The organism is Deltaproteobacteria bacterium (genome assembly GCA_009929795.1).
Classification (GTDB): Bacteria; Desulfobacterota; Desulfovibrionia; order Desulfovibrionales; family Desulfomicrobiaceae; genus RZZR01.
This window is the reverse complement of sequence record RZZR01000005.1, coordinates 1-48,754: the sequence shown is the minus strand read 5'-3', so window position 1 is coordinate 48,754 and position 48,754 is coordinate 1. Positions and strand designations below refer to the sequence as shown.

The window sequence follows — 48,754 nt, the reverse complement described above, 5'->3', positions numbered from 1 at the left end:
GACTTAAAATCCCTCGGCCGCAAGGCTGTACGGGTTCGATTCCCGTCCCGGGTACCAATGTGAACAAGGGCTTGAGCCATTTTCTGGTTCAAGCCCTTTTTGACTCTATCGATTCTGTATAAATCCCCCCCACGAAGGCCTTTTCGCCGTCTCCAGATCAACTGGAAAAAAGCTCAAGGGATAATGATGGCGGTGCCCACGACTGTAGCAAGGCCTCCTGGTTGCCTTTCATAGCCAGCACAGTTGTTCGATCGGACTATTCGATTCTCTCACAGGCCGGAATTGTCCTATTGGTTTATGGATGTCGCAATACATCAGCCAATTTGCTGATGACGTTTCCAATTTTTTTGACAAGGCTTGTCCTTGCTTTGATTCCGGTGACCCTAGGGATGCTTCTCCGAGCGCTTGCGTCGACGACCTATGGCGTCGGCCGCTTTGAGAGAAGCAAGGACCTTGGACGGGGAAATTTCCACAGGCTCGTTGTGGATTGACTCGCCCGGGGCGCAGGTCTTTTCCGCCACCTGGACCAAGTCCCGGTCGGTGACTTCGTTCAGGCCGAGATCGGCCAGGGTCGTCGGTAGGCCGAGGGATTCGCACAGAGTGAAGATCTCGTTCATAAGGCTTGGGGGCTTGTCCGTAAGGACCAGGGAAGCCAGGACGCCGAAGGCGACCTTTTCGCCGTGGTACCGATCCCGGACTCTAGGCAGGACTGTCAGTCCATTGTGGATTGAATGAGCAGCACCCAGGCCTCCGCTCTCGAAACCCAGACCGCTCAGCAGGGTATTGGCCTCAACCACCCGCTCAAGGGCTGGTGTAACCACCCCGGCCTCGCAGGCTGTGAGGGCCGTCAGACCCCATTCCAGGATGGTTTCGTAACAGAGTCTGGCCATAGCGTAGGCGGTCATGGAGCCGACAGTTCCGGCAATGTTGGGCTTTAAGGCCACGCGACAGGATTCGGCCTCGAACCAGGTGGCCAAGGCGTCGCCCATGCCAGCCACCAAATATCTGGCCGGAGCCCGAGCAATAACCTCTGTGTCGACCAGAACCAGGTCTGGGTTACGGGGGAGGATGTCCACCCGCTGGAAAATCCCTTCTGGGGTGTAGATCACGCAGACTGAACTGCACGGGGCGTCGGTGGAGGCAATGGTCGGCATCACAGACACGGGAACCCCTGCCCTGGCGGCCACGGCTTTGGCTGCGTCCATGGTCTTTCCACCACCCAAAGCCGCGATGCTCTCGGCACCGAAATTTTGGGCCGCTTGCAGCAGCCTCTCGATTTCTTGGTCAGTGCATTCACGGCCGAAGCGGGTCACATCAACGGCTCCGGTTTTCTCAAGTTCCAATAGCAGTGGCGGAAGCAGATGCTTCAGTGGGTAGGGGGAGCAGATCAGGAAATGCCGCTGCCCAAATCGTGAGAGCTCTTTGCTCAAGTGGCCTAAAGCCCCGGCTCCTTGCACGTAGCGACCCGGAAACAACGTAGTGCTGATCATAGCGTCATTTCGACTCGAAATGATTGTTTATCGATGATTTTCATTTCATACTCATTTTTGGTGTGCATGTTTCTTCTGAAGGTGACACAAAAGAAAAAGGGGCTACTGAATAATTCAGTAACCCCTTAAAATCTTGGTGCGCCCGGCAAGATTCGAACTTGCGACCTACTGATTCGTAGTCAGGCACTCTATCCAACTGAGCTACGGGCGCGAAGGTGAGTCTTTTATGTGTTGGTCGTTTTGGAGTCAAGAAAAAATGGCCATTAGGATTTTTTGATTCGTCGATAGACCGTGGGAGCGGATTGAATCAGAGGGACTCGGAGACCGGTCAGACTCTCGGAGTGGCCGATGAAGAGATATCCCCCGACGTCAAGGTGTTCGCAGAAGCGGTTGATAAGGCGTTCCTGGGTGGGACGGTCGAAGTAAATCATGACATTGCGGCAGAAGATAACGTGCATTGTCTCCCGAAATCCGAAGTCTTCCATAAAATTCAGCTGGCGAAAATGGACCAGCTTGCGAAGTTCCGGGACGATACGCACAAGCCCCCGAGACCGTTCCTTGCTTCGCAAAAGATATTTTTTCTTCAGCATGTAGGGTATTTTTTCGACGCGTTCCTCTGTGTAGACAGCCCGCATGGCCTTTTCCAGAATCTCTCGGGAAATGTCCGTGGCCAGAATTCCGAACCGGAAACGCGGGGCGCGGGTTTCCTTGAACTCGTTGAGAACAATGGCCAGGGTATATGGCTCTTCACCGGAAGAGCACCCGGCACTCCAGATGGCCATCGGCGCGTTGTCTCCACGGGCGATGAACTCGGGCAGGACGACGGAGTTCATATAATCGAAGTGCTTGGGTTCGCGAAAGAACTCGGTTGTGTTAGTGGTCACGGCGTCCACCAGATGTGGGAGCTCAATCTCCATTCCTTTTAGGGAGAAGAGATATTCGCAATAGGCGGTGAACGAGGGCAGGGCAAGGATGCGCAACCGTTTTTGAAGACGGGCCTGGAGCATTCCCTGCTTCTTGTCCGAGATCTTGATTCCCAGTTCCTTGGAAATGAATTCGCTGAACTTGGCGAATTCACGCGGGCTCATGGCCGGCATTGGATGCAGGGTCGAGGAGGGCCTTGCTCCTGAGCTTTTCATACGTGTTTTTGCATGGACCCTTTATCGGGCTGCACCGATTGAACCAGGCCGGGGATGTCAAGAATGAGGGCCAAGGTTCCGTCACCCTTGACCGTGGCTCCGGAGAGGCCTTTGACGTCCCTGTAGACGCGGCCGAGGCTTTTGATCACGGTCTGGTGTTCGCCGACAACGGTATCGACGACGATGCCCATGCGCTGATCCTCGGTTGTTGTGATGACCACTTGTTCGATGGGCGGTCGCCGTCCAGAGATGCCGAAGCAGTTTCTGAGGCGAATGTAGGGGACGATTTCACCCCTAAGGTTGAGGAACCGTTTTTTTTCGTCCTGATCGTTCTGGTTCACGAGTTCGACGCATTCTTCGACGAGGGTGAGAGGAAGGATGAAGAATTCCGAGCCGACCCGAACCTGGAGGCCGTCGATGATGGCCAGGGTCAACGGGAGTCGGATACTGATGGTCGTTCCCCGACCAATCTGGCTTTCAACGTGGATTCGTCCCCGGAGAGCGTCGATGTTCCGCTTGACGACGTCCATGCCTACGCCCCGGCCGGACACATTGGTGACCTTGACGGCCGTGGAAAAACCGGGCGCGAAAATCAGGCCCAGCATTTCCTGTTCGGTCAGGTCTGCCTCGGGGAGAATGATCCCGCGCTCCACGGCCTTAGCCCGAAGTTTGGTTGGGTCGATGCCGGCTCCGTCGTCGGTAATCTGGATGAGGACCTCTCCTCCGGAGTGTTCGGCCGTGAGGACGATGGTCCCGGTTCTGGGCTTGTCCGCTGCCTGACGCTCGTCCGGGAGTTCAATGCCATGGTCGATGCTGTTGCGCAGAAGGTGGACGAGCGGGTCGTTCAGACGCTCAATGACGGTCTTGTCCAGTTCGGTTTCGGCGCCGTGGGTGACGAGTTCGATCTCTTTGCCTAAGTCGTTGGAGAGGTCCCTGACGAGCCGCTTGAACTTGTTGAAGGTCGTCCCGATGGGCAGCATGCGGACCCCAAGGGTGCTGTCCCGGAGTTCATCGCTCAGTCGCTCGAGGTCCTCGGCGATGGACACCAGAGCGGTGTCGGTGAATTGGGTAGCGAATTGTGAGAGACGGGCCTGGACCGTGACCAGCTCACCGACGAGATCGACCAGGGAGTCAAGTTTTTCGGCCGGAACCCTGATGCTCGATCCCTGGTCCAGCTTTTGCTGCTGGACGACGGTCTGCTTCTGCCGGAGCTGTTCCTGTTCTTTGAGGGCCGAACGGACTTTGGCCGGGGGCACGAGGCCCTGTTCGGCGAGCAGAGCTCCCAGCGGTTTTTGCTGGCCGAGAACCTGCCTCAATTGGTCTTCAGTCAGGTCACCCCGGTCGATGAGAATTTCGCCGAGACGTTTGTGGGCAGAGTCGTCTATGTCGGACCCGGTGGTCATGAGGGTGGAGATTTGGAGATCGCAGTCCTCCTCGACAAATACGAAGATCTCCCTAACGGCGTCCTCGTTCTGGGGCGTGGACAGAAGGATGTCCCAGCTCAGGTAGCAGGATTCTGGATCCAGTTCCTGGAGTAGGGGTACCTCTTCTGTCAGTAGAACATGGCTCTCATGGCCAAGATCGGCCAAGTCAAGAATCAGTCCATAGGGATTGGATCCGGTCAGAAAGATGCGACGATCGGGCTTGAAGCGGATCCTGAAGACGTTGGTGCCCTCGTCCCCAATCTCGCCGGCCCTCGGAATCGTTTTTTCCTCGACGGCTGTCTTTTCCTGTTCGGGAGCGTGCAGGCGGACGATTTCCTTGAGTCCGGTGATGACTGTTTGGGTCTGGTCTCCGGATCCCGAGTCCTCCCCTTGGAGCATGGCCAGAATCTGATCCCTGGCCATAAGGGTCAAATCAAGAAGCCGTTTAGAGATGGGAACCAGCTTATTGCGGACCAGTTCAAAGACGCTTTCGACCTCGTGGGTGAAGGTCGCGATGTCCTCGAATCCGAACATGGCCCCGGAGCCCTTGATAGTGTGCATGGCCCGGAAGACCCTGTTGATCAGTTCCTGGTCCTCAGGGTTGTGTTCGAGTTCGAGCAAGGAGTTTTCGAGTTCTCCGAGCAGCTCCGTGGCCTCGTCTCGGAAGGCTTGTTGATTTTGGGATTCTACAGACATGGCGACCCCTCGACGAACGGATGCGGTTTGGCGGATACGAACTCAATCAGCGGATCAATTTTTTGACCACGGCCAGGAGCTGGTCAGGCTTGAAGGGCTTGACGATCCACCCAGTGGCCCCGGCGGCCTTTCCTTCTTGTTTCTTGGAATCCTGGGATTCCGTGGTGAGCATGACGATGGGGATGAATTTGTAGGCCGGGTTGGCCCGGATGCTACGGATCAGCTCAATGCCGTCCATGTTCGGCATGTTCAGATCGGTGACGACCATGTGGACCTGGCCAGAGAGTTTTGACAGGGCGTCCTTGCCGTCGGAGGCCTCGATGACTCCGTACCCGGCATCTTTGAGGGTGAACCCCACCATCTGGCGGACACTCGCCGAATCGTCGACGGTCATGATCGTTTTGGTCATTGGAGCGGCTCCTGATTGCTGGCTTGTCGGAAAGCGACAAGAATACCTTCCGCGGTCGGGACTCGGAGTCCGGACCAATATGTCTTGGATTTAGAAGAGTTCGACATTGTCGCCCAAATCGTCATCTCTATCATCTGAGAAATCGTCGAAAAGTTCAACCTCATCCATGTCAGTTTTCCTGGGGGTCGATTCAGTTTTGGTATGATTACGGCCGAACATCTCCTCGTGGATGACCCGTTCGCTATCCATGGTGTATTTCTGAAGCAGCGCCTCGATCCGGGAACGATTTCGCAGGAGAGTTTCCGAGTCGATGGGCGGGAGTTTCGACCGTACGGATCCGATGGTTTCGATTAGCCCGGCGGCTGTGGTCCGGATGTCGGCATCGACCCTTTCATGGAAAGTGATGTCGCCGGTGAGGGCCATGATCCTGGCATCCAGTCGTCCGGCCGCCTCGCGAACCCGTTCGAAGTTTTCGGTGATCCCGTCCTCCATGTCATGGAGTTGTTGAAAGATGTCGTTGAAGGAGTCGGTCATTTCGTGCACGTGTCGGGCATCGGTAGCCTTGGCTGCGGTCTCGAACAGCTTGTGGGAGTTCGAGGAAATCTCCTGAAGTCGATCAGTGGCCGCATCTGTCAGTTCCCTGGCGTCACCCGAGAGCTTTTGGATGGCCACGGCCAGAACACCCATGGCCCGACCCTCCTCGCCGGTATGGGCGGCCCTGACGCTGGCATTCAGGGCGATGAGCTCAATCTCGGAGCCGACCTCTTCAATATCCTCGGCCATTTTGACCATCTCGCCCACAGTGGAGGCGACTTCCTCCATGGCCCGTCCGATTCCAGCGGCCTGGGATGCGCATTCGGTCATCGCCTCGAGCAGACCGTCGATGCCCTTTTGAGCCCGAATCAGAGGAGAATCATTCTCGACGTCGGTCGAGCCTACCGCGGCCGTCAATCGAAAGAGGCCGGAGATCTGATTCCTGACGTCTTCAAGGCTGGCCAGCAGGGAGTAAACGGCTTTGAGGAACGTTTGTCCGGCATTGGTGAGCTGAGAAACCTGGAGGTCCACGAGGTCCAAGACCAAGGTGAGGATGCTCACGGCGTCTTCCAAGGACCCGCTTTGCTCTTCGAAATTGGTTAGAAGTTGGAGGCAATGCTCAAGTACTTCGACGACGTGCTCAACTTTTTGTCTGGTGATATCGTGAAATTGGGCCGAAACGACCATCTCGCCCATTTTTTTGGCGATGGCGGCACTGTTGTCGTTCAGTTCGTTTGAACGACGGCTGGCGTTAGTCTGCATTTCTTCCAAGTCGCGGATATTTTCCTGAAGGCGTTCGCTGAAGCCTGATGCCAGCCTGAGCTGGCCGTCAAGGATGCCTTTGGTCGTGGTTCGAGCTCCTTCGACACGATTCAGGAGATTTTGGCATTCGGAGGCGATGCGCTCCGAGTGTTCGGCGATTTTTGTGGCCAGGGTTTCGACGTCGTCGGCCAGAGTCGTGAAGCCTCTTCCGGCGCTGCCAAGACGGGCGCTCTCAATGCGTGTGGAGATGCCCAGAACCTGCAGAGTACGGATGAGACGACGAAAATCACGGATCAAAGAGTTCAGGCCGTTGATGCTGCCAACGATGATTTCCATGTCGGACAGACTTGTTTGAAAGGCGTCGATGGCAAAGACATCCCTGGTGAGTCCGAGGTGTTGGCGGAAGGCCGCGACTGGCGCATCAATGTGCTCGCCGCCGGCCTGGTCGACCAGGTCTCCGGCCAGGGAGGCGAGGCTCCTAGCTTCCTGGTTGATGGAGAACATCTCCTGGCCAAGGTTCAGGAAGTCGGTCTCGTGCTCGTGGATGACCGCCTTGAGGGAGGGAAGAACATCGGACAGGGTCGTTTCTAGTCTGCCGAAATGTTTGTCGTATTCCTGATGCATTGTTTTCTGAGTCTCAAGGCTTGGTGACTATATCGAACTTCTGTCATTGCATATCCACTTTCTTCCTGCTCGTCCAGCGTCATGGATTATGGGCATCATCACAGGAATGTTCTCCAATCGAGCTTCGGTGTTGCCAATCTGGGCCAAAGCTGGCAAGAACTCACGAACGACTCGAAGCCGAGTCGTCGATTCCGGACGCAAGCAAAACGATACGGCTTGGTTCGTAGACAGGTGTCGAGGATCCTGGGAGGAGAATATGAAGATTTTGATCGTCGAAGACGATTTTATCGGCAGAAAGGTTCTACAGAATTTGCTAGCTCCTTACGGCGAGGTAGACATCGCCATGGACGGCAAGGAGGGAATGCAGGCCTTTGAGTTGGCTCACGCCGAAAGGGCGCCGTACGAGCTCATTTGTCTGGACATCATGATGCCGAACATGGACGGGCACGAAGCCCTGAAGAACATCAGGATACGGGAGCAGGAGATGGGTGTCGAGCCGGCAAGTGAGGCCAAGATCGTCATGACCACAGCCCTGGACGACCCGAGAAACGTTTTCGAGGCTTATTATCAGGGCGGGGCCACAGGGTATCTTGCCAAGCCCATCAACCGGGACAAATTGGTGGCCAAGCTCAAGGACCTCAAGCTGCTCTAGCCCCAGGCTCTTGTTCCGTAGGACACCGTTCGAACCGGCCCGTGGGGGCCGGTTTTTTTGTATCTGGAATTCAAGAGATTATGAGGCGGCCCGAATAACCTCCGGGGCGATGCGGTCCAAGGAGACGATTTTATCCACCCCGCCGAGTTTGATAGCCTCCTGGGGCATGCCGAAGACCACACACGAGGCCTCGTCCTGGGCGATGTTGTAGGCCCCGGCCTGATGCATTTCGAACATGCTTTTGGCTCCGTCGTCGCCCATGCCGGTCATTATCACGCCAACCACATTCTTGCCCCCGTAGCGGGCGGCCGATCGAAAGAGCACGTCCACCGAAGGCCGATGCCGAGAGACCAAGGGGCCTTCTTTGATCTGGACAAAATATCGTGCCCCGCTTCGTTTGACGAGCATGTGCCGGTTACCCGGTGCGATTAGGGCCTGACCTCTGAGCAGGGAATCGTTGTCGGAGGCCTCCTTGACACTGATGGCGCAGATGCCGTTCAGACGTTTGGCAAAGGCATTGGTGAATTTTTCCGGCATGTGTTGGACGATGGCGATGGCTGGACAGTCCATGGGCATGGCCTGGAGGAGTTGGACCAAGGCCTCCGTGCCTCCCGTGGATGCCCCGACGACGACGATTTTTTCCGTGGTTTGGATCATGGCCGATCCGCCGGGAGACTTGGGAATGACGGCGTCGGCGGAAAGTTTTTTGGTCACCTTGATGGGCTTGTGGATTGTGATGGGTTTCAGTCGGGCATTGGCGGCGGCCTTGACTGCGTCACAGATCCGAATCTTTGATTCCTCGAAGAACTGCTTGGTTCCGATTTTTGGCTTGAGGATGATGTCCAGTGCTCCGTACTCCAGGGCCTTGAGAGTGGTTTCGGCCCCCTCTTCGGTCAGGGTGGAGCAGATGACGACCGGGATCGGGTACTGGGTCATGATCTTTTTGAGGAACGTGATCCCGTCCATGCGGGGCATCTCAATGTCCAGGGTGATGACGTCGGGGATGCCTTGCTTGAGTTTTTCGGCGGCCACATAGGGATCTGAGGCCGTGCCGAAGATCTCTATGTTCGGATCAGAGGACAGGATATCGCTCAGGGTCTGCCGGACTACGGCCGAATCGTCGACGATGAGGACCTTGATTTTTGGGGGCATGGGTCACTCCTTGAGGAAGTAGAAACCGGGGAGGAATTCTTCGAGGTGGTGATCAGTCCAGGACAAAGGATGCCCGAGGACGAGGCATGCCCAGGGGCTCATGTGCTTACGGATTCGACTCAAGAGACGTTGCTGGACCGGGATATGGAAGAGGTGGATGAGATTTCGACAGAAGACAAGGTCCATTTCGTGACGGAAGTTGAAGTCTTCCATGAAGTCCAGTCGTCTGAAGCGAACCACGTTTCTGATCTCCGGACGGATGCGGACCATGGATTCGGTCCTGGATCGGCTACGAAGGAGGTAGCGGCGCTTCATCTCGTAGGACAGCCTGTTGGCGCAGGTTTCAGAATACACGGCCAGAGATGCGGCATCAAGCGATTCCCGCGAAAAGTCTGTAGCCAGAATCTGGGCGTCACAGTCGGGATTGTCCGAAGCGAACTCGAAAAGGAGCATGGCCAGGGAATACGTGTCCTCGCCCGTCGAGCATCCGGCATGCCAGATATCCAGCCAGGGCTTCTCGACCCGGACATTTTCCCAGAGTCTTGGCAGCACGTGGTCGTGGAGTTGGAGGAAGTCGTTCGGCCTGTGAAAGAATCCGGACACCGGATCGGCCACGGCCTCGATGATGTGCGGTAGTTCGATGTGGAACCCGGTCAGTCGATGGGGATGTCCGAACTGGTTCATGGGCGGGGGGCTCCCTCTGCCGAGGCCTCAAGTTTCTGCTTCATCATCTGTTTGCGGGTGTTCATGGCCTCGGCTAGGGAGTAGATCAGATAGTATTTGTTGATGTTGCTCACATACCGGACCGGCTCTTCGCTGATGCTGTGCAGTACCCCGTATTCGGTATTTCGGAACCATCGGTCGGGATCAAAACCCAGTTTTTCGGTTTGATCCCTTGCCCGGCGAATACTCGTCGGTCCGGCATTGTAGGCCCCGAGAGCGAATCGAATCCGTTCGCTGTTTGAAAGATTTTCTTCGTCGAAATAGAGGTCGCGGATGAGGGCCAGATACTTGACCCCTGCATGGATATTTCCCTCCACCGAGGTAATGTCGGCAATGCCCACCCGAGGGTCCTCCGCCAGAGAGGGCATAATCTGCATGATGCCGATGGCTCCGGCCGGTGACCGTTGGCCGTGGTCGAAACCCGATTCTTGGTAGGCCTGGGCCGCCACGAGCTTCCAGTCGATGCCGTATTGGAGACCGAATTTTTTGAACAGGGAAACGAATTTTTCCCGCTTCGCATTGTCTTCGGGCATGACGGGATTCTTCAGATCCGAGGTCGGGGAGAAATGTCTCTTGAACAGAATGTTGCCGATCTTGGTCCCTTTTTTATGTTTGTCGATGAAGGCGTTGAGGTCGGCCAGGAGCTTAGGATTGTTTCGGCGGACCATCCAGGCGATCCGGCCGTCCCGTCGAAGGGCGGCCTGAGGATAGCTCCGGAGTTCGGAAAGGGCCGGGAGCCAGTGCTCGGCGATATGGCTGTCGGCAACAGTGTAGGGAACAACGCCGCAGTTGACGATTTCAAGGATGTCCTCGGTGGCCAGAGTTTCGTCGGCCTCCAGGATCCGAACCAGGGGAAGACCCTTGTGTTTCAGGCTCTCGTTCAAGGTCAACAGAGATTCGAAGTAGCTGCTGCTTGGACGAACCATAACATCTCGGCCGGACAGTTCGTCCAGAGTATGGATGGGAGGTGCCTCGGCGTGGCCGATGACGATCTCGGAAATGCCGCTCAGGTAGGATTTGGTGAAGGCCGCTTCCTCCATCCTGGCCTCGGTGACGGTCAGACCCGCAGCGGCGATGTCGCCGTATCCCGCCTTCAAAGCCGGTAGAAGAAGACTCTGGGGCAGGGGGATGAATTCAAAGACGACCGGCAATTCCTTGCGGGATCTTTCCTTGTTCAGGTACTTTTCGTATTCCTTGAGCAGGCCGAATTCGAAACCGGAGAGTTGTCCCTGTTCGATGTAGAAGTTTGTTCGGGAAAAGCTGGTCAGAACCCGGATCGCTTTGCGATCCTTCATAACAGGAAGGTCTTCGGTGTGAACCTCGGCGCTGCGCATGAGGGTCAGGGGTTTCACGTCCGGCTCTCCGGCTTCGGAGGAAGAAATGAGGGCCAGGACGAGAGAGAGGGCAAGAAAGGCCGTGTGGGTCAGCCCTTGAAGAGAGCTTTGATTCAAACCGGAAAACTCCTGCTGAACATGGTTGTTGTCGTGTTTTTGGTCGAGAACGTCGGATGCGATGGTTTTGAGTCCAAACGGACGAAATGTCAAAGTTCAACGGGAACTCCGGGGTGGTCTTTTTGACCTTCACAGGCAATTGGGATAGGTCCGCCTCATGAAGTGCGACGACCGTCATCCGAGCTCCAAATTCGACGACAAACGCATCGATTGGCCTTCGGCCTTTCGGGAGCAGTCCCACCCTGCGGACGTCGCCGACCATCTGGAGAACCTCGAATTCGAGGAACAGATGGCCTTGATCAAAAGTCGGCCTCTGGAGGATGTGGCCTATTCAGTGGCCGAGATGGAGCCTTACGATCGGGTGGCCCTGATGAGGATGCTTCCGACAGAACTGGCCGCCGATATCTTGGCCATTTCCTCACCGGACGATGCCGCAGACATTATCGACGAGTTGCCTTCGGCCGACAGACACAGAATTCTTAAAGGCCTCAAGCAGGAGGACGCTGCCGAGATCAGACATCTTTTGATGTTCGATCCGGATACGGCCGGCGGGGTCATGAATACCGAGATCCTGGTCCTGGACCAGGATCTGACAGCGGAGCAGGCCATCAGCCTGATTCGGCACCACGTCGAAGAATCTGAAATTCTCTACTACGCCTACATTGTCGACAACATGCGCCACCTCAAGGGGGTGTTGTCCCTGAGGGATCTGCTTCTCAGCCCGGCCAAGAAACGTCTGAGGGATTGCCTCAAAGAACAGAACCTCGTCTACGTTACATCGGACGTGGACAAGGAGGAGGTGGCCAGGCTGATCGATCGATATAATTTCCTGGCCATTCCCGTCGTGGATCACGATCAGCGCATCCTGGGCATCGTGACCGTAGACGACGTCATCGACATCATCCAGGATGAGATCACCGAGGACATCCAGCGGATGGTCGGCGCCGGAGCCGACGAAACAGTCGATTCTCCCTGGCTCTATTCCATAAGGATGCGGATCCCCTGGCTGTTTCTCAATCTTTTGAATTCCGGGGTGTCGGCCTGGGTCGTCCACCTGTTCGAAGGTAGTATAGCCCAGATGGCGGTCTTGGCTGTGCTGATGCCCATCGTGGCTAATCAGGCCGGAAACACGGGCCAGCAATCCCTGGCGGTCATGATCCGTCAGTTGGCCGTCGAGCGGTTTGATCGAAAAAAAGTCTGGTTGGCGGTCATGCGGGAGGCCAAGATCGGCCTGGCCAGCGGGATCATCATCGGTCTGGCTGTTTTCGTCGGTCTCGGGCTATGCTTCGGCAGGTTGCCATTGGCAGCGGTGGTCTCGGTGTCCTTGGGCGTCGATATGCTTCTCGGAGCGGTGGCCGGGGCTTCGATACCACTGATTCTTCGGGCCTTGGGGCGTGACCCGGCCCAGGCATCAAGCATTTTTTTGACCACTTTGACGGACAGCGCCGGGTTTTTCACCTTTCTCGGACTTGCATCCTTGTTTTTATTTTGAGCTCTTTTTATAGGCCTGTCGGCGGGCGATGAGAGCCAATTTCAGGGGATGCCTCAATGGCGTCCAGAAGGCTGATGACCAGGGTCAGGAAGTCGGCCTCGGTCAGGATGCCGACGAGCTTTCCATCCTCAACCACCGGGAGGCATCCGTACTTGTTTCGATACAGGATCTGGGCTGCTTCCTTGAGATTCATTTCTGGAGGGACGGTGATTGCGTCCTTGCGCATGATTCCGCCTGCCGGTATGCCCGCGTCCAGCTCGTCCTGGGTCTTCCGGTCAATGCCTGCCAGCTTGGAGACCGTGGCCGAGAGGATATCGCGGTGAGTGATAAGGCCGACGAAGCGGGATTTTTCGTCGACAATGGGTATATGCCGGATTCTGGCCATTTTCATGATGGACTTGGCCGACTTGATGGAGTCGTATTTTTGGAGGGTGAATAACGACGTGGACATGAGATCGCGAACCGTGAGCAGCATGGAACCTCCCGTGTTATGTCCGTACTGTAGTCAAGATTCTTGGGCCATGTCTCCAATCTTGTCAAGGCAAAGCCGCTATTTGGCCCAGACGGATCATCGGTGTGGTACCGGCCGATGAGCCGCGACTGGATTCGCAACAGACAGCGGATGGTCCGTGAGCAGATCGTGGCCCGAGGCGTATCCGATCCGGCCGTGATCAAGGCCATGGAGAAACTTCCCCGACATCTTTTTGTCGAGGAGGCCCTCCAGGCCCAGGCCTATGGTGACCATCCCGTGCCAATCGGCTACGGCCAGACAATCTCCCAGCCCTATATAGTGGCCAGAATGTCCGAACTTTTGAACGTTTCCTCGGGGATGAAGGTCTTGGAAATCGGGACCGGATCAGGCTACCAGGCCGCAGTTCTGGCCGAAATGGGGGCGGATGTGTTCACGGTCGAGCGGGTGAGGTCCCTCTATATGCAGGTCAAGAAGCGGATGATGGACATGCGCATCTTCGGCGTTAGCCTCAAGCTCGACGACGGGACCATGGGCTGGCCCGAGGAGGCACCATTCGACCGGATCATCGTCACGGCCGGAGGCCCGGATATTCCAAATCCGCTTATCACCCAGTTGGCAAATCCGGGGATTTTGGTCATGCCCGTGGGTTCCTCAAGACGTAATCAGGAACTGATCGTGCTGCGCAAGGATGCCGGGCAGCTTTCCAAAGAGAATCATGGGGCAGTGGCCTTCGTCGATCTTGTTGGTAATCATGGATGGTGAATCATGAAATTCATTCAAAGATGGATGGATTGGCTGTGGGATGTGGCCGGCCGAAAAGGGGCCGAAAAGGTTTTGATGGTCGTGTCCTTCACAGAATCGATTTTTTTTCCCATTCCTCCAGATCTGCTGCTCATTCCCATGGGCCTGGCCAGACGGGATCGGGTTTTCCGGTATGCCGGGATCTGTTTGGTCTTGTCCATTCTCGGCGGAGTGTTCGGCTATCTGATCGGTCAATATTTTATGGAGGCCATCGGTGATCCGATTATTGCCTTTTATGGTCTGACGGACAAATATGGAGTGGTCCAGGAGTGGTACAGGGAATGGAGTGCCTGGGCCGTGGTTGTGGCCGGGCTGACACCGATCCCCTACAAGCTGTGCACGTTGACGGCCGGGGCATTCAGAATCGATTGGCCGACCTTTGTTCTGGCCTCCATTCTCAGCAGAGGGCTGCGGTTTTTTCTGATCGCCTTGTTCATCCATTTCTTTGGTGAACAGGCCAGATATTTTCTGGCCGAGCGATTCAATCTGGTGGTCAGTGCCACACTGGTCCTGGTTATCCTGGGCTTCGCAGCCCTGAAATTGATCTAAATATCGAGCAAGGAGTGATGACAGGATGAGTACCTGCCCGTCGAGCGGCACAGACAAGAAAAGCAGCGCCAACGCCCTGCAGGATCAATTGATCGCCTCGACCCTGAGCAAGATCAAATACAAGTTGTTCGTCATGAGCGGCAAGGGCGGAGTGGGCAAGAGTTCCGTTGCCGTCAATCTGGCCGCGGCGCTGTCCATCAAGGGCTACCGGGTCGGCCTGCTGGACGTGGACATCCATGGACCCAGCGTTCCCCACCTTCTGGGGCTCAAGGGTCTCCTTGAGATCGACAGGGGATCCATTGTCCAACCGAAGATGTACAACGAGAATTTGGCCGTAGTTTCCATGGAGTCCCTGCTCAAGGATCCGGACCAGGCCGTTCTTTGGCGAGGGCCAATGAAGACCGGGGCCATACGGCAGTTCGTGGCCGATGTGGACTGGGGAGAACTGGACTTTTTGGTCATCGACTCGCCTCCGGGCACCGGAGACGAGCCCATGACCGTGCTGAAGACCATTCCCGAGGCATTGAGCATCGTTGTGACCACTCCGCAAGAGATTTCCCTGGCTGACGTGCGTAAGGCCGTCAATTTCCTCCAGTACGCCCAGGCCAACATTCTGGGAGTGGTCGAAAACATGAGCGGACTCATCTGCCCTCATTGCAGCAAGAAGATTGATTTGTTCAAGTCCGGAGGAGGCCGGGACCTGGCCGAAAAGTACGGATTGAGGTTTCTCGGGGCCATTCCCTTGGATCCGTCCACAGTGGTAGCAGGAGATCTGGGAAAACCTGTGGTCCTTCTGGACGAGGAAACTCCCGCTCGGAAGGCTCTGTTGGAGTTGTCTGAAACCGTGGCCCGTGCTGCCAGGGAAAGTTTGGAGGCGGTGTCCAGCATTCATGTTTAAGGGCAGGATCAGTGGAGATGGTCAGCATCGGAAATTCCATGGAATCAGTTGAAAAAGGCGCTGTCATCTCAATTATGGGTTTCAGCGTCATCTTGGCCTGGGCAGTGGTTCTGACATGGGCCAGTTGCGCCGGGTCCGGAACCATCTATTTCTACAAAGATGAACACGGTGGTCTTCATTTCACCGATCTGCCGACATCGGACAAGTTCCAGCCTTACATTACCTTTGGTGAGGCCAAGCAGCTGGACGACCGGAAGTTCGCAAGGGTCGTGTCCTTCTATAGCGAAAGACACGATCTGGACGAGGCTCTGGTCCATGCGGTGATTGAGGTGGAGTCGGGTTATCGGAGCGATGCAGTTTCCTCTGCCGGGGCCCAGGGGCTGATGCAGATCATGCCCGATACCCAAAAGGATCTTGGTCTGAAGCGGCCCTTTGATCCGGAGGAGAACATCGACGCCGGCATCAGATATCTCAAGATGATGTTGACCAAGTTTCAGGACATTCCCCTGGCTCTGGCCGCCTACAACGCCGGGCCGACCAACGTCGAAAAGTATCGGGGCATCCCGCCTTTCCAGGAGACCAAAAACTACGTGAAAAAGGTCATGCACATCTACAATCGGATCAAGGGACAGGGATGACCATGGTTTTCAATCTGGCCAACATCCTGACTTTAGGACGGATATTTCTCGTTCCGGTCATCGTCCTCCTCTTGGCCTATCCCGGACGGATGACCTGCATGACGGCCCTAATCTTTTTCGCGGCTGCCTCGCTCACCGATCTGGCTGATGGTTTCGTGGCCCGGCGATACAATCAGATCACAACTCTTGGAAAGTTTTTGGACCCCATCGCCGACAAGATCCTCGTCAGCTCTGTCCTCATCTCCCTTGTTGGTTTGGGCTGGGTTCCGGCTTGGGCGGCAGTGATCATTGTCGTCAGGGAGATCCTGGTTACCGGATTGAGGGCCGTGGCCGCTCAGCAGGGACTGGTCATAGCCGCTGACGCGTACGGCAAGATCAAGACGGTTTTCCAGATGCTGAGTATTGGCCCCCTCATCCTTCATTATCCGGTCTTCGGCATTGACCCGAATCCTTTGGGCCTGACCATGCTCTACATTTCCCTGGTTATGACCGTCTATTCGGGAGGAAATTATTTTTTGAACTTTTACAAAATCTGGACGAAGTGAGATTTTGCCGATACTGATGAAAGCGAAGTTCATCCGCCGACAACCCCAGACCAGGAGCGGCCAATGGCCCAGATAGACGCCTTTTTCAAGATGGTCCACGACCTGGGTGCCTCCGACCTGCACCTTTCGACCGGGTCCCAGCCCATCATCCGTCTTCACGGCGAGATGCAGCGGATCAAGTACAAAGTCCTCGAACACGAGGAGCTGAAAAAGCTCTTGTATGAAATTACTCCCGAGGACAAGATTAAGTCCTTCGAGGAAACCGGGGACGTCGACTTTTCCTACGAAGTGCCCAAAATGGCCAGATACAGGGCCAACTTTTTCAATCAGCAGCGAGGTGTGGCCGCTGTTTTCCGCGAGATTCCCCAGAAGATCCTGACCATCGAAGACCTCGGCCTTCCCCCGATTCTGAAAAATATCTGTCAGCTCCCCAAGGGACTGGTCCTAGTCACCGGGCCTACAGGCAGCGGTAAATCGACCACTTTGGCGGCGATGATTGATTTCATCAACAGGAACCGCAAAGAGCACGTCCTGACCATCGAGGATCCCATTGAGTTCGTCCATGAGTCCGTCAATTGTCTGATCAACCAGCGCGAGGTCGGCCGTGACACCAAAAGTTTCCACGCTGCCCTGAGAGGGGCTCTGCGCGAAGACCCGGACATCATCCTGGTGGGCGAAATGCGCGATCTTGAAACCATTCAATTGGCTTTGGAGGCTGCCGAGACCGGCCATTTGGTTTTCGGAACCCTTCACACCATTTCGGCTTCCAAAACCATCGACCGAATCATCGAGATTTTTCCCGGCCAGATGCAAGGGCAGGTCCGGTCCGGTCTTGCCGATTCGCTTCGGGCCGTGGTGGCCCAGAACCTCTTCAAGCGCATCGACAGGCCAGGTCGGGTGGCGGCCCTGGAGATTCTCATTTGCGTTCCGGCCGTTCGAAACCTGATTCGGGAAAACAAGATCTTCCAGATAAACAACGTCATCGAAACCGGTCGCAAGTACGGCATGCAGGCCCTGGACGACGCCATCATGAAATACCTGGAGGCCAACATCATCGATGCCGAGCAGGCTTACAACAAGGCCTCCTCCAAGTCCAAGTTCCGGGATTTCCTGACCTCTCCTCCAGAGGACTTCACCGAGGTGTAGGCAGGTGCAATCATGATCAGATCCCAACTCGACCACCTCGTGGATGCCATCATGCAGGATGCTCCGGACGCCTCGGACATCATCTTTACAGTCGGCAAGCCTCCCCAGGTGGAGGTTTTCGGAGATCTTCGTGACGTTGCAGCAGGGCCCCTTACCAAGCCACTGAATCCCTTTCAGGTCGAAAGCATCGCCACGTGTATGATGGGGCGGAGCATGCGGCTCTATCAGGACCAACTCAGGAGCGGCTCCTGCGACCTGTCGTACGAACTTCCGGGGCAGTACCGATTCAGGGTCAACGTACTGGGTCAGAAGGCCTCCCTGGGCATCGTCATGCGCAAGCTGGCTATGCACGTTCCGACTCTCGAAGAGATGGGTCTGCCCGAGGTCTTTCACAAGATGGTCAACGAAAAATATGGGCTTATACTGGTCACGGGAGGCACTGGAACGGGGAAATCGACGTCCCTGGCTGCGCTCATCGACCGGATCAACGAGCATCACCCCAAGCATATCGTCACATTGGAAGACCCCATCGAATATCTTCATACCCACAAGAAGGGCACGGTCAATCAGCGTGAGCTGGGTCAGGATTTCGACGCCTTTGCATCAGGCCTGCGGGCAGCCCTGCGTCAGGCGCCCAAGGTCATTCTCGTGGGCGAAATACGGGACCGAGAGACTGTCACCACGGCCTTGGAGGCCTCGGAGACGGGCCATCTGGTTTTGGGGACCCTGCATACAAGCGACGCCGGCCAGACCATCAACCGGATCATCGGCATGTTCGACCTATCCGAGGAGCGGCTTGTTCGGCAACGTTTGGCCGAGAGTCTGAAATTCGTCGTCTCCCAGCGGCTCATGCCAAGGGTTTCAGGTGGTCGGGTGGCGGCCTTTGAGATCATGGCCACCAATCTCCGGGTCCGGGAAGTCATCCACAACGGGGAGTCCGAGGAGAAGAATTTCTACTCGATCATCGAACAGGGGGAGGCCTTTGGCATGATCACCTTTGACAAATTTCTGGCCAACCTTTTCGAGAAGGGGGAGATTACGGCCCGTACGGCCATGATCCACGCCTCGTTCCGAACTAGGCTCATGCAGATGATCGATCGAATCAGAGCGAACAGGGGCGAGAAGGTTACGGACATCGAGAGGCTCGAGCTCGACGTCAACTATGGACAGGGATCTGGAGGGCGCGGTGGATCTGGCGTGCACTAGCTGCGAGGCCCGTTTCCGGATTCCGGACGAGAAGCTGCCGGAATCGAAACGCTTTGGCGTACGTTGTCCCCGGTGCGGAAGTAAGATCGTGGTCGATCGGGACAAGGGCCCAGAACTCAAGGCCGAAGAGGTAGTTCGTCAGGTGGTCAGGGCCGGGGCTACAGCTGACGTTCTGGAGTTTTTTCCTCCAGGGGCCAGGGTGGCCTTCTCGGCTTTGCCCGAGGGCCGATTCTCCAAGACTTTGTACAAAGCACTGCAGCTTCGGGGAATCCATATCAGCCTGGCAACCTATAAGGACACGGACCACGCACGCCTGATGCTCAACACCTATCAAATTGTCGTGCTGCACGATGACGAGCACGGGCGGAGTCTTTTGGATGTCATCCATTCCTGGACCGGCACTAGAAGGAGAGAGGTCAACGTGGTTATGGCTGGAGGCAAGGCCGTGAGCATGGACCCGGTCGAGGCCTTCAGGCTGGGGGTCAATATGTATCTCAATGAAGAGGACGTCGAAAAGATGGACGATCACCTTGACAACGTTGAAAAAGCCTTTGAGGTCCACGTCGAGATGTGGAACAAGGCTCGGCGTAATCTGGACCGGCAGGGTGGACAGAACTGATCCGGCCCTGTTGTCCAGGGTTGCATCCTGCGTAGAGGCCATACTGGAACTGGAGGCTCGGCTGGGGCTTTCAGGCCAGGACTCTGAAACGGCCACCGAGTTCAAATATCTGCGCAGGTTGGCTCCCCGCATCGCTTCAATGGCCATGGCCGAATCCGATGTTGAGCGGATCGAAGAGGCCACGGCACGGTTTTTCGACGAATTGCGAAAGGTGTTTGGAGACGTGCCCCTTGGTCCTCTTCGGATACTCCACTAGAGAATCGGCAATGGCAAATACGTCATGAATACGTGGTCGAAATTTACCATTGCGGCCCTTCTGGCCCTTGATCTCTTTCTGGCCTATCGTTTTGTTTTCAGTCCTCACGGCATCATGGCCTATTTCGAGGTCCAGGATGCCTACCGGTCCATGTTGATGCGAGTGGAGGAGATCGAACAGAAAAACGTGGACCTTAGCAGACAGATCCGTCTCATGCGTGACAACGAGATGTATTTGGAGAGTGTGGTCAGGCGGGAAATGAACTATGTTCGACCGGGAGAGGTCCTTTACCTTGTCCCTGATCGGACCAGAAAGCTTCCGGAGCATGAATGATGCAAGAAAAAATCAAATTTTACAGGGAAATTTTCAGTTTGGACTCGAATTCCAAGGTGTTCTTTCCCTTGGCGGGCATGTATCTTGAGGCCGGACTGAAGGACGAGGCCGAGACGGTCTTGCGGCAAGGCCTGGAACGCCACCCAGAGCACATGGAGGCCCGGCTTCTTCTGATCCGGGTCTGTCATGAAAAAGGTAAGGGAGATGAGGCCGGAGCCTTGGTGCGAGAATTGATGAATTCCCTGCACGGTTGTCCACCTTTTTTCCAGATTTGGAGCCAGGAACTGGAGCGAGAGGGGCGGAGTGAGGCGGCCATGATCCTGTCCCTTTTGACTTCTCACTTTGGCTCAAAGCCGGTGTCCGTCAAAGATATCTTCTCTGCCGGCTTGAAGATTTTGCTTGCCGATCGGGGACAAGATCGCAGGGCTTCGGCCAAAAGCGAGGTCGAACAGGGTGCCGTCGTGGAGGAGGAATGGGAGGAATACCCTCCGGACGAATCCCCTCAGCCGACTGAGGATCTCGCCGGAGCTGTCCTGACCGTTCCGGTGGAGGAGGACCTTCAGGAGCCCGATCAGGACGAGGATGCCGAAGAGGTCGACGAAAGCCTGATTGAGGGCGGGGTGAGAACCCGGTCCATGGCCGATGTCCTTTTTTCACAGGGAGAGTATCGCAAGGCCTTGGATATCTACACCGAACTGTGGCGGGAAAGTCTTCCCGGATCGGATCGTAGAGATCTGGAGTCCCAGGTGGCCAAAGCCCGGACGGCCCTAGAAGAGGGTGCGCATGATCAAGATGGGGGAGAACCGGATCAGGCCGACGACGTGGTCGGCCGATTGGAAGATCTGGCCGAAAGATTGGAACAGCGGGCTAGAAAGGCCTAGGACTGGATCTTGATTTGTTCCGGGGGTCAGGGTTCTGGGAAGCCGGAAGTCGGCAATGCCTGTGATTCAAAGGCCTCGAGTTCGGCCCGTAAAGTCGAGATCCGTTCGCGAAATCGTTCTCGACTGTCGTGCATTCGCTTGATTTTGTCCTCCAGTGTGGCGATTCTGGAGTCAGTGGTGTATTTGGTCTTTTGGACTGCGGCCTGGGCGCGAACGAAAACAGCACCGATAATCCAGATGGATGCCAATGTCAGGACGATGCCAAGAATGATGGAAACGTACATTTTGAGTTTCGATCCTTGATCGATGGGTCTGGTTCAGGGCTGGAATTTTTTTCTGGCAGCTTTGACGTCCTTATAGGAGGCAAATCCCAGGAGCACAAGGGCATCCTCCATACGGAGGTTGCCGTTTCCCGAGGCGGTGATGAACCGAACGGCTCTTTCGCATTGTTCTTGATTGACGATGCCCTGGGATATCAAAAATTCTTCAAAGTTCACGGTCGCGGCACCGGGTTCTGGCGAACCCTGTTCCTGGGGTCGAACTGTTGATTGGAGTTTATCCAGGGCCGTTTCAAGACCCAGGATATCATCCTTAAGGGTGGATAATTCCAGCTTCAGAGCCCTGTATTGTTGTTCGATATCCTTTTCCCGGCCGGTCAGGGAGTGGATCTCGGCCTCGCGCCAGAGGATGATTCGTCGGCAGGCCAAGGACGTGGCCAGAGTGAAGGCCAGGATCATGAGCAGACTGAAAATGATGATCATGGCTATGAGAGCTAAAGAACTCCATATAGAAAATCAAGTGGCCCGGATTCACGGGACGCTGTCGTTCACAAGGGAAACATGAAAATCAAGATCGCGCTCATCGTCCTTTTGTTGGCTGTGTGTCTGACCGCTTCGGGCTGCAGCTATCTGAAATCTACCTGGAAGGGGACGAGAAAAGTATACAAGGAATATGTAAATCCCAACCCGAGCCTGGATCTTGAAGTGCCCGAGGATTCCCCTCGGGCCGAGTTTTCCCGGCTATTCCGGCCCGTGGACACCCAACTGGCCAGATTGTACCGGATCATGAACAGTCAGGATCGTTTCCCTTCGGACGAATGGTATGGTCGAGTTTTGGAGGAACTTCCCTGGCTGAGCGGTCTGATGGCCATTGATTCTTCGGGTGTAGTCCTCCATCAGGAGCCTCCGGTGACCATGAAATCCCTTGATTTTACTTCTGAGCTGGCCTTGGGCGACGAGTGGAACGATCGTAAGGTCCGAGGTGGCTTCAAAGAGACGCCTCTGGGCCCTGAGTTTTTTCTTGCCGCTCCGTTTTTCAAGGATAGCCTTTGGCAAGGTTTGATTGTCGCTCATTTCGATCCAAGAAGTCTGTGTCGGTTGAGTGATGCTCCGGATCGTTTAATCTTATTTTCCAACTCGACCCTGTTCTGTGGCCGGTTGGGAGCTGAAGGTCCGGACAAAGCCATGCAGTTGATAGAAAACAGGCTGTTAAACGCGGACAAGATCCAGGGAACCATGGACGTTGATGGCCGGGTTTATCTATGGCTGGCCCGGACCATGGGCGGTGTTTGGTTCATCTACGCCATGGAACAATGAAATTCGGGAGGTCGCTGATGATCGGAATCACGGTTGTCGAACACATGCTGCTCCACCAGAAGAAGTCTCCCATGGCTACGGGACGGTTTACCCGTCTCTTAAACGAGTTGATCCTGTCGGCGAAGCTCATTTCCAGGGAGGTGACCAAGGCCGGACTCGCCGACATTCTCGGCCTGACCGGGGAGGTCAATGTCCAAGGGGAACAGGTCCAGAAGCTGGATGATTTTTCCCAGAAGGTCATCGTTCATCGCATGACCAGGGCCGGAGTCCTCTGCGCCATGGCCTCGGAAGAGCAGGCCGACTTGATTCTCATTCCCGACCAGTTTCCAGTGGGTGAATATTTTCTGATGTTCGATCCCCTGGATGGGTCCTCGAACATCGATGCCAACGCAAGCATCGGGACCATTTTCGGTATCTACCGACGCAAAAGCGGCCAGGGACATGAGGTCAGTCAGGCCGAGGTTCTTCAGAGAGGCCTGGACCAGGTGGCAGCTGGATATGTCATCTACGGATCCTCGACCATGTTCGTCTACACGACAGGCGAGGGGGTCCACGGTTTCACTTTGGATCCAAGCATCGGGGAGTTCTTGCTCTCGCATCCGAACATTGTCATTCCGGAGCACGGCAAGGTCTATTCGATCAACGAAGGCTACTGGAATTATTGGGACGATCGGACCAAGAAGGTTTTGACTAGGCTCAAGGCCGGGGGAAATGCCCAGGGCCGTCCGTACAGTTTGCGCTACATCGGTTCCCTGGTTTCGGATTTCCATCGCAACCTGCTCTGCGGGGGCATCTTTATGTACCCGGCTGACACCCGGGACCCCAAAAAGCCCACGGGAAAGCTACGGTACTATTTCGAGGCCGCGCCTATGGCCATGATCGTCGAACAGGCCGGAGGATCAGCGACGGATGGCTATCAGAGGATTCTGGATATGGGCCCTTTGGACCTTCACTCCCGCGTTCCCCTGTTTATTGGTTCCAAGAGCGACGTGGAACTCGCCACGAAAGTCATGTCCGAAGGATAGTTCCGAAGGAACCGCTTTCGAGTATCAAAGAACCGTATTTCATGCTCTGTCTCGGAATTGAGTCTTCCTGCGACGAGACCGGCTTGGCCCTTGTCGATAACGGCCTTGTGGTTTCCAGTTGTCTCGCCAGCCAGGTCCCTGTTCATGCCGTTTTCGGTGGGGTCGTACCCGAGATCGCCTCCAGGGAGCATCTTCGGGTTCTCCCTGGTCTGTGGGCCGATCTTTTCCGAAATTGCGACCGGAGCCCCCAGGACATTCGGCTTGTGGCCGTGACTCGTGGGCCGGGCCTTTTGGGGAGTCTTCTGGTGGGGTTGGGTTTCGCCAAGGGGGTTGCCATGGGGCTGAGCGTTCCCTTGATCGGCGTTGATCATCTCCTGGCCCATCTGATGGTTTCCGGAATGGCATCCCCCCTGGAGTTTCCTTTTCTCGGCCTGGTGGTCTCCGGGGGGCACACGTCCATCTATCGGTCTGAATCTTCCACCTCGTTCACGGTTTTGGGTCGGACCTTGGACGACGCGGCCGGAGAAGCTTTTGACAAGACGGCCAAATGTCTGAATTTGCCCTATCCTGGGGGTCGTCTGATCGACGAGATGGCCGTGTTGGCCGAACCGGACCGCAAGATGTTGCCCAGACCGTATCTCGACAATCAGAATCTCGATTTCAGTTTCAGCGGGTTGAAGACGGCCACGGCCAACCTCATCGCCAGCCGTCCGGAGTTCGTTCAGAGGCATATGAGCACGGAAGGGACCTTGGCCTCGTTGACGATCCATCCCGATCTTCCGGAATTTTGCGCCTCCTTCAACTGGGCCGTGGCTGATACGATCCGGATCAAGATCGAGCGGGCGTTGGCCCGTTACCCGGACACGAGAATGCTGGTGGTTGCGGGTGGGGTTGCCGCCAATAGCGCCGTGCGGGCCATAGCCGGACAATTGTCCCAAGTCCATGGGATTAGCCTGGCCATCCCGGATGTCGGCCTCTGTTCCGACAACGGGGTCATGATTGCTTATTACGGCGAAATTCTTGGCCGTGCGGGTTTTTTTCATGGGCAGGATCTCGACGCCGTGCCCAGAGGCCGGAAGGTACCCTGGGATTATCGATCCATATAATGCTGTGTTTTGGTCCTTGGTCCGCCGCTTGACAGGGGTTTGAACCACCACGTAGAGTTTTCACTTGAAAATGGCGCATGGAAGCCGTGTTTCGGGTGATCGATTTGGCCTATGTCGCCTTGATTTTTGTCAGTCAACCTTTTTTATGAACAAGGAGTTCAAAATGGCGCAGCAGATCTCGGACAACAATTTTGAGTCCGAAGTCCTTAAAAATGATTTGCCGGTTCTGGTCGACTTCTGGGCCCCCTGGTGCGGGCCATGCCGGGCAATAACTCCAGTCGTTGAGGAATTGGCCCAGGAATATGCCGGAACTGTGAAGATCGTGAAGATGAATGTGGACGAGAATCCGGCCACTCCGAACAGGTTTGGAATCCGGGCCATTCCGACCCTCATTCTTTTCAAGGGTGGAGAGGTCGTCGAGCAGGTCACCGGGGCCGTATCCAAGGCCAGTCTGAAGCAGATGATCAGTTCCAAGATCTAGCCCGGCATGACGGCACTATACGATTGCCTCGTTATCGGCGGAGGCCCGGCAGGAATCACGGCGGCTCTCTATCTTCTTCGAGCCGGGTTTTCTCTGGCCTGGGCCGAGAAGTTGGCCCCAGGCGGACAGATGCTCAACACGGAGCGGATCGACAACTATCCGGGTTTTCCAGAAGGCATTTTGGGCTGGGAGCTTTCCGAACTCTTTGAGCGGCATCTGAAACCCTTTTCCTGTGACCGGTTTTCGGACGAGGTTCTCAAGGTGGACCTCAAAGGGAAGATCAAGACAGCTTCCGTGGGTGACCAAGATGTCTCGGCCAGAACGGTCATTGTTGCCACCGGAGCCAATTGGAAGAAGCTTGGAGCTCCCGGAGAGAATCAGCTGGCAGGGAGGGGCGTCTCGTATTGCGCCGTGTGCGACGGAAATTTTTTTCGTGGCCAGGAAGTGATCTGTATCGGCGGTGGAAACACGGCCCTCGAGGAGTCTTTGTACCTGGCAAGGATCGTGAGCAAGGTCCATTTGGTGCATCGGCGGGATCGTTTCCGTGGAGATCGAATCTATCAGGACAAGGTGGCCCGCGAACCCAAGATCGTTCCCCACATGGACACTGTGGTCACGTCTTTTGTCGGAGAAAATGGTCTGACCGGAGTTGATCTGAAGAATGTGGTGACCGATGAGCGATCTCATCTCGAGGTCAACGGGGCGTTCATCTTTATCGGCCTAAAACCGGCCACTGGTTTCCTTCCTTCCGATCTCGAGCGGGACGAGGACGGATTCTTGAAGACCGACCAGGAAATGGCCACAAATATTGATGGGGTTTTTGCCGCCGGAGACGTCCGCTCCAAACGCTGCAGGCAAGTGACCTCCGCAGTGGGAGACGGGGCTGTTGCCGCCTACGCAGCGACCGAATTCATCGAGCGAACCAATGTTTGATTTTTGGGACGGAATAAGACCGTTGCGCCATTTTTTTCTTTGTTTGATGTTGGCCGGGCTTCTTCAGGGATGCGGGCTTATTGACTACGTTTTCCTGACCCCTCCGGAGGATACGGCCCAGGAAATGGCCGAGGCTGGCCGTCTGGCCATGCAGGAGAAGCGGTATGGGGATGCCATCGATTCCTTTACAAAGCTCAAGGAACGATACCCTTTCAGCCCGTACACGGCCATGGCCGAACTCGCCCTCGGGGATGCCTATTTTCTTGACGAGCAGTACAAGGCCGCCGTGGCGACCTACAAGGAGTTCGAGGCGCTGCATCCCAGACACGAGGCCATACCCTACGTTTTGTTCCAGATCGGGAAGTCCAATTTCCTTATGTTCGATTCCATCGACCTTCCCCAGGACAATATCACCGAGGCGGTGGACTATTTCAACCGGGTGGCCCTGAGCTTTCCCGACAGTCCCTACGCCGGGGAGGCCCGGGAGTATATTGTCAAGTGCAGGCGTTACGAGGCCGAACACGAGGTCTTTGTAGCCGATTTTTACTGGAGAACCGGGAACTACGAGGCGGCTTGGCAACGGTATTCATACGTGGTCGACAGGTATCCTGAGCAGGAGGAGATTGTTCGTTATTCTTTGGTGCGCAGGGACCTGTCCTACTTCAAATATCAGAAAAGTCGTTCCCAGGAACGGATCGATGAGGAGAAAGGCAGTTGGAAACAATGGTTCGACTGGCTGTGATCGGCCGGATCGATTTTTCGTGAGGCGGCCTTGGCCGCCTTTTTTATAGTGTGAATTTCAGAAAGCGGACCAAGGGTGGGTTGAATGGAAGAGGGCAAAGCCGACGCTGAGTTCCGGCTTGATGTCGAACCGGGTTGGATGCAGACCTTGGAGTCTCGATGGATTGACGACGCCGGATTTTCCCGTGCCTACGGCCTGCTGACGACCACCCAGCGGGCGACCATAAAGACCGGCATCGCTTGGCTTTGGAGATTTTGGAAAGTCAAGAATCAGCCCCCGGGTCAGGTGATCACGCCATGGCCCGATGGAACACGATCTATTGAAACAAGGACCACAGCTCCGTGGCTGCTGGTTTTGTTGCACCCCGACGCCAGGGCCCCCATGATGCTCCTGTCGGCGGTGGTTCCGGCCATTCTGGCCGGCGTTCAGACCATCGCCGTGGTCCGACGTCGGAATCGACGGAGATTTCCACCGACCCTTCTGGCCGCGTTGGAACTTGGCGGGGTGGAGCTGGCGGCCGATTGCACGAGCAGGGAATTCGAGTGCCTTGTACGGGGCCTTGCCAATGAATCATCTGCAGGACGGACGATTCTGCTCGGCCCCTGGGAATCCGGATTCCGGACCCGTGCCCCGCTCTGGTCCTGTCCGAGCTGGCAGGAACCTGAAGGGCTTGGCGTTCCCGACAATTTGGAAAGGCACCGAGACCTGGAAACCCTGGCCTTTGCTCAGTCCGGATGCACGACTTTGGCCGAGGCCCATTCTTCCGATCATCGAAACAGGGAGGGCACGGTTTTTTTGTCGGATTCGGCCCCGATTCTGGGCCCGGGATGCGAGGGCCTGTGGTGCTGGCCAGAGCTCGGTCCGAAATGGTTTCAGAACCGGACCCTGTCCATCGTCTGCGACCACGAGGACACACAGCCATGAAGGAAAAGCCCAAAGAGGAGAAGTATCTGCGCGAATTGCGCAATATCGGGATCATCGCCCACATCGACGCCGGGAAAACGACGTTGACCGAGCGCATGCTATTCTACGCCAAGCGTATCCACCGCATGGGCGAAGTTCATGACGGCAACGCGACCATGGACTACCTGCCAGAAGAGCAGGAACGAGGAATCACCATTTCTTCGGCGTGTTCCTCTTTTTCCTGGGAAGGGAAGACTGTAAATTTGATCGACACTCCGGGTCATGTCGATTTTACGGTCGAGGTGGATCGGAGCCTGCGGGTTCTGGACGGAGCCGTGGGAGTGTTCTGTGCCGTGGGCGGGGTCGAACCTCAGAGCGAAACCGTCTGGCGGCAGTCCAAGAAGTACCATGTGCCAAAGCTGGCCTTCGTCAACAAGATGGATCGGCCTGGAGCCGATTTTTGGACCGTGCTCGAATCTATGCGTGAGAAACTGGGAGTCGTGCCCCTGCCCTTGTTCGTCCCGCTGGGCCAGGGGGCCGAGTTCCGGGGGGTGATCGATCTTTTTGCGAGAGAAAAACTCCTATTTGATGCCGAAACCCAGGGCAACGTGATCTCACGTCTGGCCTTGGATGACGACGAAGCCGCTCTGGCCGAAACGTGGCGGGACAAGGCCGTGGAAATTCTGGCCGACCGGGATGAAGTCATACTCGAGTCTTATCTGGCCGGGGAATCCGTGCCTGTCGAACGCCTAGATGCATGCATCAGGGCGGCCACCCTCGACGAATCCATCGTTCCCGTCTTTGTCGGGTCCGCCCTGCGCAACGCAGGCGTGCAAACGCTCATGGACGGCATCGTCAAGTATCTTCCTTCTCCGCTGGATGTTCCTCTGCCCAAGGGGGTGGACCCGGAGAACGGAGAGCCCAGGTCGTTCCCTCTTTCCAGCAGATCACCCCTGTCGGCCCTATGCTTCAAGATCAGCATGGAGACCGGCCGGAAACTGGCATTCCTGAGGGTGTACACGGGCCAACTCGAGGCCGGAGATCTGGTTTACAACTCAACCCAGGGCATAGAGGAACGGGCGGCCCGGTTGTTTGTACTCCATGCCGGAAGGCGCGAAAGGGTTGACGTTGCCAAGGCAGGGCAGATCGTGGCCGCCGCCGGAATGCGGGCCACCAGAACTGCGGATACTCTTTGCCGCAAAGATTCCTCAATCCTGCTCGAACGGATCGAGGAATACAAGCCGGTCATTTCCCTGGGTCTTGAGGCCCGCAACGCCGAGGAAGAAGAGAAATTGGAGGAGGCCCTGGACCGACTTCTTCAAGAGGACCCGACCTTGTTCCTGGAACGCAACGAGGACACAGAACAGCTTATCCTTTCAGGCATGGGTGAGCTTCATCTGGAAGTGATCATCGAACGGCTTCGCAGGGAGCAGGGTATTGATTTCAGGGCCGGCAAACCCCAGGTGGTCTATCAGGAGACCATCATCCGCAAGGCCGATGCCGAGGTCGAGGTCGATCGGTTGTTAGGCGAAGAAACCCATTACGGCCGGGTCAGAGTTGAGATTGAACCCCTGCGCCGTGACGGCGGGGTTGAGGTGGTCCTGGCCGTGGATCGGGAAACCCTGCCCCGAGGCTTTGCCGAGGCGGCTCTCTCCGGTGCCCAGGACGCCTTGCAGTCGGGGGTGGTCAAGGGATATCCCATGCAAGACGTCAGGGCTTTGGTCACGGAGGTCGAGGCCGGGCATCCCAAGGGCACGGACTTGGGGACTCGCATGGCGTCCATGGCCGCGGTGAAAAAGGCCTTGGCCCAGGCCGGTCCGGTTCTTATGGAGCCCATAATGTGGCTGGAAATTTTCGTTCCAGACGAGTTCGTGGGCGAGTGCATCGGACTTTTGGGCGCCAAGGGGGCCAAAATCGAGAACATGTTCGACCGTGGCGGGCAGAAGACCATCCAGGCCCTGACCCCCTTGCGCAAGATGTTCGGTTTTTCGACGGAAATTCGCTCGGCAACCCAGGGTCGGGCCGGCATGACCATGCGCTTCGATCGGTTTGACGTCCTGGCCTGAACAGGCCGATCCATTTTTTCGGCCCACGTTCGATTGTCCGACGAGATGCGGATTTGGTCCGGCCATGGTCGCTGAATGCCTTCATTGGTGAAGGAAAGCGTTCTACGTGCTGTATTTCAAAACCATTTTTTCGGGCACATCATGATCGACATCCAATCATTGACCAAGAATTTCGGGTCCAGCCGGGTGCTGCACGACCTGAACCTGCACGTTCCCAAGTGTTCCGTGTTCGGGTTCCTTGGGCCCAACGGGGCGGGCAAGAGTACTGCCATCAAGGTCCTCATGGGCTTCATCCAAGCCTGTTCGGGCCGGATATTGGTGGACGGCATGGACCATCGGAACGTGGCCTGCCGTCGTTCCCTGGGCTATCTTCCCGAAAACCCCTCGGTCTACGAGAACCTGACGGCTTTGGAATGTCTGGCCTTCTGCGGACGGGCCTCCGGCATAGACCGTTTGGGGCTTTCCAGTAGGGCCATACAGATCCTGGAACGGGTCAACCTGGCCCAGGCGGCCAAAAATCAGGTCCGGACCTACTCCAAGGGTATGAAGCAGCGTCTGGGATTCGCCATGGCCCTGGTTCACGACCCGAAGCTCCTGGTCCTGGACGAACCCATGAGTGGACTGGACCCCATGGGACGCCGGCTGATCACCGACCTCATTCTGGAATGCCGGGACCAGGGCCGGACCGTGTTCTTTTCCTCCCATATTCTAAGCGACGTGGAGCGGCTCTGCGACCGGATCGGGATCATCAACCACGGTCGGCTGTTGTTTGAGGGTCGAGTGGAGGACTTCAGACTTCAAGGCAGCCTGGAAGACTCCTTCGTGGCCCTGATCGAGGCTGATAGCCGGACTCGAATGGGTGGGGAGGTCTCGGCATGAACGGTATCATTCTCGTGGCCGGGCTGACCTTTCGGCAAGCCATCCGGCACAAGGCCGTGCATGTGGTCCTGGCTCTGGCCTTGGGCCTTTTCCTGGCCAACTTGGTCATCACCTCGTCCTTCACCTGGGAAGTCGGCAAGGTGGCCGTGGACGTGGGCCTGTCCACGGTATCCCTGTCGGGCCTGCTGCTTATCTTTTTCCTTGGAGTGGGAAATCTGGCCGCGGACCTGGAGCGGCGTTCCGTGTACATGGTCTTGTCCCGACCGGTGACCCGATCCCAGTTTCTGGTGGGGACCTTTGTCGGCATGTGCCTGGTTTTGCTGGCCGCGGCCGGAATCCTGGCCCTGTGCGCGGTTCTGTCCTTCAAGTTTTCGGTTATGGGCAAGGAGGCCTGGGTGCCCATGGGGTTCTCCTGGAGCCTGTTCGGACTGGCCCTGGCCATGCAGATCCTGGCCCTGTTCGTGCTTCTGGCCCTGGGCATCCTTCTGGTATGTCTGACCAGTCAGCAGTTCACGGCCCTGTTCCTGCTCTTTTTGGCCTACGTCATCGGCCAATCACTAGAAACCGTCCAAAAGGCGGCCCTGGCTCGAACGGCCCTGGGCGAGAATCCGGTCCTGACCTGGGTGGTCAAAGTGGCCGGCTGGATCTTTCCGAATTTTTCGGCCTTCGACTATAAGCTGGCCGCGGCCTATGGTCTGCCTCAGGACCCGGTTCAGATGGCCTGGGTGGCGGCTTACGGCCTAGCCTACATCGGTTTTTCCCTGTGGCTGGCCGTTTGGGCTTTTTCCCGAAGGGAGCTGTCGTAATGGCCGGATGGTTGCCGTAGTTGGGGCTGGTTTTAAACCTGCCCCAACGGGGATGGAGATATGGCATGAAGCTGAGAAAAATCCTGTTCGTCTTCCTGGGCCTCGCGCTTCTTTCCGGCTACATGGCCGCAGGACTGGCCGTGCAGGAACAACGACAGGGCCGGATGCACCGATTCCAATTCGACGGCCTGAATCTGCCGCCTTTGGCCCTTCAGGCCCTGGCCGGTGAATTCAAGGGTCTGGCTGCCGATTATCTGCTCCTTGGGGTCCAATCGTTCATCGGATCCAATCAAGTCCTGGATCGGGCCGAGTGGCTGGCCGTGGCCCGGGCCTTTGACCAGGCCCAAGCCCTGGACCCCTATTTCGAGCAGACCTATCTCATGGCCCAGGGACTACTGGCCTGGAGCGCAAGCATGCCCGAACGGGCCGTCCGGATTCTGAGGAAAGCGGCCGAGCACCGGCCCTGGGATTGGCGGGCCCGGTACTACGCCGGTTTCAACCAGTATTATTTTCTGAACGACTATCAGGCCGCTTCGGAATCCTTTCTTCAGGCCGCCAAAGTTCCGCATTCCCCGGAAATCCTGCCGGTCCTCGGGGCCAGGCTGGCCCAGAAATCGGGCCGGACCGAATGGGCCCTGAGATTGCTGTACGCCATGCTCAAGGAAAAAGAGACCGAGGGTTCCAGGACGGACGAGATCGAGAGACGGATCAAGGCCCTGGAAGGGGTGCTGGTTCTGGAACGGTCCGTGGCCGATTTCAAGAATCGGACCGGGGCTTGGCCCCAGGAGCTGGAGGATTTGATGTCCGAGGGCGTTTTGGTCGCCTTCCCTGAAAATCCCTACGGCACGGAATGGCTCTTCAACCCTGAGACCGGGGCCGTTTCCTTTGACCGAGTGGAAATCAGGGTGTCCACGGTCCATGGACCGGGGTTTGAGGTGAACGATCAGGGCGGTTCGTCGCTGGGAAGGTTCTCATCCTGGACGCCGATTCTGGACGAGGTCAGGGCGTCCGTCCGGAACGGCAACACGAATTGAGTATTTTCACTGAACGCATCGAGTAAAAATGCACGATGCATTGGGGAAAGAAGAGTTGCGGGCCTGGCTGATCTGATTGGATGGGGGCAAAAAAAACGGGCGGGCAGTGAGGTCACTGTCCGCCCGTTGTCGTTTATTACGGTTTTGCTACCAAGTTTCCTGATGGATTCGGTCTTCCCGATAGCGGCTTTCGGCAGTGGGGTTCTGGGCCGGGTGGCCGATGATGATGAATCCCAGGGGCACGACATGGTCCGGCAGCTTGAAGAGCTTCCGGAATCCGGCCACGCGGTCGGCCATGGGGTGGATGCCGGTCCAGACCGCACCAAGGCCCAGACCGTGGATGGTCAGGAGCATATTCTGGATGGCGGCCGAGCAGTCCTGAACCCAGTAGCCAGGGTATTTTTCAAGGCTCAGATCCCCACAAACCAGGATGCCCAGCGGTGCCCGGGCGGCCATGGCCGCGTAAGGGTTGATGTCCTTCAAGGCGGCCAGGATCTCGCGGTCACGAACGACCACGAATTGCCAAGGTTGGGCGTTGCCGGCGCTGGGGGCCATCATGGCCGCCTCGAGGATGGTCCGGATCTGATCGTCGGCAACGGGCTTATCCGTGTATTTGCGGACGCTCCGTCGGTTGGCGATGGCCTCGAAAACTTCCATACTCTACTTTCCGTTTACTCGGCGGCCTTTATAAACGGATCGTGGCATTGACCGCAGGCCAGAGGGCCCTTGGCATCCTTTTCATGACAGCCGATGCACTGGAGGTGATAGGCCCGAACCAGACGGGTGTTGGGTCCGGCATCGACCTTGTGGCAGTCGGCGCAGGGCGTGCCGGCCGTGTCCTCATCAGGGTCCATGACCCCGTTCTCGCCGCCGTGATGGCAGGCCGTGCAGTCTTCAAGCCCAGCTTTTTCGTTGTGGTCGTCGTGGTCGAACAGGGCCGCCGGCCGGGTTAGGGGCCGCAGGGGTTCGAAGTTGATAAAGGAGTCCTGGGCCATGAGAGAACCCAGGGGGGCCAGAAGGAAAATGGCCGCGGCCAGGACGGCCAGGACCGGGAGAGTGGTGCGTTTCAGTTTAGACATGGCCACCTCCATTGCAGGGTGCCGGCTCGGTGAAGTGCGCCGGCTTTTCCATCTGCGGGTAGATGAGATCCCCCAGAAAACTGATTTTGGCATCGATCTTGGCCCCGTGGACGATGTCTTCCAGGCCGGAATGACAGTTGTGACAGGGTGAAATGACGATCGTGGCCCCTGTCCGTTTGATCTGTTCGGCCTTGACTCGGTTGCCCTGGACTCGGGAGTTCTTGTAGGGCGGGCCGCAGTTGATGACTCCGCCGCCAGCACAACAGCAATAGTTGTATTCACGGTTGGGGGTCATTTCGATGACGTTGGAGCACAGGGCGTGCGTCACATAGCGGAGTTCATCCATGAGACCCCGGCCGCGGATGACGTTGCAGGGGTCATGGATGGTCACCGGGTCGTCGATTTTGTAAGCAATTTTGATTTTGCCTTCCCGGATAAGGTCGGCAAAAAACTTGATCGAATGGACGATGGGCACTGGAGAATCCTTGGCCCCGAGCCAGCGGTTGCCCACATCGTGGACAGACCGGAAGGCGTGGCCGCATTCACCCATGACGATGCGTTTGCATTTCAGCTTCTGGGCGGCATCGAAATGGGCCTTCTTGACCCGGCCCATGGTTTCGAAGTCGCCGATATACATGCTCATGTCGGAATTGTCCCAGCCAGGGAAGCTGGGCATGGTCCAGTCCAGTCCGGCCACGTGCATGATGCAGGCGGCCTGGTAGATCAACTGGGTCTGGAACTTGGGTTCCGGGCCGATGACCGAGTAGAAGATGTCGGCCCCTTCCTTGTCCAGGGGGATGCGGATATGGGGGAATTCGTCCCGGGCCTCCTCCTCCTGCCAGAGCAGGGAGTCGGTCCATTCGTCTTCCTTGACCCACATCTGGTTCATGGTCGAGGCGTGACTGTTGCCGGTATCGTTCAGATACTGGGGAACCATGCCCAGTTTGTAGCAGAACCGGCGCACCGTGCTCATGATGTAGCCGATGTCGATGCCCACCGGGCAGTAGAACGCGCAACGACGGCAGAGGTTGCACTCGGTGTAGGCGATCTGGGCGAAGTCGTAGACGTCCTGAGGGCCAATGTCCTCGCCGTTTAGAATGCGGGTCATGGTCTGATGGACCTTGGCCACTGGAGCGTAGCTCGGGTCGTTGTCGTTGGAGACGTAGAAATGGCAGGCCGGGGCGCACATGCCGCATCGCATACAGGTCTCGTGGTAGACCTTCATCTTGGCCCCGGTTTCGGAGTTTCTGATGGCCTGAACCGCTTCCCGGATGCGATCCTGGGTCAGGGCGGCCAGGCCGATCTCCAGACCCTGGTCCGTGATTCGTCGTTCCCTTATGGTGCTCATGGATACTCCGTATATGTTACCAGTCTCTGCAATGCCGGACTCCACCAAACTCGGAGCCGATGTAGGCCCGGGTGAAGAAGATGAAAACGGCATGGGACAGGCGGGTGAAGGGGATAAGGACAATAAGGATTTCGGCCGTCAGGATGTGCAGGGTGGTCAAGGTCAGGGCCGAGGTTCCGCCGAGGAATCCTGACAGAAAGCCGGTCAGGACGGGGACGGTGACCAGTATCAGGGCCAGCCAATCGGCCGGGCCGGTGACGAATTTGACCTGCGGCACCGCGATCCTCCGCCAAGCCAGAACGCCCAGAGAGGTCAAGGCTACGACGGACAGGATATCCGACAGCATGGGCGAGAGGGCCCAGATTCGGAGGCCGAAGGTGTATTCCCACAAGACGGTATGGCCGTCGGCGAACAGTACCAAAAGCAAAAGGGAGAGGTGCAGGCAAAACGTGGCCGCGCAGATCAGGGGATTCTCTTTCCAGCCCAGGGCATTGTAGGGAATGGCCCAGTTGAAGATGGACCGCAGCCCAAATTTCCAGGACAGATAGGCTACCGAGGAGCCGTCTTTGGCCTTGGCTTCGGACCAGGCCTTGGACAATTTCCAGCCCATGGCCAGAACGAAGATGATGGCCGTGGCCCAACACAGGGGCCCTCGGGCCAGAAGATACAATGTTTCCATGGGGCCTCCTTCAGGAAAATTGCTTGACGGGAAGGACGATGCGCTTGAAGGCGTTGCCGTCCAGTGCCCGGATGAGGATGTGGGCGCCATCGGAACTGAAGGCCGGAGGCCAGCAGCGGCGGAAGGTCCGGTTCATGCCCTTGCCGTCGACCAGAACCGTGTATTGGCCATTCTTGCGGACGGTGACGGCCACATGGCGGCCGTCCGGGGAAAAGACCGGAGCCCAGGCCATGCCCCAGGTACCGGGCCAGGGTTTGTCATCGACGACAACCACGAAGTCGGTATTGTTGTTATTTCCCAGGCAGGCGGCCCGGGTACCGTCCGGAGACAGACGCAGGTCGACGGCCACAGGGAACTTCGTGTTCCAGGGCCGGCCATTCTGGATGGCGGTAAATTTCCCGTATTCGGGGGCGCCGATGGCCCAGATGTTCTTGCCGTCAGGGCCGATTTTCACATCCCAGCATTGTACCAGTGTCGGGTTCCAGTCCATACTTCCGTTACGGGCTAGGCCCCATTTGCCCTGGAGGCGGACCGGGGCCAGAACATCGCCGGTGGCCGGGTCGAAGGCCGGATCCCAGACATATTGAAAGCGCTGGGTCCAGGGCTTGTCATCCACGGTAATGGTATATTCGTAGGTGTTGATGCGGGCCTGGACGGCGACATGGGAGGCGTCGTGGGAAAATACCGGGGTCCAGGCGTTGACGAAAATGGAGTCCCATACCTGGCCGTTCACAGCCACGCTGAAGACGCCCTTGAAAAAGGTTTCGGTGTCGGCCTGGCCCAGAGGCTTGATCTGAACCACGGCCGCGGTTTTGCCGTTGGTGGGGCTTAAAGCGAAATTATTGGCGTTGTCGAAGAGTTCCGGCCAAGGTTCTCCGTTGGTCAGCATGCCGTAGCTGCCGTCCTGCTGGGAGGCGCAGGCCACGTTGGTGCCGTCTTCGTCAAAGAGGATGGTCCACAGAAAGGCGTGGCTCTCACCCAGAGCCTCGTCGTTCACGGTCAGGAGCCATTCACCGTCCACCTGGGCCAGACCGGCCAGACGGTTGTCGGGGCCGAAGCCCAGATGCCAAAATTTCTCGTATTCGCCTTCCCAATGCTCGTTATTGACGCGCACGGTGAAGGTCTCGTCCTCACGTCTGGCCACCGCGGCCACGGTTTCGCCATCGGGCGAGGCCACGGCCTCCTCCTGCCACATGAATCCGGCAGGACAGGCCAGGGAGGGCACGATGGTCCTCTCGCCCGGGGTCCAGTCCCATTGTTTCAGTTTCGTCATCTGCGCTCTCCTCGCTGTCGGTTCGGGGTGCCGGTTCCTATTCGAAACGCCGCGCGGCGTTTACCATCACCATGTCCACGGGAAGGGCGTCAAAGCCGTCCCGTGGTTTGGAAACTTTCCAGTTGATTTTTTTGACCACGTCCATTCCTTCGACGACCCGGCCAAAGACGGCATAACCAAAACCCTCGGGGGTGTCATCGCGATGGTCCAACGATGGATTGTCTTCGGCATTGATGAAAAATTGATCCGTGGCCGAATGGGGGTTCGGGGTCCGGGCCATGGCCACGGTTCCCTTGGTGTTGGACAGGCCGTTGCCTGCTTCGTTGATAATTGGCTCCCGGGTAGGACGGCGAACGAGGTCGATGCCGTACCCACCACCCTGAATGACAAACCCCCGGACGACCCGGTGGAAAATTGTGCCATCGAAGTGCCCCTCGTCCAGGTAGACCAGGAAGTTCTGGACTGTTTCCGGGGCATGTTCGGGAAGGAGTTCGATAAGGATGTCGCCGAGGTTCGTTTCGAGGAGGATATGTGGATTGTTCATAATTTCAATTGGATAGAGATATGATATGCATGACTTTTCGGGCTTTGTATCCTGCCGGTGGGCGGATGTCCAGAGCGATGGGTTTTTTTTCACAATTCCGCCATATGCATTTGACGGGTCAATAGATAGGAGACACCATGACCGAACCGGCGGCCGCGCCACGGCCTGCCGATTTTTGGCAATGACTCACGACTTAGGGCGAACATAACGACACGACAAGGAGATATGTGAAATGGAAATGACCGACCATGAGATTCGGAGCAAGATTTTTTTGCTGGTCCTGGACCGGTTCTCGAGGGACGAGAGCCGCCGAAAGGAATCCCTGCTGGAGTACTTTTCGGTGACCATGCCCGATCTTGACCGGAAAACAGCCGAGGCCGTGGCCCTGGCCATACCGGAGATCATGCCGACCCTGTACGGCAAATGGATCGACATGTTCATCGAACGGCTGCACGAAACCGTGCCCCGCAACCAGATCGAGCTGCTGTGCAGCGGCGGCGAAGACAACGACGCGGCCCTGCTTCTGACCTACATCATGTTCCTGGAGTCGGAGCGGATGGAAAAGCAGATGGCCGAGGACCTGGCCGAATACGGCATGAGGCATTCTTTGGGAGACGAGGCCGGAGCGGCTGCGGCCGAGTTTTTGCGCCTACGCTTGACCAGATCTGGCAAAAAGGAGGCGGCCGGGCCCAGGCAATAGCCTGATTCGAATTCGGTCTTGCCCCGTCCCAGAAATCGGTCTACATGTGGGACATCTCAGGATTTATCTCGAGGAGGGGCGAACATGCTCGATGCCCGTAATTCTGTTGTTCTGATTCTGGGCTTGGCTCTGGCGATCCTGGTGTCTGCCTGCGGCGATCCCGATGCGGTCCGGTTGGGGGCCATCCTGAGCATCGAGGATGCTTCGGGGGGACAGACCCTGGAAGGAGCGGCCATCCGGGACGGCATGGTCCTGGCGGCCAGGGAGATCAACTCAGGCCAGGGCATCCGTGGCCGCAAGCTGGTCCTGGATTTCCGCGACTGCGGTTCCGATCCGGCCCGGGCCCGGGACCTGTGGGCCGAGATGACAGCCAAGGGCGAGCCGGCAGCGGTCATTGTCGCCCGGAGCCACGTGGCCCTGGGCCTGCGGCCCCTGGCCGAGGCGGCGGAAGTCCCCCTTCTGGGGGTGGTGACCTCGGCCCCGGAACTGACGGCCAACGCCACCTGGACCTTCCGGTACTGGCCCCGGCCCGAGGACGAGCTAGGCCCCATCGTCGACCATGTCCGGGTTCTGGGCGTGGAGACTCTGGGAGTCTGGCGGGTGGATTCGGTCCTTGGCCGGGTCATGCTCGACCATCTGCGCCGGACCCTGGAACCCGAGGGTCGACGCGTTCTCGACTGGCCGTTTCCCATGAACGCCATGGAGTTTTCAGCACCGCCCACGGGGCTGGCCGACACGGACGGGGTGCTGGTCGTCGGCCTGCCCGGACAGCATCCGCCCCTGTACGAAGCCCTGGTCAGGGACGAGTATGGCGGCGTCCGGCTGGGCCTGACCAGCTCGGCCCATCCCCTTTATCTGACCATGCCCCAGTTCCAGGGTCTGCAGGTCAGCACGACCAGAATCTACAGCCCCAGGGCCGACCGGGCCGCCAGTCTGAAGGCCGGGTACGAGGCCATGACCGGGGAGGCTTTCACTCATTTCACGGCCATTGGCTACGATGCCGTCATGTTGCTGGCGGCGACGCTGGAGCGAAACGGCCTTGGAGCCGAAAGCCTGCGCAACGGCCTGGCCGGAGGGTTCGTCTTCCCCGGCGTATTCGGCGACGTGGTTTCGACCAAAGGGAGCCACGAATGGACCTTTCCCCTGGTGCCGGCCCATATCGAGAACGGTCGGCTCGTCTATCATGAACGATAGCCTGGATCTCTTTCGAGTCGGGTTCCGGCCGGGCATCGGCCTGCGGCTCGGTCTGCTGACGGCCGTGACCGTGGGCCTGCTCGTGGGGGTTTCCTTTTGGCTCATCGCTCGGTCCCAGGCCGAAACCGAAGAAGTTGTCTTGCGGGACATGGAAATCCTGGCCGGACTGGTCATGGACCGGGTCCGAAACAACATCGCCTTCAGCGTGGAGGACATGCGGCTGTTCCTGACGGACGGGATCATGCAGGAGGTCTTGACCGAGGAAGCGCCCATCCGTGGGAGGGCCTGGATTGACGACCGACTGCGGCAAAGGTTCGTCGACTTTTTTGCCCAGAACTACGGAACGCCATTTTTCGAGACGGTTCTGGTGACGGACCGGACCGGATTGGTGGTCGGAGCCACAGAGGCTGGACTGCCGTCCGGAGGGCCGAAAAACAGGTGGTGGCAGGATGCCGTTGACATGGGCCGGTCCGTGACGACCGGAGCTTTTGGCGAGGAGGACCGGTGGGAGGTGGTTACCGTGGCCGTGCGCATCCAGGATACCTCGGGGGCCATGGTCGGGGTCATGGCGGCCACGGTGGGGGCCACGGCCCTGGCCAGGGAAACGGGCATCCATCTGCGGCCCTTTCGGACCACGGTCATGGAGCTGGTGGACGCCCAAAATCGGGTCCTGTACGCCAGTCGCCTGTTTCAACCCGGCGAAGCTGGAACGGTGCCGAGGGGGTCGGACGCACGAGACATGGAGGGTGTCGGATCGTGGTCGGCCATCCAGGGAGCGGGGGATGACCGGGAGGTGGTGGCCGTGGCCGGATTCTACGACCACGGCGAAGGTGATGCCCTGGGCTGGATTTTGGCCTTGCGCCTGGAATACGACGACGTGTTCGGGGCGACCCTCAAACGGCGCAACGACCTGATCCTGGTCGCGGCTGTGGCCACCCTGTTGGCGTTGCTGGCCTCGGCGGCCCTGGCCCGGGGCCTGGTGCGGCCCATGTCCCGTCTGGCCGAGGCGGCCAGGGCCCTGGCCGGGGGTGATCTTTTGGCCCGAAGCGGTCTCCGGGGCCGGGACGAGGTGGCCCTGCTCGGTCAGATTTTCGACGCCATGGCCGAGAAGCTCGAGCACAGTCACGAAGAGCTGTCGCGGTCCAACAAGGAGCTGGAGCATTTCGCCTTTGTGGCCTCCCATGATCTTCAGGAACCTCTTCGGGTCATGATCAGCTATATCCAGCTTCTGGAGCGTCGGTACGGGGATCGTCTGGATGATGACGGACGGACCTTCATGCGGGGCACGGTCAGGGCCGGGGAGCGGATGCGGGCCCTGATCCGGGGGCTGCTGACCTATTCCCGGGTGAACACCAAAGGCGGTGCCTTGGAGACGGTGGATTTGAACGAGGTGACGGCCGAGGCCCTGGAAAATTTGGCCCAGGCCGTGGAGGAAACCGGGGCCAGGATCGAGGTCCGAGATCTGCCCAGGGTCCGGGGGGATCGGGTCCAGTTGGTCCAGCTGATCCAGAATCTGGTGGCCAACGCCTTGAAGTTTCGACGGCCGGACGCAGTTCCGAAGATCAGGATCTCGGCCCGGGCCGAGGGCCGGTGGCAGCGGGTGGAGGTGGCCGACAACGGCATCGGCATCGACCCCCAGTACCAGGATCGGATCTTTGCCATCTTCCAGCGGCTGCATGGCCGGGAGGCCTACGAGGGGGCAGGCATCGGCCTGGCGGTCTGCAAGCGGATCGTGGAGCGTCACGGAGGGCGGATCGGCGTTGCCTCGGATGGAAATGACGGGTCGGTATTTCATTTCACCCTGCCAGTTGAAGGTGTGGACGATGAATAGATTGAAGGCCGTGGAAATCCTCATGGTCGAGGACAACCCCGACGATGTTCTGCTGACCAGGGAGGCATTGAAGGACGCCAAGGTCCACAGCGTTTTGCATGTGGTTCAGGACGGGGAGGAGGCTTTCCTGTTCCTGCGTCGGCAGGGGCCTTTTACCGAGTCCCCCAGGCCGGACATCATCCTCCTGGACCTGAACCTGCCGCGCAAGGACGGGCACGAGGTTCTGCGGGAGATCAAGGCCGACCCGGTGCTCAGGACCATCCCGGTGGTCGTTTTGACCACCTCGGACAACGAGGACGACATTGAGCGGGCCTATGATTGCCATGTGAACTGCTACGTGACCAAGCCCGTGGATTTCGATCAGTTCATGAAGGTGGTCCGGTCTATCGAGGATTTCTGGTTCACAGTGGTCAAACTTCCCAGAGCGTGAGGGAGCGAGCATGAAGGACGACGAACTGCGAATCCTGTACATTGAAGACAATCCAGATGACGTGGAGCTGTTGCGGGCCTATCTGGCCGAGGAGAACGGCGGCCGGAGCCCAGCCCTGGACAGTGTCGGGACCTTGGAGCAGGGCCTGAAACGGGTCGGGCAGGGTCGGGTCGACGCCGTGCTCCTGGATCTCAATCTGCCCGACAGCCAGGGTCTGGAAACCTTTGAGCGGTTCACGGCCACTTTTCCGGATCTGCCGGTGATCGTGGTCACGGTTCTGGACCGCAAGGAGGCCGGGATTCAGGCCGTGCGCGCCGGGGCTCAAGACTATCTGATCAAGGACCAGATGTCGGGTCCCTTGTCGGTCCGGGCCGTACGCTACGCCGTGGAACGAAAGGCGGCTCAGGTCCGGATTCTGCGGGAGCGGGACAAGCTCAATACCCTGGTCAAGGAGCGGACCAGCGACTTGGCCGAGGCCAATCGCGAACTTCGGGTCAGCCGGGCCTTTCTCCGGACGGTCACGGACAATCTTCCGGCCCTGGTGGCCTATGTGGATGCGGATTTCCGCTACAGGTTCGTCAACGAAGGCTATCAACGATTTCACAGGCTGGATGAGGACAAGATCCTGGGCCTGACCGTGGCCGAGGTGGTCGGCCCGGAGATGTGGGCTTTGATCCGAAAGCCTCTGACCAGGGCCCTGGCCGGAGAGCCTGTCGACTTTGAGGGTCGGGTCGACCCGCCGGGCAAGGGCATTCTGTGGTTCGAGGCCCGCTATCGTCCCGATGTGGACGGCGATGGCCGGGTCAGGGGGGCTTACATTCTGGTTCTGGATGTCAGCGAGCGGGCCAAGGCTCAGGAACGGGTTCGGGAGCAGAAGGATCTTTTGCAGAGCATCCTGTCCGGGATCGAGGCCGGGGTGTTCGTCATCGACATGGCCGACCACCGGATCGTGGAGGTCAATGCGGTGGGGGCCGGGCTTCTCGGTCTGGACGAGGCGGCCCTGGTCGGGCGCAGATGCCAGGATTTCATATGCGTGGAAAAGCGCAAGGCCGAGGACGGCGCGTGTCCGGCCCTGGGCCGCAAGACCCTCCACGCCGAGTTCCGGCTGGAGCGGCCCGACGGCCGGGTTTTGTCGATCAGCAAGAGCGTCGTGCCGGTGACCATCGACGGTCGGCCGCACCGGGTGGCCATCCTTTTCGACATCTCGGATCGGAAAAATCTCGAGCGGCAACTGGCCGTGGCCCAGAAGCTGGAGAGCGTGGGTCAGCTGGCCTCGGGCATCGCCCATGAGATCAACACCCCGGTCCAGTACATCGGGGGGAACCTCGACTTTTTGCGCATGGTTCTGGAACGCGTCGAGGCTGCCCTGGATTCCGGGATCGAAACTGAGGGCTCGGAGGTCCGAGATGACTTGGCCGAGCTTCGGCCATTGATGGCTGAGGCCCGGAAATCCCTGGATGAATCCCTGGAAGGCGTGGACCGGATCCGGACCATCGTCCAAGCCATGAAGCGGTTTTCCCATCCGGATCTGGACGCACTCCGGATGGTCGATGTGAACGAGGCCGTGCAGACCACGGCGACCATTGCTCGAAACGAGTGGAAATACGTGGCCGACCTGAAGACGGACCTGGCCCCTCATTTGCCCCCCATCCTCTGCATACCCGGCGACCTGAACCAGGCCTTGTTGAACGTGGTGGTCAACGCGGCCCAGGCCATCGGGGAAGTGGTTGCGAATACTGGGGCAAAGGGCCTGATCACCATCCGGACCGCTCTGGTCGGGGAGATGGTGGAGATCACGATCACGGACACGGGATGCGGAATTCCCGACTGGGATGCCGACCGGGTTTTCGATCCCTTTTTCACCACCAAGGAGGTGGGCCGGGGCACGGGCCAGGGTTTAGCCATCACCTACGCGGCCGTGACCAAGCACGGCGGGACCATTGATTTCGATTCAACGGTGGGCAAGGGCACGACCTTTCGGATACGGATGCCCATGGGAGGCGGACATGATGACCATTAGCGGCGGAAGCACGGTCGAGGCACCCTGCCGGGTGCTCCTGGTGGACGACGATCCGGTCAGCCTGCTGGTTCTGGAGGGAGCCATCAAAAGAATTCCGAAGATCGAAATCGATCAGGCCACGAACGGGCCCGAGGCCATCGAATTGGCCCGACGGAACGAATACGCGACCATGGTCCTGGACGTGAACATGCCGGGAATGGACGGATTCGAGACCGCGTCCTGCATTCGGGCCGAAGGGTTGAACGAGAATACGCCGCTCATCTTCGTCACCGCGTTCAGACTTTCGGACTCCGACCGGTTCCAGGGCTACGATAAAGGAGCGGTGGACTACCTGCGTAAACCCGTGGACCTCAAAATATTCACGGCCAAGCTCAAGGCTCTGGCGGACCTGCACAACGAAGCCCTGAAATCCAGGAAGCAACTCGACGAGGCAACTCGAAGAAATCTGGAGATGGAGGCTCTGCTCCAAGCCTCCAGAAGCGTGCTCCGGACCGCCGACTTCACGGACAGCGCCCGGGCCGTGTTCGACGCCTGCAAGTCCGTGACCGGGGCCCGGGCCGGGTATGTGGCCCTGCTCTCACCGGACGGCCACGAGAACGAGGTGCTCTTTCTCGATTCGGGCAAGGCCCCATGCACGGTGGACCCGTCCCTGCCCATGCCCATCAGGGGGCTGCGGGCCGAGGCCTACGCCACGGGCCGGGTGGTCTTTGAAAACGACTTCATGCACAGCCCATGGATGGAGTTCATGTCCAAGGGTCATGTGGCCATGCGGAACGTGCTTTTCGCCCCTTTGAACGTGGAGGGACAGGTGGTCGGGATCATGGGCCTGGCCAACAAGCCGGGAAACTTCACCGAAAACGACGCCCGTTTGGCTGGTCTGTTCGGGGATTTCGCGGCCATGTCCCTGCGAAACGCCCGGGCCATGGATCGATTGCGTGACAACGAGCGGAAAATGATGACGGTCCGCAAATTGGAGAGCGTGGGGCAGTTGGCCGGGGGCGTGGCCCACGAACTGAACACGCCTATTCAGTACGTGACCGCGAACATCGACTACTTGGATTCGGCCTTCAAGGCCCTGGCCACTCAATGCGCCGGAATGGAGGGCACGGCCGAAAAGGTCGATGCGGAGGAGGTCCAACGGGCACTGGCCGAGGTTCCCGAGGCCCTGGCCGACATCCGGGTCGGGCTGGCCAAGGTCAGCCATATCATCTCAGCCATGAAGAAACTGGTGCCCAACGTGCCGGGACAGCGGGAGGAAATCGATCCTGGGACCATCCTTCGGGATCTGGTGATCCTGACCGAGTCCCAGTGGCGGGGAAAGGCCGAGGTTCGGCTGGACATCGTCCAGGATCTGCCGAAGGTCTTCTGCTCCCCGGGGGAGATCAGCCAAGCCGTCCTGAATATCCTGGTCAACGCCATCCAGGCCGTGGAGGACACAGGTCGTTCCGGCGAGATTGCGATCAGTGCCCGTCCCATCGCGGACATGGTCGAGATGCGGATCTCGGACACTGGGCCGGGGATCCCCGAAGAGGTCCTGTCAAGAATCTTCGATCCATTCTTCACGACCAAGGACGTGGGCCGGGGCACGGGTCAGGGGTTGGCCCTGGCCCAGATGGTCTTTCACACCCATGGGGGCGAGATTCGCTGCGAGTCTATTTTCGGCCGGGGCACGACCTTCATCCTGACCCTGCCCCTGGCCGACGATGAATTGACGGGGCTTTCGTGAGTTCGTTCCGCCTATCGGCCGAATCCGCACTTGGGGAAGGTGCAGATCTTGCATTCGTGGCAGAGCCCGCCTTCGGCCAGATCGGCCAGATCGGCCCTGGTCACGGCCACATCGGCCAAAATTCTGGGGAGGAGAAGATCCAAGCTGGTGGTCTTGAAGAACAGGGCGCAGGCCGGAACGCCGATGACCGGAACCCGGTCGATGCGGGCCAGCAAGGTCATGGCGCCGGGCAGAATCGGGGCCCCGTAGACGAGGTCAGTGGCCCCGGCCTCGACCAGGCCCTGGCGGGTGACGTCGTCGGGGTCCACGGACAGGCCGGCCGTGGTGATCAACAGTTCGGCCCCGGCCTCAAGCAGGGCCCTGGCTCCGTCGCGCACGGCCCGGGCCTGGTCCGGAGCGATGATCGGGTCCAACACCGGGCAACCGTACTGGGAGACCTTGCCCCGGATTATGGGGGCGAACTTGTCCTCCACCAGGCCGTTGAAGATCTCGGTGCCGGTGACCAAAATGCCGGTGGTCAGTGGTCTTATGGGTTCGACCTTGACCAGGGGACCTTCATCCAAAACGGACAGGGCCGTGCGAAAGAGAGAGGCGTGGAGGTAGAGGGGGATGGCCCTGGTGCCGGCCACCCTGGTTCCGGACCGGACCGGACGGCAGGTGTGGCGGGTGGCGCACATGACCTGGGGAACGAGATTGAAGCGGGTCAACACGTCCCGGTCCACGACCAGAAGGCCGTCCCGGTCGGCTGCCAGGTTGACCTTGCCCTCCCTGGGCGGGCCCTGGGGAACGACGCCAGGCCCGGCCATGGCCTTGGCAAAGGCCTCGGCGGCCTGGTTTTCGTGAATCCAGTCGGTTCCGGGTTCGGTTTCGTCCTGGACAAAAATTCGGGCCTTTCCCATACGGTGCAGGCGGCAGACATCCCCGGCGGTGATGGTTTCTCCGGCCAAAAATTCTGGACCCTTGCTTCGGCCGGGTTCGATGCGGGTCATGTCGTGCAGGGCGGCCCGGCCCAGGGCCTCCTCCACAAGCATGGCCGGCGGGACATAGGCCTTGAAGGCCGGAGGCTTGGACAGGCTGCCGGATCTCGAGATGTATGGAGAATCGCCCTGACAGGCCCGGCAGAGTTCGCCGTACTGGAGGGGGTAGATCTCGCCGCACAGGGGACAGGCCCCGAGGCGGCCCTTGCTCCGCTTGTCCAAAAGGCGCGGTCCGGCCTGGACGGTCTCGAAGGAACAGATGTCGGCCCCGGCCTGGAGAATCTCGTGGCGGATTCCCGGAGAATCCTGCTCCTGCTTGGGCTTGAGTTTGAGGAACCATTCCTTGATCAGGGGCCGGGAGTCGAGTTTGGTGGCGTCCAGGAATACCCGGATTCCGTGGCCGGTGTATTTGTCGTACAGGGCCAGGGCGTAGACCCCGTGCTGGACGATCTTCAGCCAGCCGTTGCCCACGGTGCAGGGGGTCAAGAGCTGGATGGCGTCGGGCAGGCACCAGGCCGTTTCGGACACGGCGTCGGACAGGGTCCTGGGGGGGATGCGTTCCATGGCGGCCTGGACCATGAAGCCGCCCAGGATCAGGCCCGGGGCCTGGAAGCCGTGGAAGTCCTCGATGAGGCTGAGATATTCGTCGACGGTGTAGCGGCCAAGGCGGGTCTCGGGCATGGGGCGTGTTCCTCCATGGGTTGCTGGAATGGGCCGTTCCGGCGGCCCGGCGGAGGGTCGGGAATAGCCTCGGAGTATCGGGGTTGTAAAGATTGGCGGCCATGGCGACGTCGATTCATCCACGACAACCCGGGACGGTGGGCGATGAACGGGAAATATCCAGTCAGTTGTTGACCTTTCAATCGAAAACAATGACTGAAACACAGAGCAAACCATACAACAAAGGAGGGTCAATCCAAGCGAAGGTATTGGCTGGAACACATTGAAAGTAAAAAAATGAAGAGAGAATCAGATGAAAAGGGTTTTTGTATGTTGTCTGTTGAGTTTTGTCCTGGCCGGGTGCACGGGGGACAGTTTTTCCGATTCACCGACACAAAATCATAAAATTCTGGAAAAATTCATAACCCAGGCCGACTTCAAAGCTTTGTTCCCCCACGCCAACGAAAGGCCATCGAGCATCCCGGGGGCCGATCGAAACCTGTATTCCTACGCCAACATGATGGCCGGATTCGATTTGAGCCATGAGTTTTCCGTTTTCCTCAATTCCGGGAACGAGACCATCAACAGGCTGGAACTGGCGGCCATCCTGGCCAACTGGGCCCAGGAAACCACCGGGGGCTGGGACACGGCTCCGGACGGCTATGCCAAGTGGGGTTTGTGTTTTCAGGAAGAGGACGGAGCCCGGGGTTCGGTCGATCATTGCTATTTCGATTCGGGCAACAAGTATCAGCCCACGTATCAGCCTTCCGGGGACACCTGCTTTTTCGGACGGGGTCCCATTCAGCTGAGCTGGAACGCCAATTACGGGGCCTATTCCGAATTTTTGAACGATGGCGACATGCTGCCCCTGCTGGACGAGCCGGACAAGATTCTGAAGGACGGGCCCATGGCCTTTGGTTCGGGGTTCTGGTTCTGGACCCTGTACAAGGGCAGCCCGAACGTTCCGGGCGAGACCTGTCACGATGTCATGGTCAAGTACGGGGCCAAGGGTTTCGGCTTGGTCATCAACATCGTCAACGGCGGCATCGAATGCAACAAGCCCTTGCCTCCGTTCGATAACGTCTATGGGAAAAAGATTCGGCACCGGGCCGATCATTTCCAGTATTTCGCCGACTATTTCGGCGTGGGCGGTGAACTGCCGACCCGGCCGCAGGGTGATCCCCAGGACACTGATGAATGGAATACCTATTACAGAAATATTCTGGTGGGTTGCATTGAATAGCTTCAAGCGTGCGATGAATGTGGGGCGCGATGCGTCGCGCCCCAGAAAACGTCCCTGCATTGTGATGTGAAAGCTTGACCGCAAGCATGAGAAGGTGGGCATCGTGACGAAAAACGCGACAAAAATCCCCGGGAAGACCGGAGTCAGCCCCGAGGGACGTCTGGCCGAGGTCCAGGCCTCCCTGACCCGGCTTCAGGACGATCTGGCCGGATTGATCCGGACCATTCCCCTGCTGCTGGCGGTCCTGGACGAGGAAGACCGGGTGGTGGAATGGAACCGGTCCTGCCGGGAGCATCTCGGGGTGGGGGGCGATCAACTTTGGGGAAAGTGCCTGCATGACCAGGACCTGCCCTGGGACCGGGACGCCGTGGCCCGTGCCTGCGCGGCCTGCCGGCAAGATGGCCGAAGCGTGGCCCTGGAGCGCCTGGAGTTCAGCCGCATCGACGGACGCAAGGGCCATCTCAAACTGGGAGTCCACCCCATGGCCGGAGGAGAGGGCGAGGGCCGGAGCCTTCTCCTATTGGGCGAGGACATCACGGAATACATCACACTGCAGAGCCAACTGTCCCACGCCCTGAAGATGGAAGC

The 48,754-nt window shown here is 58.1% G+C and carries 50 protein-coding genes and 1 tRNA gene; 32 read left to right on the top strand and 19 right to left on the bottom strand.

Features of this window, described 5'->3' with window-relative positions; all coding sequences use genetic code 11:
• Window positions 1–383: 383 nt before the first annotated feature.
• The 6 genes from EOM25_01500 to EOM25_01475 all read right to left on the bottom strand — a co-directional run bounded on the left by EOM25_01500 (window position 384) and on the right by EOM25_01475 (window position 7,078).
• A complete protein-coding gene (locus EOM25_01500) occupies window positions 384–1,490 on the bottom strand; it encodes a glycerol dehydrogenase (protein ID NCC23864.1) in 1,107 nt (368 codons plus the stop codon).
• Window positions 1,491–1,624: 134 nt separating this feature from the next.
• A tRNA-Arg gene (locus EOM25_01495) sits at window positions 1,625–1,701 on the bottom strand.
• A gap of 52 nt (window positions 1,702–1,753) precedes the next feature.
• Window positions 1,754–2,629, bottom strand: coding sequence for a chemotaxis protein CheR (locus tag EOM25_01490; GenBank protein ID NCC23863.1), 876 nt, complete (start codon window positions 2,627–2,629; stop codon window positions 1,754–1,756).
• Window positions 2,626–4,749: a chemotaxis protein CheA gene (locus EOM25_01485; protein ID NCC23862.1), complete on the bottom strand. Its 2,124-nt coding sequence runs from the start codon at window positions 4,747–4,749 to the stop codon at window positions 2,626–2,628. The genes EOM25_01490 and EOM25_01485 overlap by 4 nt, the downstream gene beginning before the upstream one ends.
• A gap of 46 nt (window positions 4,750–4,795) precedes the next feature.
• A complete protein-coding gene (locus tag EOM25_01480; protein NCC23861.1) occupies window positions 4,796–5,158 on the bottom strand; it encodes a response regulator in 363 nt (120 codons plus the stop codon).
• A 90-nt stretch (window positions 5,159–5,248) separates the two neighbouring features.
• Entirely contained in the window at window positions 5,249–7,078 is a 1,830-nt protein-coding gene (locus EOM25_01475) for a hypothetical protein (GenBank protein NCC23860.1), read from the bottom strand.
• Between the two features lie 256 nt (window positions 7,079–7,334).
• On the opposite strand from EOM25_01475, the gene EOM25_01470 reads away from it, so the two are divergent.
• Window positions 7,335–7,730, top strand: coding sequence for a response regulator (locus tag EOM25_01470; protein ID NCC23859.1), 396 nt, complete (start codon window positions 7,335–7,337; stop codon window positions 7,728–7,730).
• Between the two features lie 78 nt (window positions 7,731–7,808).
• Here the strand turns inward: EOM25_01470 and EOM25_01465 are convergent, their stop codons facing one another.
• From EOM25_01465 to EOM25_01455, 3 genes are read right to left on the bottom strand one after another with little or no spacing between them, the layout of a single operon-like run.
• Window positions 7,809–8,882: a chemotaxis response regulator protein-glutamate methylesterase gene (locus EOM25_01465; GenBank protein ID NCC23858.1), complete on the bottom strand. Its 1,074-nt coding sequence runs from the start codon at window positions 8,880–8,882 to the stop codon at window positions 7,809–7,811.
• Between the two features lie 3 nt (window positions 8,883–8,885).
• Window positions 8,886–9,566 (bottom strand): chemotaxis protein CheR, encoded by a 681-nt coding sequence (locus EOM25_01460; protein NCC23857.1) that lies wholly within the window; start codon window positions 9,564–9,566, stop codon window positions 8,886–8,888.
• The gene (locus EOM25_01455) at window positions 9,563–11,056 is read right to left on the bottom strand and encodes a transporter substrate-binding domain-containing protein (GenBank protein ID NCC23856.1); all 1,494 of its coding nucleotides are present in this window, start codon (window positions 11,054–11,056) and stop codon (window positions 9,563–9,565) included. The genes EOM25_01460 and EOM25_01455 overlap by 4 nt, the downstream gene beginning before the upstream one ends.
• A 157-nt stretch (window positions 11,057–11,213) precedes the next feature.
• Between EOM25_01455 and mgtE the strand changes: the two genes are divergently transcribed.
• A complete protein-coding gene (gene mgtE / locus EOM25_01450; protein NCC23855.1) occupies window positions 11,214–12,548 on the top strand; it encodes a magnesium transporter in 1,335 nt (444 codons plus the stop codon).
• Window positions 12,549–12,555: 7 nt separating this feature from the next.
• Here mgtE and EOM25_01445 read toward each other — a convergent pair whose 3' ends face one another.
• The gene (locus tag EOM25_01445; protein NCC23854.1) at window positions 12,556–13,020 is read right to left on the bottom strand and encodes a CBS domain-containing protein; all 465 of its coding nucleotides are present in this window, start codon (window positions 13,018–13,020) and stop codon (window positions 12,556–12,558) included.
• A gap of 117 nt (window positions 13,021–13,137) precedes the next feature.
• Between EOM25_01445 and EOM25_01440 the strand changes: the two genes are divergently transcribed.
• From EOM25_01440 to EOM25_01390, 11 genes are all read left to right on the top strand, one after another.
• Window positions 13,138–13,782, top strand: a complete 645-nt coding sequence (locus tag EOM25_01440) for a protein-L-isoaspartate(D-aspartate) O-methyltransferase (GenBank protein NCC23853.1) — start codon at window positions 13,138–13,140, stop codon at window positions 13,780–13,782.
• A gap of 3 nt (window positions 13,783–13,785) precedes the next feature.
• Entirely contained in the window at window positions 13,786–14,370 is a 585-nt protein-coding gene (locus EOM25_01435) for a DedA family protein (GenBank protein ID NCC23852.1), read from the top strand.
• A gap of 25 nt (window positions 14,371–14,395) precedes the next feature.
• Window positions 14,396–15,268 (top strand): ATP-binding protein, encoded by an 873-nt coding sequence (locus tag EOM25_01430; protein NCC23851.1) that lies wholly within the window; start codon window positions 14,396–14,398, stop codon window positions 15,266–15,268.
• Window positions 15,269–15,285: 17 nt separating this feature from the next.
• Complete coding sequence (locus EOM25_01425) at window positions 15,286–15,906, top strand: lytic transglycosylase (protein ID NCC23850.1); 621 nt, start codon at window positions 15,286–15,288, stop codon at window positions 15,904–15,906.
• A 2-nt stretch (window positions 15,907–15,908) separates the two neighbouring features.
• Window positions 15,909–16,451 carry a CDP-diacylglycerol--glycerol-3-phosphate 3-phosphatidyltransferase gene (gene pgsA, locus EOM25_01420; GenBank protein ID NCC23849.1) on the top strand — a complete coding sequence of 181 codons (543 nt, stop codon included), beginning with the start codon at window positions 15,909–15,911 and terminating at the stop codon, window positions 16,449–16,451.
• Between the two features lie 63 nt (window positions 16,452–16,514).
• Window positions 16,515–17,597 carry a type IV pilus twitching motility protein PilT gene (locus EOM25_01415; protein NCC23848.1) on the top strand — a complete coding sequence of 361 codons (1,083 nt, stop codon included), beginning with the start codon at window positions 16,515–16,517 and terminating at the stop codon, window positions 17,595–17,597.
• A 12-nt stretch (window positions 17,598–17,609) separates the two neighbouring features.
• A complete protein-coding gene (locus tag EOM25_01410) occupies window positions 17,610–18,803 on the top strand; it encodes a PilT/PilU family type 4a pilus ATPase (protein NCC23847.1) in 1,194 nt (397 codons plus the stop codon).
• Window positions 18,760–19,422 carry a hypothetical protein gene (locus tag EOM25_01405; protein ID NCC23846.1) on the top strand — a complete coding sequence of 221 codons (663 nt, stop codon included), beginning with the start codon at window positions 18,760–18,762 and terminating at the stop codon, window positions 19,420–19,422. The genes EOM25_01410 and EOM25_01405 overlap by 44 nt, the downstream gene beginning before the upstream one ends.
• A complete protein-coding gene (locus tag EOM25_01400; GenBank protein NCC23845.1) occupies window positions 19,409–19,678 on the top strand; it encodes a hypothetical protein in 270 nt (89 codons plus the stop codon). Before EOM25_01405 ends, EOM25_01400 begins: the two co-directional genes overlap by 14 nt.
• 24 nt (window positions 19,679–19,702) lie before the next feature.
• Entirely contained in the window at window positions 19,703–20,011 is a 309-nt protein-coding gene (locus tag EOM25_01395; protein ID NCC23844.1) for a septum formation initiator family protein, read from the top strand.
• Window positions 20,008–20,892, top strand: coding sequence for a tetratricopeptide repeat protein (locus EOM25_01390; protein ID NCC23843.1), 885 nt, complete (start codon window positions 20,008–20,010; stop codon window positions 20,890–20,892). The genes EOM25_01395 and EOM25_01390 overlap by 4 nt, the downstream gene beginning before the upstream one ends.
• A gap of 26 nt (window positions 20,893–20,918) precedes the next feature.
• On the opposite strand, the gene EOM25_01385 is transcribed toward EOM25_01390, so the two are convergent.
• Together EOM25_01385 and EOM25_01380 are read right to left on the bottom strand one after the other, a co-directional pair.
• Window positions 20,919–21,176 carry a hypothetical protein gene (locus tag EOM25_01385; protein ID NCC23842.1) on the bottom strand — a complete coding sequence of 86 codons (258 nt, stop codon included), beginning with the start codon at window positions 21,174–21,176 and terminating at the stop codon, window positions 20,919–20,921.
• 33 nt (window positions 21,177–21,209) lie between these two features.
• Window positions 21,210–21,653: a hypothetical protein gene (locus EOM25_01380; protein ID NCC23841.1), complete on the bottom strand. Its 444-nt coding sequence runs from the start codon at window positions 21,651–21,653 to the stop codon at window positions 21,210–21,212.
• A gap of 78 nt (window positions 21,654–21,731) precedes the next feature.
• Here EOM25_01380 and EOM25_01375 point away from each other — a divergent pair, with 78 nt between their 5' ends.
• From EOM25_01375 to EOM25_01325, 11 genes are all read left to right on the top strand, one after another.
• Entirely contained in the window at window positions 21,732–22,487 is a 756-nt protein-coding gene (locus EOM25_01375) for a hypothetical protein (protein NCC23840.1), read from the top strand.
• 17 nt (window positions 22,488–22,504) lie between these two features.
• Window positions 22,505–23,512 (top strand): class 1 fructose-bisphosphatase, encoded by a 1,008-nt coding sequence (locus EOM25_01370; protein ID NCC23839.1) that lies wholly within the window; start codon window positions 22,505–22,507, stop codon window positions 23,510–23,512.
• A 41-nt stretch (window positions 23,513–23,553) separates the two neighbouring features.
• A complete protein-coding gene (gene tsaD / locus EOM25_01365; GenBank protein NCC23838.1) occupies window positions 23,554–24,618 on the top strand; it encodes a tRNA (adenosine(37)-N6)-threonylcarbamoyltransferase complex transferase subunit TsaD in 1,065 nt (354 codons plus the stop codon).
• A 163-nt stretch (window positions 24,619–24,781) separates the two neighbouring features.
• On the top strand, window positions 24,782–25,099 hold the full coding sequence (gene trxA / locus EOM25_01360) for a thioredoxin (protein ID NCC23837.1): 318 nt from the start codon (window positions 24,782–24,784) through the stop codon (window positions 25,097–25,099).
• A gap of 6 nt (window positions 25,100–25,105) precedes the next feature.
• Window positions 25,106–26,032 (top strand): thioredoxin-disulfide reductase, encoded by a 927-nt coding sequence (gene trxB / locus EOM25_01355; protein NCC23836.1) that lies wholly within the window; start codon window positions 25,106–25,108, stop codon window positions 26,030–26,032.
• The gene (locus EOM25_01350) at window positions 26,025–26,774 is read left to right on the top strand and encodes an outer membrane protein assembly factor BamD (GenBank protein NCC23835.1); all 750 of its coding nucleotides are present in this window, start codon (window positions 26,025–26,027) and stop codon (window positions 26,772–26,774) included. The genes trxB and EOM25_01350 overlap by 8 nt, the downstream gene beginning before the upstream one ends.
• An 84-nt stretch (window positions 26,775–26,858) precedes the next feature.
• Window positions 26,859–27,698: a hypothetical protein gene (locus EOM25_01345; GenBank protein NCC23834.1), complete on the top strand. Its 840-nt coding sequence runs from the start codon at window positions 26,859–26,861 to the stop codon at window positions 27,696–27,698.
• Window positions 27,695–29,743, top strand: a complete 2,049-nt coding sequence (fusA, locus tag EOM25_01340) for an elongation factor G (GenBank protein ID NCC23833.1) — start codon at window positions 27,695–27,697, stop codon at window positions 29,741–29,743. The genes EOM25_01345 and fusA overlap by 4 nt, the downstream gene beginning before the upstream one ends.
• 75 nt (window positions 29,744–29,818) lie before the next feature.
• Window positions 29,819–30,622 (top strand): ABC transporter ATP-binding protein, encoded by an 804-nt coding sequence (locus EOM25_01335; GenBank protein ID NCC23832.1) that lies wholly within the window; start codon window positions 29,819–29,821, stop codon window positions 30,620–30,622.
• A complete protein-coding gene (locus EOM25_01330; GenBank protein NCC23831.1) occupies window positions 30,619–31,428 on the top strand; it encodes an ABC transporter permease in 810 nt (269 codons plus the stop codon). Before EOM25_01335 ends, EOM25_01330 begins: the two co-directional genes overlap by 4 nt.
• 65 nt (window positions 31,429–31,493) lie before the next feature.
• The gene (locus EOM25_01325; GenBank protein NCC23830.1) at window positions 31,494–32,462 is read left to right on the top strand and encodes a hypothetical protein; all 969 of its coding nucleotides are present in this window, start codon (window positions 31,494–31,496) and stop codon (window positions 32,460–32,462) included.
• A gap of 147 nt (window positions 32,463–32,609) precedes the next feature.
• Here EOM25_01325 and EOM25_01320 read toward each other — a convergent pair whose 3' ends face one another.
• From EOM25_01320 to EOM25_01295, 6 genes are read right to left on the bottom strand one after another with little or no spacing between them, the layout of a single operon-like run.
• The gene (locus tag EOM25_01320) at window positions 32,610–33,119 is read right to left on the bottom strand and encodes a nitroreductase family protein (protein NCC23829.1); all 510 of its coding nucleotides are present in this window, start codon (window positions 33,117–33,119) and stop codon (window positions 32,610–32,612) included.
• A 14-nt stretch (window positions 33,120–33,133) separates the two neighbouring features.
• Window positions 33,134–33,541: a cytochrome C gene (locus EOM25_01315; protein NCC23828.1), complete on the bottom strand. Its 408-nt coding sequence runs from the start codon at window positions 33,539–33,541 to the stop codon at window positions 33,134–33,136.
• Entirely contained in the window at window positions 33,534–34,889 is a 1,356-nt protein-coding gene (locus tag EOM25_01310; GenBank protein ID NCC23827.1) for a (Fe-S)-binding protein, read from the bottom strand. The genes EOM25_01315 and EOM25_01310 overlap by 8 nt, the downstream gene beginning before the upstream one ends.
• A 16-nt stretch (window positions 34,890–34,905) precedes the next feature.
• The gene (locus tag EOM25_01305) at window positions 34,906–35,568 is read right to left on the bottom strand and encodes a nitrate reductase (GenBank protein ID NCC23826.1); all 663 of its coding nucleotides are present in this window, start codon (window positions 35,566–35,568) and stop codon (window positions 34,906–34,908) included.
• A 10-nt stretch (window positions 35,569–35,578) separates the two neighbouring features.
• The gene (locus tag EOM25_01300) at window positions 35,579–36,841 is read right to left on the bottom strand and encodes a WD40 repeat domain-containing protein (GenBank protein ID NCC23825.1); all 1,263 of its coding nucleotides are present in this window, start codon (window positions 36,839–36,841) and stop codon (window positions 35,579–35,581) included.
• 37 nt (window positions 36,842–36,878) lie between these two features.
• Window positions 36,879–37,385 carry a peptidyl-prolyl cis-trans isomerase gene (locus EOM25_01295; protein NCC23824.1) on the bottom strand — a complete coding sequence of 169 codons (507 nt, stop codon included), beginning with the start codon at window positions 37,383–37,385 and terminating at the stop codon, window positions 36,879–36,881.
• A gap of 238 nt (window positions 37,386–37,623) precedes the next feature.
• On the opposite strand from EOM25_01295, the gene EOM25_01290 reads away from it, so the two are divergent.
• The 6 genes from EOM25_01290 to EOM25_01265 all read left to right on the top strand — a co-directional run bounded on the left by EOM25_01290 (window position 37,624) and on the right by EOM25_01265 (window position 45,286).
• A complete protein-coding gene (locus EOM25_01290; protein NCC23823.1) occupies window positions 37,624–38,085 on the top strand; it encodes a hypothetical protein in 462 nt (153 codons plus the stop codon).
• 84 nt (window positions 38,086–38,169) lie between these two features.
• Entirely contained in the window at window positions 38,170–39,279 is a 1,110-nt protein-coding gene (locus EOM25_01285) for an ABC transporter substrate-binding protein (GenBank protein NCC23822.1), read from the top strand.
• Entirely contained in the window at window positions 39,269–41,110 is a 1,842-nt protein-coding gene (locus tag EOM25_01280; GenBank protein ID NCC23821.1) for a HAMP domain-containing protein, read from the top strand. Before EOM25_01285 ends, EOM25_01280 begins: the two co-directional genes overlap by 11 nt.
• On the top strand, window positions 41,103–41,540 hold the full coding sequence (locus tag EOM25_01275; GenBank protein ID NCC23820.1) for a response regulator: 438 nt from the start codon (window positions 41,103–41,105) through the stop codon (window positions 41,538–41,540). The genes EOM25_01280 and EOM25_01275 overlap by 8 nt, the downstream gene beginning before the upstream one ends.
• Window positions 41,541–41,550: 10 nt before the next feature.
• Window positions 41,551–43,560, top strand: a complete 2,010-nt coding sequence (locus tag EOM25_01270) for a PAS domain S-box protein (protein ID NCC23819.1) — start codon at window positions 41,551–41,553, stop codon at window positions 43,558–43,560.
• Window positions 43,547–45,286, top strand: a complete 1,740-nt coding sequence (locus EOM25_01265) for a response regulator (protein ID NCC23818.1) — start codon at window positions 43,547–43,549, stop codon at window positions 45,284–45,286. Before EOM25_01270 ends, EOM25_01265 begins: the two co-directional genes overlap by 14 nt.
• A gap of 11 nt (window positions 45,287–45,297) precedes the next feature.
• Here the strand turns inward: EOM25_01265 and EOM25_01260 are convergent, their stop codons facing one another.
• Window positions 45,298–46,944: a trehalose-binding protein gene (locus EOM25_01260; GenBank protein NCC23817.1), complete on the bottom strand. Its 1,647-nt coding sequence runs from the start codon at window positions 46,942–46,944 to the stop codon at window positions 45,298–45,300.
• Between the two features lie 292 nt (window positions 46,945–47,236).
• Here EOM25_01260 and EOM25_01255 point away from each other — a divergent pair, with 292 nt between their 5' ends.
• A complete protein-coding gene (locus EOM25_01255) occupies window positions 47,237–48,166 on the top strand; it encodes a hypothetical protein (GenBank protein NCC23816.1) in 930 nt (309 codons plus the stop codon).
• A gap of 94 nt (window positions 48,167–48,260) precedes the next feature.
• Window positions 48,261–48,754: PAS domain S-box protein (locus tag EOM25_01250; GenBank protein ID NCC23815.1), on the top strand; the 494-nt coding region annotated here is incomplete at its 3' end.

Bases quoted from the DNA above. Each gene is read 5' to 3' on its own strand.
- EOM25_01500 (NCC23864.1), bottom strand. From the start codon at position 1,490: ATGATCAGCACTACGTTGTTTCCGGGTCGCTACGTGCAAGGAGCCGGG.
- EOM25_01490 (NCC23863.1), bottom strand. From the start codon at position 2,629: ATGAAAAGCTCAGGAGCAAGGCCCTCCTCGACCCTGCATCCAATGCCG.
- EOM25_01485 (NCC23862.1), bottom strand. From the start codon at position 4,749: ATGTCTGTAGAATCCCAAAATCAACAAGCCTTCCGAGACGAGGCCACG.
- EOM25_01480 (NCC23861.1), bottom strand. From the start codon at position 5,158: ATGACCAAAACGATCATGACCGTCGACGATTCGGCGAGTGTCCGCCAG.
- EOM25_01475 (NCC23860.1), bottom strand. From the start codon at position 7,078: ATGCATCAGGAATACGACAAACATTTCGGCAGACTAGAAACGACCCTG.
- EOM25_01470 (NCC23859.1), top strand. From the start codon at position 7,335: ATGAAGATTTTGATCGTCGAAGACGATTTTATCGGCAGAAAGGTTCTA.
- EOM25_01465 (NCC23858.1), bottom strand. From the start codon at position 8,882: ATGCCCCCAAAAATCAAGGTCCTCATCGTCGACGATTCGGCCGTAGTC.
- EOM25_01460 (NCC23857.1), bottom strand. From the start codon at position 9,566: ATGAACCAGTTCGGACATCCCCATCGACTGACCGGGTTCCACATCGAA.
- mgtE (NCC23855.1), top strand. From the start codon at position 11,214: ATGAAGTGCGACGACCGTCATCCGAGCTCCAAATTCGACGACAAACGC.
- EOM25_01440 (NCC23853.1), top strand. From the start codon at position 13,138: ATGAGCCGCGACTGGATTCGCAACAGACAGCGGATGGTCCGTGAGCAG.
- EOM25_01435 (NCC23852.1), top strand. From the start codon at position 13,786: ATGAAATTCATTCAAAGATGGATGGATTGGCTGTGGGATGTGGCCGGC.
- EOM25_01430 (NCC23851.1), top strand. From the start codon at position 14,396: ATGAGTACCTGCCCGTCGAGCGGCACAGACAAGAAAAGCAGCGCCAAC.
- EOM25_01425 (NCC23850.1), top strand. From the start codon at position 15,286: ATGGTCAGCATCGGAAATTCCATGGAATCAGTTGAAAAAGGCGCTGTC.
- pgsA (NCC23849.1), top strand. From the start codon at position 15,909: ATGGTTTTCAATCTGGCCAACATCCTGACTTTAGGACGGATATTTCTC.
- EOM25_01415 (NCC23848.1), top strand. From the start codon at position 16,515: ATGGCCCAGATAGACGCCTTTTTCAAGATGGTCCACGACCTGGGTGCC.
- EOM25_01410 (NCC23847.1), top strand. From the start codon at position 17,610: ATGATCAGATCCCAACTCGACCACCTCGTGGATGCCATCATGCAGGAT.
- EOM25_01405 (NCC23846.1), top strand. From the start codon at position 18,760: ATGGACAGGGATCTGGAGGGCGCGGTGGATCTGGCGTGCACTAGCTGC.
- EOM25_01395 (NCC23844.1), top strand. From the start codon at position 19,703: ATGAATACGTGGTCGAAATTTACCATTGCGGCCCTTCTGGCCCTTGAT.
- EOM25_01390 (NCC23843.1), top strand. From the start codon at position 20,008: ATGATGCAAGAAAAAATCAAATTTTACAGGGAAATTTTCAGTTTGGAC.
- EOM25_01385 (NCC23842.1), bottom strand. From the start codon at position 21,176: ATGTACGTTTCCATCATTCTTGGCATCGTCCTGACATTGGCATCCATC.
- EOM25_01380 (NCC23841.1), bottom strand. From the start codon at position 21,653: ATGATCATCATTTTCAGTCTGCTCATGATCCTGGCCTTCACTCTGGCC.
- EOM25_01375 (NCC23840.1), top strand. From the start codon at position 21,732: ATGAAAATCAAGATCGCGCTCATCGTCCTTTTGTTGGCTGTGTGTCTG.
- EOM25_01370 (NCC23839.1), top strand. From the start codon at position 22,505: ATGATCGGAATCACGGTTGTCGAACACATGCTGCTCCACCAGAAGAAG.
- tsaD (NCC23838.1), top strand. From the start codon at position 23,554: ATGCTCTGTCTCGGAATTGAGTCTTCCTGCGACGAGACCGGCTTGGCC.
- trxA (NCC23837.1), top strand. From the start codon at position 24,782: ATGGCGCAGCAGATCTCGGACAACAATTTTGAGTCCGAAGTCCTTAAA.
- trxB (NCC23836.1), top strand. From the start codon at position 25,106: ATGACGGCACTATACGATTGCCTCGTTATCGGCGGAGGCCCGGCAGGA.
- EOM25_01350 (NCC23835.1), top strand. From the start codon at position 26,025: ATGTTTGATTTTTGGGACGGAATAAGACCGTTGCGCCATTTTTTTCTT.
- EOM25_01345 (NCC23834.1), top strand. From the start codon at position 26,859: ATGGAAGAGGGCAAAGCCGACGCTGAGTTCCGGCTTGATGTCGAACCG.
- fusA (NCC23833.1), top strand. From the start codon at position 27,695: ATGAAGGAAAAGCCCAAAGAGGAGAAGTATCTGCGCGAATTGCGCAAT.
- EOM25_01335 (NCC23832.1), top strand. From the start codon at position 29,819: ATGCCTTCATTGGTGAAGGAAAGCGTTCTACGTGCTGTATTTCAAAAC.
- EOM25_01330 (NCC23831.1), top strand. From the start codon at position 30,619: ATGAACGGTATCATTCTCGTGGCCGGGCTGACCTTTCGGCAAGCCATC.
- EOM25_01325 (NCC23830.1), top strand. From the start codon at position 31,494: ATGAAGCTGAGAAAAATCCTGTTCGTCTTCCTGGGCCTCGCGCTTCTT.
- EOM25_01320 (NCC23829.1), bottom strand. From the start codon at position 33,119: ATGGAAGTTTTCGAGGCCATCGCCAACCGACGGAGCGTCCGCAAATAC.
- EOM25_01315 (NCC23828.1), bottom strand. From the start codon at position 33,541: ATGTCTAAACTGAAACGCACCACTCTCCCGGTCCTGGCCGTCCTGGCC.
- EOM25_01310 (NCC23827.1), bottom strand. From the start codon at position 34,889: ATGAGCACCATAAGGGAACGACGAATCACGGACCAGGGTCTGGAGATC.
- EOM25_01305 (NCC23826.1), bottom strand. From the start codon at position 35,568: ATGGAAACATTGTATCTTCTGGCCCGAGGGCCCCTGTGTTGGGCCACG.
- EOM25_01300 (NCC23825.1), bottom strand. From the start codon at position 36,841: ATGACGAAACTGAAACAATGGGACTGGACCCCGGGCGAGAGGACCATC.
- EOM25_01295 (NCC23824.1), bottom strand. From the start codon at position 37,385: ATGAACAATCCACATATCCTCCTCGAAACGAACCTCGGCGACATCCTT.
- EOM25_01290 (NCC23823.1), top strand. From the start codon at position 37,624: ATGACCGACCATGAGATTCGGAGCAAGATTTTTTTGCTGGTCCTGGAC.
- EOM25_01285 (NCC23822.1), top strand. From the start codon at position 38,170: ATGCTCGATGCCCGTAATTCTGTTGTTCTGATTCTGGGCTTGGCTCTG.
- EOM25_01280 (NCC23821.1), top strand. From the start codon at position 39,269: ATGAACGATAGCCTGGATCTCTTTCGAGTCGGGTTCCGGCCGGGCATC.
- EOM25_01275 (NCC23820.1), top strand. From the start codon at position 41,103: ATGAATAGATTGAAGGCCGTGGAAATCCTCATGGTCGAGGACAACCCC.
- EOM25_01270 (NCC23819.1), top strand. From the start codon at position 41,551: ATGAAGGACGACGAACTGCGAATCCTGTACATTGAAGACAATCCAGAT.
- EOM25_01265 (NCC23818.1), top strand. From the start codon at position 43,547: ATGATGACCATTAGCGGCGGAAGCACGGTCGAGGCACCCTGCCGGGTG.
- EOM25_01260 (NCC23817.1), bottom strand. From the start codon at position 46,944: ATGCCCGAGACCCGCCTTGGCCGCTACACCGTCGACGAATATCTCAGC.
- EOM25_01255 (NCC23816.1), top strand. From the start codon at position 47,237: ATGAAAAGGGTTTTTGTATGTTGTCTGTTGAGTTTTGTCCTGGCCGGG.